This window comes from Sphaerisporangium sp. NPDC004334, assembly GCF_053602655.1.
In genome coordinates, this window is sequence record NZ_JBSGDZ010000040.1 from 1 (window position 1) to 54,073 (window position 54,073).

Consider the following 54,073-nt stretch of genomic DNA (forward strand, 5'->3'; position numbering starts at 1 on the left):
GGGTCGGGTTCCCAGAACTCGGTGGGCGGCTTGGCGCCGTCGCCGCGTTCGGGGGTGAAGCCCTCCTCGACGCTGAGCGGGGCTTCGGGGGCCGGGGGGTCCTCCAGGGCGTCGGGCTGGACCGGGAACCCGTCGGGGTGCCAGCTCTCGGTGCGGTTCTCGGCCGCGGTGAAGGAGGCGTCGGCGCCGGCGAACAACCGCTCGGAGGGGGCGGGGCTGGCCAGGATCGGCATCCGGGTCATCAGCGCGGTCATGGTGACCCCGGACGTGGCGCCCTCGCAGCTCTTGCACGAGCGGATGTGCCGGGTGATGTGCGCGCGCAGCAGCCGCGTCGGCGACTCCGCCCACGACTTGACCAGCCCCGGCAGCACCGAACAGCGTGGTTCGGTTCCCCGGGCGTCCATGACCGCGGCCAGCCACTGCTCGGCATGACGCCGCCCCAACCGGGCCGCCGACTCCACCGCGTCCACCGAGATGTCCAAAACCCGAGCCACCTCGTCGGACTTCAACCCATGACGAAGCGTCAGATCGAGGATCTCCCGCTCACGCGGCTCCAGGCTGGCCAGCACCTCCAGCGCGACCTCCGGGGCGCCGTCGCGTCCCCGCCGCGCGGAGGCGCCCTTGTGCCCCATGCCGTCCTGCCGTGCCTGGCACTCGGCGCGGGCCAGCGAGTACAGCCACGCGCGCGGCCGCGTCGCGTCGCGCAGCCGATGGGAGTGGGCGAGGGCCGCCTGCAACGCCCCGGCCGTCGCCGCGAGGGCTTCGTCGTCGTCCAGCGCCGATCGGCAGTAGTCGTGGAGACGATCGCCGTACTCCCGGCACAGCCGCTCGTACGCGGCCGGATCGTCCCTACTGAGCACAGGGATCAACACTCCTGACGTAGACCAGGACGCTAACGAAACTAGCAAATGAGCGCCGGCATCGCCCGGTTCCCGGCCGGTGGATCCTTCCGCCTGTACAGCGCGTCGCATGCGAGTGTGGACTCATACCATTGTTAGTACTAGTACAAAGATGGTACGGTACCACTATGGAGGACAACGCAGGCGGCGCCGGTCGGGCGCGGCCACAGGAGGCGTCCGCGCCGTCCCGGCACGAGCGGCGGCGGCGTGAGACGAAAGACCGCATCGCCCGCACCGCGCTGGCCCTGTTCGCCGGGCGAGGGTACGACGCGGTGACCATCGCCGAGATCGCCCAGGCCGCCGACGTCGCCAAACAGACCGTCGTCAACCACTTCCCGGCCAAAGAGGACCTGCTGCTGGCCTGGCACCGCCCGGTCGAGGCCGATCTGATCGACATGATCGACCAGCTCCCGCTGAGCACCCCGCTGCCGGAGTTCCTCAAGCAGGAACTGCCGCGCATGTTCGCCCACCTGCCGCCGCTGCCGGAGGCGCCGCACGGCGACGACCCGCGGGCCGCGGCAGACGACCGGCTCGCGGGCGTCTTCGCCATCATCCAGAACAGTCCCACCCTGCAGGACGCCCTGCGGCTGCGCGGCGCCCGCTACCAGGAGGACCTGGCGGCGATCCTGTCCGACCGGGTGCCCGCCCACCTGGGGCCCGTCGCGGCACGGGCCATCGCCGCCTACATCCTGACCACCGTCGGCGCCATGATCGAGGAGGCGACCCGGCTGCGCGGCGCGGGAGCCTCGCCGGAGCGGATCGCCGCCACCCTCACCGACACCGTCGGCCGGGCGCTGGACATCCTGCACACCGGCCTCGGCGACCCGGCCCGGCCGGACAGACCGTCCGGCAACCCCTGACGGTTCACCCACCCACGCGGGCCGAGGAGGGTCATGCGAACGGAACAGACATCGGTGCTGGTCGTCGGCGGCGGGCTGGTCGACCTGTCGGCGGCGGTGTTCCTGTCCTGGCACGGGGTCCCCACGCTGGTGGCCGAGCGCCATGCCGCGAGCTCGCCGCACCCACGCGCCGTCGGCTTCACGCCACGCACGATGGAACTGCTCCGGGCGGTCGGCCTGGGCTCGCACGTGCCGCAGGTGCCGCCCGGCGCGCGGCTGCGCCGAGCCCGGGTCCAGAGCCTGGCCGGACCGTGGTCGGAGGAGACCCCCTGGACTCCGCGCGGCGATGACGGGCCCGCAGATGAGGCGCCCGCGATCGAGTACTCGCCGTGCAGAGGCGCGGCGATCGCCCAGGACCGGCTCGAACCCCTGCTCCGCGACAGGGCCGCCGAACTCGGCGCCGACCTCAGGTTCGGCACGGAACTGCTGACCTGGCACCAGGACGACGACGGGGTGCTCGCCGTGCTGCGCACCGGCGACGGCGACGAGCGTCAGGTGCGGGCCGGCTACCTGCTCGCCGCCGACGGGACCCGCAGCCCCGTCCGGGAGACGCTGGGGATCGGCCGAGGCGGCCGGGGCCACCTCAGCACCTCGCGCAGCGTGCTGTTCAGAGCCCCGCTGGAGGAGTACCTGGAGTCGGGGGTCAGCCAGTTCCAGATCGACCAGCCGGGACTCCAGGCGTTTCTCACCACCTACGGCGACGGCCGCTGGGTGCTGATGTTCGCCGACGACCGGGAACGCGACCCGCACACGCTCAAGGCCACCGTGCTCCAGGCGATCGGCCGGACCGACCTTCCGGTCGAGCTGATCACCACCGGCCGCTGGGAGCTCAGTGCCCTGGTGGCGGACCGCTTCGCCTCCGGCCGGGTCTTCCTCGCCGGGGACGCGGCGCACACGCTGCCCCCCTCCCGCGGCGGCTACGGCGCCAACACCGGCATCGAGGACGCGCACAACCTCGCCTGGAAGCTGTCCTCGGTGCTCTCGGGCGCGTCGGCGCCCCGGCTGCTCGGCACCTACGACGCCGAGCGACGCCCGGTCGCGTGGCTGCGCCACGACCAGATCTTCGCCCGGGCCGACCACCGCCGGTTCACCGAGACCCCCGGCGACGCCGGTACGCCGATCCTCGACGAGGAGGCCATGGAGTTCGGGCAGTTGTACCGGTCGGCCGCGGTGCTGACGGCCGGCGAGGAGCTGCCGCCCGCGGCGCGGCCCGAGCGGTGGGCCGGGCAGCCCGGCACCCGCGCGCCGCACCTGTGGCTGAACGGGGACGGCGAGCGGCTGTCCACACTGGACCTGTTCCAGCGCGGGTGGGTCCTGCTGGCCGGCCACGACCACTGGGCCGCCGCGGCCGAGCGGGCGAGCGAACAGACCGGCGTACCCCTGGAATGCCGGCGGATCGGCGGCCGGCTCCGGCCGCGGGAGCCGCAGGAGTTCCCCCGCGCCTTCGGGCTCGGCCAGGACGGCGCGAGCCTGGTCCGGCCGGACGGCTACATCGCCTGGCGCTCCCGCGAGCTGCCCGCCCGGCCCGCCGGCGAGCTGGCCGCGGCGCTGGCCCGGGTGTCCTGTGCCGCCCTCGCGCCGGCCCCGTCCAGGTGATGGAGGTCACAACGACAGCGCGTACTTCGGCACGGAACGCAGGACCGGACGCTCCTACCTTGAGCTCATCGGGACTGCAAGAGAACAGCCCCCTGAGAAAGGAACCGATCATGACTGTTCGGCGGCGAATGACGGCACTGGCGGTGAGCGCCGCTGCCGCGGCGGCCGGCTTAGTCGGGACGGCGGGCGGCGCGCACGCCGCGACCGCCACCATCCACGGCGAAGCCAAGCTCTGCTACACCGGTTTCACCTGCCAGACGGTGCAGTTCGAACACGAACTCACCCCGACCCGCCACGCCTTCCGAGACAGCGTCACCGTGGACGCCGGCCTCCGGAAGATCACGATGCGGGTCGCCAGCGAACTGGGCGACAACGCCCGGCCCGTCTTCCGCATCTCCCAGATCACCATCCAGGACTTCAACGGCAAGACGCTCAAGCGGCAGACCTACGACACCAACAAAGCGGCGGCGGCCGCACCCAACCTCGCCGTCGACAAGCAGACCCTCGACGAGACGAGCACCATCAACGCGGTCGGCACCGCCTTCGCCAACTTCACCTCCTGAGGTCGGTGAGCCGTACAGCTCCCGACGCCGGCGGCCACGGGCCCGGCATCCTGGGGAGCGAGCGATGAGCCGCCCGACGTCGGCCCGCCCACGCGGGGCGGGCCGGTCGCAGGGCCGGGCCGTTCACCCGACGACTACCAGGGCACCGGGCCGTCCTCGCTGAAGAAGCCGCCGGTCGGGCCGTCCGCGCCCAGGGTGGCCAGGTGCACCACGACCGCGGCGCCCTGCGCGGCGGTGCGGTGCCCGCGGAAGTTGTTGATGTCGGTGGCGCAGAAGCCCGGGCAGGCGGCGTTGACCAGGATTCCGGCCTCGCGCAGCTCACTGGCGTACTGCACGGTCAGCGCGTTCAGGGCGGTCTTGGACGGCACGTACGCGGCCGACTGCGGCAGCCCCGCCAGCGGGCCGTCCGGGTCGCTGGTGATGGTCAGCGACGCGCCGGTGCTGCTGAGGTTCACGACGCGCGGCGCCGGTGAGCGCCGCAGCAGCGGGAGCATGGCGTTGGTCACCGCGATCACCCCGAAGACGTTGGTCTCGAACACCGCGCGGACCATGCCGGTGTCCACGGAGCTCGGGATCTCCCCGCGGGCCAGTTCCGGCGCGACCTGGTCCATCCCGGCACCGGCGATACCGGCGTTGTTCACCAGCACGTCAAGGCGGCCGAAGCGCTCCTCGACCCACGTCGCGGCCCGCCGGATCGTTTCCGGGTCGGTGACGTCCAGGGTGAGGGCGTGCGCGTCGCCGCCCGCCGCGCGCAGGGCCGCGGCGGCGTCCTCGCCGCGCCCGGGGTTCCTGGCGCCGACCAGGACCGTCATGCCCAGCGCGGCCAGCCGTCCGGCGGTCGCGTGGCCGATCCCCTTGTTCGCCCCGGTGATCAGTGCCACCCGCCGCTGTGTGGTGTGTTCGTTCATGACCGAGCTCCCGTCCGAGCGTGTCCGTCTGTGCGAAGTCAGGTGAAGTCGCGTGAAGCCGCGTGCCGCGCGGATCGTTCGCGCGGCGTCCTGACGGACACCAGATGCCGGCGGTCCGGCCGCTGTGACAGCGCGCCCGTGTGACGTGCGCCACCGGCCGCGGGTGTCACACATTGGTGCGGGCCGGCGTCTTGTGCGTGTGGCACAGTCGAGAACCGACAGGCGGGAGCCGGCGATGAACGAGGGCAGCGAGCCGACGACGGGCACAGGGGAGGCGCCCGCTCACGGCGACCGCATGGACTCCGCCACCGAGGTGTTCATCGCCCACCGCAACCTGCTGTTCACCGTCGCCTACGAGATGCTCGGCTCGGCCGCCGACGCCGAGGACGTCCTGCAGGAGAGCTGGCTGCGGTGGGCGGGCGTCGACCTCGGCGCCGTGCGCGACCGGCGCGCCTACCTCGTCCGGATCACCACCCGGCAGGCGCTGAGCCGGCTGCGCACCCTCGGCCGGCGCAAGGAGTCCTACGTCGGTCCCTGGTTGCCCGAACCGCTGCTGACCACTCCCGACGTGGCCGAGGACGTGGAACTGGCCGACAGCGTCTCGATGGCGATGCTGCTGGTGCTGGAGACGCTCGCGCCGACCGAGCGGGCGGTGTTCGTGCTGCGCGAGGTGTTCGACCTGGACTACGACGAGATCGCCGAGGCGGTCGGCAAGCGCCCGGCCGCGGTCCGCCAGATCGCCCACCGGGCACGGGCCCACGTCGCCGCGCGCCGGCCGCGCGGGGTCGTCTCCGCGGCCGAGACCCGCGGCGCCCTGGAGGCGTTCCAGCGGGCGGTCCAGACAGGTGACCTGCAGCGCCTGCTCGACATGCTCGCGCCGGACGTCGTCTTCCTGGGGGACGGCGGCGGGGTCCGGAAGGCCGCGCTGTCGCCCATCGTCGGGGCCGTCCGGGTGGCCCGCGTGCTGACCGCCGGAGTGCGCAAGATCGGCCAGGAGATGGCGGTCGAACCCGTGCAGGTCAACGGCTACCCGGCGCTGGCGCTCCGGCTCGACGGCGAGATCGACACCCTCATCGCGGTGCGCATCGACGACGGCCTCATCACCGGGCTCTACGCCGTACGCAATCCCGAGAAGCTGTCGCGGGTGGACAGAGAGACCGCGCTGAGCCGCTGACCCGCGCCCGCCCCTTCCGGGCGCGCCTGTCCTGCTTCGTTCAGGACGTGAGCCTGAAGGCGCCGGCGTTACGCGCGCACCAGTCGGCGAACGTGCGGGGCCTGCGCCGGAGCAGGCGTTCCACGGTGTCGGTGCGGAACCCGGTGGTGTCGGCGCGCATGAGATGGAACCCCTCGGCGATGGCCTCGGCCAGCGCGGGGGGCGCCCCGCCTGGGAAGCGGGAGGCGACGGCCTGCTCCGCGGTGGTCACCGTCCGTACCTCCAGGTCCCGGCCGGCCGCCGCGGCGAGGATCTCGACCTGCTGGGTGACGGTGAACAGCTCCTCACCGGTGAGCACGTACTCCCTGCCCTGATGGCCCTCGCCGGTCAGGGCCAGAGCGGCGACGGCGGCGATGTCGGCGGGGTCGATCGGCGCGTACCGGCCAGGGCCGATCGGATCGAGGACGTAACCCGCTTCGCGGATGGTGGGCAGCCAGTCCAGGGCGTTGGTCATGAAGCCGCCAGGCCGCAGGAACGTGGCCGGGATGCCGGACGCGCGGATGACCTGCTCGCGTTCGTGGTGCCAGCGGCCCATGGCGGGCATCGGGTCGCCGAGCACGTTGAAGGAGGACAGGTGCACGATGTGGCGCACCCCGGCGGCCTGGGCGGCGGCGACGGCATGCCTGGTGTGGTCCAGGCCGATGCCGGGGGTGAGCAGGAACAGCCGGTCGGCTCCGGCGAAGGCGGGCGGCAGCGTCGCCGGGTCGCTCAGGTCCCCTACGACCCGTTCGGCCCGCCCGGGCAGCGCGGCGGCGCGGACCGGGTCGCGGATCAGGATGCGCAAGGGCGCGCCGGTCTCCTCCAGCCCTCGGACGAGCTCGCGGCCGACGTTCCCGGTCGCGCCGGTGATCAGTATCATGAGAGCTCCCAAGTCATGTACCGGTTAACGATGGCAGAACGTTAACCGGTACATGATCTGGCCGTCAATCGAACCGCACCGCGTCCCCGACACCGGAAGGCCCTGTCATGCCCGAGTTCCTGGACCTGCACAGCAAGATGTCGAAGGCGCTGCGGGCGGCGGCCGAGGTGGCCATGCGCCGTCACGGGGTGCACCTGGGGCAAGATCACCTGCTCGCGGTGTTGTGGCGGCAGGACGGCCGCACCCCCGGCGAGGTGGCCGCCGCCCTGAACGTCACCACCCCCAACGTGGTCAAGGCGGCCACCCGGATGGCCGCGGCCGGCCTGCTCACCAGGCGCCGCGACGACCGGGACAACCGGCTGGTCCGCTTGTGGCTCACCGACGCCGGAAGCGCCCTGCGGGCGCCCATCGAGAGGGAGCGGAGGTTGCTCGAGGAGGCGGTCACCGCCGACCTCACCGAGGCGGAACGCGAACATCTGCTCAGCGCCCTGGCGAAGATCCACCGCTCGGCGCGCACCCTGCTGGACGCCCCCGTCGCCCACCGTGACTCGGCCACCGCCTGACGCCATTCAGCCGGACGCGCCGGATCACCCGGCGCGAGCAGGACCGGGAGCGCGAACATCACCAGGGCGGCAGCCACGATGGCGCCGATCACGATGTCCACGTACCGGAAGGCAGCGTGGGAGAACACCGTCCCGCGCCGCACCATCGCGACCAGCCGCCACACCCAGACCAGGACAACCTGGACCGTCACGACACCTAGGACCATGATCACCAGGAACGGGTGCGCAGGTAGGCGTAGTGCGCGTCCAGCTCCTCCTGGTCGATGGCGAGCAACGGCACCATCACCGTCTGCACGAACACCGACCCGGCGAGCAGCGCCACGGGCACGACGCGCAGCGCGAGCACCGACAGTCTCCCCATCATCTCTCCTTCGATCGACTAACGATGATCATCTATCGACTATCGATATACCAGGGAAGAGGTCAGGTCGTCGGGACATGGGCTGGGTGAGGACGAGCACCACGGCCGGCGCGGCCCCGCCGGCGAGCTCGACGGCCGATCGCGCCGGCGGCGGGTTATGCCGGCGGCGCCGCGACGGTCCGGGGCCGGGGGAGTGAGGCGAACAGGCGCTCGACCGCGGTCAGGTCGCCGGACACGGTGACCTGACCGGCGCTCGCGGCCTCCTGGACGCCGAGCTTGCCGGTCATCAGGCCCGCGAACGTCCGGGTGTCGGCGGTGACGGTCGCGTCGGGCGCGGACGGCTCGCCGCGGGCGACGTCGATGCGGCCGCCGGAGACGCGCACCGTGATGTGGTCGTCGCCGAAGACCAGCCCGTAGGTCGCGGTCAGGCCGCCGCTCGCCTCCGCGTCGAAGTCCCCCTGGAGCGCCAACATGAGCGCGTCGACGCTGATGCCGGCGTCGAGGTCGCGGAACGGGGACAGCCGGCCCCAGTGGCCGAGGTGCACGAGCACCGGCTGGAGCTGCCGCCCCCATTCGGTCAGCTCGTACACCCAGAACCGCCCGGGCGGCCCGAGCTTGCGGCGCCGCACGATGCCGGACTCCTCCAGTTCGCGCAGCCGCTGCGACAGGCGGTTGGGGCCGGCGTTCGGCAGCCCGGCGCGCAGGTCGCTGAAGCGTTTGGGGCCGAGCAGCAACTCGCGCACCACCAGCAGGGCCCAGCGCTCGCCGACCAGGTCAAGGGCGTGCGCGGCGGCGCAGGCGTCGCCATAGTTCCGCGTGCCTCCCACGTCGCCGAGTCTAACCGAGCCCTCGTATCGAAGAGAACCGTCTAGTTCCGATGTTGTACTAACAGGTATCGATATGTACTGTGCATCGCAGGCCCCCTCGGGCGGGAGGCCATCCTCCGAACAGGAAGAAGAAGCGATGATCCTCATCACAGGCGCGAACGGGCGTCCCGGCTCGGCGGTCGTGCGTGAGTTCGCGCGGCGCGGCCGGCCCGTCCGGGCGCTCGTGCGGGAGCCGGCAAAAGCCGAAGGCCTGCGCGGCCTGCCGGGCGTCGAGATCGTCCACGGCGACATGCTGTGGCCCGAGACGCTGGAGCCGGCGCTGGCCGGGGTCGACCGGGTGCTGATGATCTCCGGTGCCGGTCCGCTGATGCTGGAGACCCAGTGCACGTTCATCGACGCCGCGGTCAGGGCGGGCGTCGGCCACATCGTGAAGTTCTCCGGCAAGGACTCCACCGACGGGTTCGACAACGAGAGGTTCCGGTCCAGCCGCAGTCACGAGCAGATCCAGCGGTACCTGTACGCCTCCGGCGCGCTCTGGACGGTGCTGCAGCCGAGCCAGTTCATGCACGTGTACTTCGAGGAGGTGCCCGACATCGTCGCCTCCGGCGAACTGCGCCTCCCGCTCGGCGACACCACGCTGGCCCCGGTCGACATCGACGACATCGCCAAGGTGGCCTACGCCGTGCTCACCACGCCCGGCCACGAAGGCGCGATCTACCCCATGACCGGCCCCGAGGCCCTCACCATGACCGAGGCCGCCCGGCACATCTCCGACGCCATCGGCAGGCCCGTCCGCTACCGCGACGTCTCCCTCGAGGACAAGCAGCGGTCCTGGACCGAGGCCGGGTACCCCGCGCCGCGCGTGACGGCGTTCGGGCAGCTCTTCGCGGAGCGCCGCAGGCTGGGCCGCTAGTCGACCTCGGCACCCACGAGCGCTTCGGCGTCGAGCCGACCACCTTCGCCGAGTTCGCCCGCCGCCACGCCGGCGTCTTCCGCGGCGACGACCAGTACATCGTCACCCCTGCCGGTCGGCCGGGTGACGGGACTTGAGCGGCAACCCTGCGGCCTGTGGCGTTAGCTACGTTAAGCGTCATCCCGCTTGTCCAGCCATTTGAGAATGGCCTGATTTGTTTCTTCGGGTTTTTCCTGCTGGATCCAGTGGCCGCAGTCCAGGCAGACCACTTCCACGTCGGGCACGAACTCTGCCAGTTTCTCCGACCTCGCGACCGGGTCCCGGTCGCCGTAGATCATGAGGGCGGGCTGGCGGATGATCGGGTCCACGTCCGCCAGGAGGCGCCAGTTGCGGTCGAGGTTCCTGTACCAGTTGATGCCGCCGGTGAATCCGGATGTTTCGAAGGCGGAGACGAGGACGGCCAGTTCGCTGTCGCTCATGATGGGTTCGCCGAGGGGTGTTCGCGCTCTGGCGAGGTTGATCAGCGCCATGCCCGGCGCAGGCTCCGGCGGCGGCTGGTTCTTCCGGTACAGGTTGCGGAGGAACCGGGCGGTGTTGTCGTCGAATACGGCGTCGGCGACGCCCGGCCGCCGGTTGAAGTGGACGAAGTAGAAGTCGCCGCCGAGCATGTCTTCCATGGACTCGATCCACGGCTTTTCCCCGCGCTCCTGGTAGGGCACGCTCAGGTTGATCACCTTGTTCACACGGGTGGGGTGCAGCAGGGTCAGGCCCCAGACGATGAACGCGCCCCAGTCGTGCCCGATGAAGGTGGCGTCTTGGTATCCGTAGTGGTCCAGGAGCGCGACGAGGTCACCCGACAGGTGTTCGATGTCGTAGTCGGTCACCTCGGCCGGGCGGGAGGAGTTGCCGTAGCCGCGCTGGTTCGGGGCGATGACGTGGTAGCCGGCCGCGGCGAGGGCGGGCATCTGATGGCGCCAGGTGAAGGCGTGGTCCGGCCAGCCGTGGCAGAGCACGATGGGCCTTCCCGCGTTCTCTCGGCCCGCTTCGAAGACTTCGAGTTCCACACCGTTGACCGGAATGAGGGTGGGCTTGGGGAAATCGGTTGAGGTCATGGCACCATCCTGACGCCGAAACCCGGTCACCTCATGACCGCTTTGTGTGGGAGTTTTGTGGGCGTGCGAACCGACCGGCTGGTGGCCGTCCTCCTCATGCTGCAACGGCGCGAGCAGGTGACGGCGGCAGAGGTCGCCCGGGAGCTGGAGGTCTCCGAGCGCACCGCCCGCCGCGACCTCGACGCCCTGGCCATGGCCGGGGTGCCCGTGTACTCCACACAGGGACGGGGCGGCGGCTGGCGCCTGGTGGGCGGCGCCCGTACCGACCTGTCCGGGTTGACCGCGGGTGAGGCCCGCGCCCTGTTCCTGGTCGCCGGCCCGGCCTCGGCCGCGACCCCGGCCGTGAAAGCAGCCCTGCGCAAACTCGTCCAAGCCCTGCCGGAACCCTTCCGCGCCCAAGCCGAAGCAGCGGCATCATCCGTGGTCATGGACCCGCGACGATGGGGGTCGAGCCGGGTCGAGCACCGACCACCTCGCTTCCTCGACGACCTCCAGGACGCGGTGATCCGCGGCGTCCAGGTGCGGCTCGGCTATGTCGATAGCAGAGGCGCCGAAACCGAGAGGACCGTCCACCCGCTGGGCATCGTCGCCAAAGGCCCGGCGTGGTATCTCATCTCCCACACCGAGACCGGCCGACGGACCTTCCGGATCGACCGTGTGACATCCGCCGACCCGACCGGCGATCCCGTGCACCGGCCCGAGGACTTCGACCTCGCCGAGAGCTGGCGCGAGATCGCCGACGAGATCGACCGCAAACGAACACCTCTGGAGGCCCAGGCCGTCTGCGCGCCCCACGCCATAGGCATCCTCCGGATCGGGTTCGGCGACCGACTCCAAGTCGGAGGCACCACGACCGACGGACGCATCGACGTCGTGATCCGCGGTCAGGACCACTACACCCTCGCCGGCGAACTCGCCGGGCTGGTCGAATGGCTCGAAGTGACCGGCCCCCCGGGTGTGCGAGAGCACCTGGCCTCGATCGGCAACGCGCTCGTCGGGCGATACAGCTGACGCCGGCACGGGCGCTCAGCCCACGTGCTGAGCATGCGCGACGAGCATGATTCGATCGCGGGAAGGTATTGCCGATCGCCTTTCCGTCATCTTCCTGCGATGCCAACGGTTCAGCGAAGCGCGGGTACGCTGACGCGACCTGCGGCTGTTGCACTTCTCGGACCGCGCACCAGCGGAGATCCTCACGCTTCTTGAAGCGGACAAGACGGACTTCCGACGGCACGGTTCTGGTGAGCAACGTGGGTTCGTCTGTTCTGGCGGACATCCGGTCACGACGTCGGCGGGTCCGTCGGCCTGGCTCGCTGAGGGTGGATCGTCTCGTGCCGGGCCAGCATCGCCACGTACTCGGCGATCTTCCGGGTGCGCGTCTCGGCCCGCTTGACGGCATTGACCCGGGTGATGAGAGAGAAGCGGTTGGTCTTGGTGAGCACCTCGAACATCCCCTGCGCCGCTGGGTCGGCGGCGATCGCGGCTCGCAGGTCGGCCGGGACCTCCGCTTCCGACGGCGGCGCATAGGCGGCCGTCCACCGCCCGTCGGCCTTCGCGGCTTCCACCGCGGCACGGCCCGCGGGCAGCATCAGGCCGACCGCTTCCAACCGGGCCACGTTGGCGACGTTGCGCTGGGACCAGACACTGCGGGACCGGCGCGGGGTGAACCGCCTCCAGGAACTCTCCTCGTCGCGCTTGCGGGCCTGCCCGTCGATCCAGCCGAAGCACAGTGCCTCATCGACCGCCTGCTGCCAGGTCAGCGTGGTGACGGAGCCGCCCTTCCTGGTGAGGGCGAGCCACACGCCAGGAGAGGCGGTGTGGTTGGCCAGCAGCCACGCGCGCAGCGCCGCGCTGTCAGCCACGATCAACTCGTCCAGTTCGGTTCCGGTCACCACCGCAGGCTAGTCCCGCGACCCGGTGTTGCGACTGTCCGGGTGGCTCGTTGAGCCGGCGACGTCGGCGCCGGCGGCTCCGCCGGTGTTAGCGTCCACCCACATCGGACCGGTCAGTGGCGGTAAGCCCTGCACCATCGGCTCGCTAACGCCTTCGGCCGCAGGGTTGCTGCTCGAGCCCCGTGACGGCGCCGGGTGAGCGCCTGGCGTGATCGTCCGACCTCGCCCGGCCATGGGGTGCGCGCCACCGCGGCCGTGACCCGAACCGGTCAGAGGACGGTCGTCGTCGTATGGTCCGTCGGGGCGGAAGTCAGGGGTGATCTCAGGGATGTCCTCCGCCGGTCGGAGGAGCGGCTCAGCCGAGCGGCGTATGGAGGAACGAGGGTCCCGCGCGGCAGGCTGGAGCCAACAGGACCGGCATTCCCGGTGCCGGTTCGTGAGCTCACGGGGGCCATCCCGGTGGAGAGCAGGAGCCGAAGTGAAGCACACGGCGCTGACCGGAGCAGCCGTCGCACTCGCCACGACACTTCTCGTCGCAGCGTGCGGACCGTCACCCACCACCGGATCCGCGGTGGCCGGGCACGGGACCACCTCCAGCTCGCCGCAGGCGAGCACGGGCACGACCGCCGGCACGCACGCCGGCCACGGGGGACCGTTCAAGGCGCCTCCGCCCCAGCCGTTACGCCCGTCCGAGCGGTTCGTCGACCTGAAGCCGCCGAAGCCGTACACCCCGGCCGCCCCCTCGGGAGGAACCGACGAATACCGCTGCTTCCTGCTCGACCCCGGCCTGACCGGTCCGGCGTTCCTCACCGGCAGCCAGTTCCTGCCGCAGAACACCGCGATCGTGCACCACGCGATCATCTTCCAGATCGGCCCGGACAAGGCGCAGGCCGCCCGTGACCTCGACGCCCGTACGCCCGGCGAGGGATGGACGTGCTTCGGCGACGCCGGCGTCCAGGACGGCGCCTGGGTCGGCCACTGGGCTCCGGGGGCCAACGAGACGCTGTTCTCGCAGAAGGTCGGCTACGCGATGGCGCCCGGCAGCCGGCTGATCATGCAGGTGCACTACAACCTGCTCGCCACCGGCGGCAAGCCCGGCCAGAGCGACCGGTCGGGGATACGGCTGCGGGTCGCCGACGGCGAGAAGGGCTACACCCCGTTGCAGACCGCGCAGCTCCCGGCCCCCGTCGAACTCCCCTGCGCGAGCGGCGAGTCCGGCCCGTTGTGCGACCGGAAGGCCGCCGTCGGCGACCTGACCCACCGCTTCGGGGCGCAGGCCGAACAGACGCTCGGCATGCTCAGCGAGTTCTGCGCCAAGGGCGCGGCCGTTCCCCCCGGCCCGACCCAGCACTGCGACCGCCCGATCCCGGGGCCGGCGACCATCTACGGCGTCGCCGGGCACATGCACCTGCTCGGCCGGTCCATCACGATCCAGCTCAACCCCGGCAAGCCCGGCGAACGGACCCTGCTCGACATCCCGGTCTACAACTTCGACGACCAGGCGATCCGGCCGCTTCCGAAGCCCCTCGCCGTCAAGGCCGGGGACACCCTCCGGGTGACCTGCACCCACGACGCGGGGCTGCGCAGGATGCTGCCCGCTCTGCAGGGCCTGCCGCCCCGGTACGTCGTGTGGGGTGAGGGCACCAGCGACGAGATGTGCCTCGGCCTGCTGATCTGGTCTCCGGCCGGCCGATCCAAGGGCTGATCGCGGGCCGGCGGCGGGGCACGGTGATGCACGCGATGAGCGTGTGCCCCGCCACGCGCCTGTGTGGTGCGTTAAATCCGTTGTCGGCCGCCGGGCGCGTCACCGATGATGGCCGCCATGGCCACGACACGACGAGCGGACATGTTCACCGCGGACGGCAAGCCCTCCGACGACGACCCGCGGGAGAACGGGCCGACGTTGGGCGACGAGCGCACCACACTGATCGAGAACCTGCGCTGCGCACGCCTCACACTGGAGATGAAGTGCTCCGATCTCGACGCGGAGGCCATGGCGCGGCGGTCGGTCGAGCCGTCCACGATGTCGCTGCTCGGGCTGGTGCGACACCTGGCCGAGGTGGAGCGCGCGACGTTCCGGGTGCTGATGGCCGGTCACGACGTGCCCCGGCTGTACTGCTCCGACACCGACCGTGACGGTGACTTCGACGGCGCCGTTCCCGACCCCCAGGTGGTGGCGGAGGCGTGGGAGGCGTGGCGCGCCGAGGTGGACTTCGCCGAGCGGTACGTCGCCGAGGCGCCCGATCTCGACGTCACCGCCGACGACCCCGAGAACCTGCACGGCAGCGGCGGGGGACTGATGTCGCTGCGCGAGGTGCTGGTCGGCATGATCTGGGAGTACGCCCGCCACATGGGCCACGCCGACCTGCTGCGCGAGCGCATCGACGGCCGCATCGGCCAGTGATCATCCCCGCCGCAGGCTGTGCGCGCCGTCCAGGTTCGCGCTTGGTCAGCGTGACTCGGGCGGTAGGTACTCGAAGATCGGCCCGGCCGTGGTGCCGTCTTCGTCGGGCGTTCGCATCAGGGCCTGGGCCTGGGCCTTGAGCGCGTACATGGCGCGCGTGGCCTGCCCGAGCAGCTCGGGGTGGCCGTTGAAGGCCTGTTGCAGCACCTGCAACAGCTCGCGGTAGCCGTGGCCGAACTCCTCCTGCGCCACGCGTATCGGGCTGCCCGGGGCGTGGTCGGCCAGCCGCGGGTTCCGCCGCATCGGCAGGACGCCGGCCGGGTCCATGGAGATCGTCTCGCCGGTGGGCCCGGTCTGCGGGGTGTCGCCCCGCCGGTAGCGCCGACCGGCCTTGAGCTCCTGGAACCGGTAGTAGTGCGCGACCTCGTCCCGTTCGGGGTGGAAGACATCCTGGTCGCCGTCCCAGACCTCGCCGCCCGCCGCACCCTCGCCCTGCTCGACGATCTCTTCCAGCGCCGCCAGCGCGGACTTCAGACCGTCGACCGCCGCCAGCCGCCCGGCGGTGTGCCGGAAGTGGCCGGCGCTCACCTGGCGGGACGGATCGCCGCAGAAGACCGCCTGCTCGCCGAGCCGGTCGCACAGGTCGCGCAGTCCTTGCTCGATCGCGGCGTAGAACTGCCCGATCGTCTCGTAGGCGTCTCCCTCCGCCGGACCACCGGGCGGTGCCGGCCGTTCGAGACGCAGGAACATCTCCAGCGCCTCGGCGCCGAAGGGAAGCAGCGACAGCTCCAGGGACCTGTCGCCGTGCGGCAACCGCCGCGGGTGCGGCGGCAGCATCTCCGGCCTGTCCAGCCGTGGCCGGCCACCGACGGCGTTGAGCAGGTTGGCGGCCAGCACGAGGTGCAGCATCTCCTCGACGAAGACGCCGCCCACCACCTCGGCCGCCTCCGGGTTGCGGTCCGGGTCGAGCGAGTAGAGCGCGCACAGGTACGGCGGCAAGGTCGCGTGCTCCAGCTCGATCGCCCACTGCAGGTGCTCGCGGAGACTGTCGAGCGTGTCGATCCGTGCCGCCGAGGCGGCGGCGGACTCTGGCGGTCGCGGGTGTTCCATGGGTGTCCTACCTCGGTGTTCGGGAAGGGGCGGATCGCACCGCCACCAAAAGGGACGCTCGGGACGGGTCGCGCACATGGACGCCGGACCCCGATCGCCAGCTAAGACAGGACAGCCCACCGGCCCTGTGACAGAACCCGCGAGAAAATCAGCCGGCCCACCCCGCCCGCGCCGGGCTCGCGGCGACATACGAGCACTCGGCTCGCCCGGGCCGGCCGAGGCTCCTTGCGACCGCACGACCATGCGGGCCGCCGGACCGGGATCCATCACGGGCGGAGCGGAGAAAGCTCAGAGGACACTCGACCCGATCGCGGCGAGGTGGTCCGACACCGCGGACGAGCGGCGACCGGCGCGCCCACCAGCGCGGCGAGATCCCCTCCCATGCCTGACCAGGCGCGACCGTCGGCCCGGGCAGGGCACCCGGCCCGGGCGAGGTGACGGCGAGGTCAGTACGGCCAGCCGGGGACGTTCAGCCGGACGCGGTAGAGGCCGAAGTTGCCGCTGTTACCGCCCCGGGAGGGCGTGCCCGAGGTGATGTACAGCGTCCGGCCGTCGGAGCCGCCGAAGGCGACGTTGGTGGTGTTCAGCCCGGCGGAGATGGTGCCGAGCTGAGCCCCGGACGGCGCGTACACGTGAACCTTGCCGTCGTTGTAGGACACCTGGTAGAGGTTGCCGGCACAGTCGATCGTCGCGCCGTCCGAACCGTTCAGGGACGCGAAGTCGGCGCGCGTGCCGACGCTGCCGTCGGCGTTGACCGGCCACTTGTAGACCTTCCCCGAACCGTTGCCGCCGACGTAGAGCGTCTTGCCGTCGGGGGAGAGCACGATGCCGTTCGGCTCCCGGATGGTGTCGTCGATCAGCGAGACGACGCCGTTCTTGACCCGGAACACGCCGGTGCGGCCGGACATCTGGTCCGTGCGGTTCGCGCGCTGGAAGTCGGGGTCGGTGAAGTAGACGGTGCCGTCGGCTCCGACGGTGAGGTCGTTAGGCGAGTTGAAGGCGTGCCCCTGGTAGGAGGAGGCCACCACGCCCCGCGTCCGGTCCGACAGGCGGAAGGAGGAGACGCTGCGCTGGTCGTGCGTCGCGGCCAGCAACGTGCCTCCGTCCCGGCTGAGCGCCAGGCCGTTGCTGCCGGAACCGGCGATGAAGGTCTCGAAGGTGTTCGGCTCGGTGAAGCGCAGCACGTCCGCGGGCTGGACGCCTTCCGAACCGGTGCCGTCACGCATCAGCGACAGCAGCAGGGTCTGGGTGGTGGCGTCCCAGACCGGGCCCTCCAGGAAGTTGAACCCGTCGCGGATCTTCGTGGCGGACACCGACGTCGACGGCAGCGGGTTGGGGTAACTCGTGCCCGGCGTGCACGGCCCGACGCCCGGGCGTGGCGTCCCCGGCGAGGGGGTGGGCGTCGGCGTCGGCGTGGGTGTGGGCGTGGGCGTGGGTGTGGGTGTGGGTGTCACGGTCGGTGTGGGCGTCGGCGTCGGGGAGGGGGTGGGCGTGACCGTGGGGGTGGGGGTGAGGGTCACGGGCCCGCTGCACATGACGCCGTTGAGCCAGAAGGTGTTGGGCACGGGGTTGGCGCCCGTGAGACTCGCACTGAACCCCATGCCACTGGCCGTGGCGTTGGTGGCGATGGAGCCGTTGTAGGACATGCTGGTCGCGGTCACGTGCGCGCCCGACTGCGTCCACGTGGCGTTCCAGCCGGACCCGATCCTCTGGCCGGAGTCGGGGAAGTCGAACTCCAGCTTCCAGCTGCTGACCGGGTCGCCGAGGTTGGTGATGGCCACATCGCCCTGGAAGCCGCCGCCCCACTGATTGACGATCTTGTAGGTCACCTTGCACCCGGCGGCGGCCGCCGCCGGCATCGTCACCGCTGCGACTCCACCGGAGACGACCAGCGCGGCGGCCAGTCCGGTGACCGCGAAAGTGGCGAGACTCCGTCTCATCTGGGCGTCCTTTCGGCAACGACGACGGGCAGCCGCCGCCCGCCTCAGAGCGCCGGTCGGGGACGGGGTCCACCGGCACGCCACGCGGCGCACCGCCGACCGACGTCCCGGGATCAAAGATTAGGTGGAGGGTCGCGATCGGTCGCCCGTCACGGCGTCCGCCGGGTGATACGCCGCCTGATCACCCTTCGCGCGGCGGCCGGTCGCTGCCGCACCGACGCCCGCCTCAGCCTGGGCGAACGCCACCGCCTGCCGGTCCCGGCGAGCCGATCGGCGACCGAGAAGAGCCCGGGCCGCGGCGCTGAAACGTTCAGCCCGCCTCCGAGCGCCTGGGATGTCAGTTGACGGCCGGGGCGTTCTTCCGGCGTTCGTAGTGGCGGCGCGCTTTCATGCGGTTGCCGCAGCCGGCCATCGAGCACCATCGGGCGCTGTTGCTCTTGGAGTGGTCGACGAAGAAGAGCGTGCACTCGTCTTTGTTCTCGCAGGCGCGGAGCCGGCCGGGGGCGGTGTGCCGGAGTGCGTCCCAGGCCACGATGGCTCGGGCTGCCAGGATGTGCTCGCGAGGCGTCGCCAGCCGCCAGCTGATGCCGGTGTCGCTGATGAGCGGCTGGTAGCTGACGCCGTGGAGCGCCGGGGCGAGCGCCGCCGGCGTGGCCTGGTCGTGCACCAGTGCCTGGAGCGTGTCGCGGGTCGAGCGCAGAAGTGCGAGGTCTTCGCCGAGATGCGCTTCGCCCGCGTGCTCCGCGATCCAGGCGCCGGCCTCCTCGGGGTCGGCGAGACGATCGGTCACCTCTCCGGCGACGGTCGGGGTCGTGTTCAGCAGGGCCAGGAGCAGCCCCTCGTCCAGGCTTTCGACCTTCATCGTCGTTCTAACCTCCATTCTTGTTTGACAAGGTTACACTCCCATGCTTACCGTCTAACCAACAAAGGTGACTATGGGGGTTAGGGCGATGAGTGCGGTGGTGCACCACAGGTACGCGACGGTCGAGGGGCACCGACTCTTCTATCGGGAGGCCGGAACGGCGGGCATGCCAACGATCGTGTTGCTGCACGGCTTCCCGACGAGCTCGTTCATGTTCCGCGACCTGATCCCTCGGCTGGAGGGGTACCGGGTCATCGCCCCCGATCACCTCGGGTTCGGGCTCTCCGACGCGCCTCCGGTCGAGGAGTTCGACTACAGCTTCGACGCGCTGGCGGACCTCACCGCCGGACTGCTCGGGCAACTGGGTGTGACCCGCTACGCGATCGGCGTCCAGGACTACGGCGCCCCGATCGGCTGGCGGCTGGCGATCCGCGACCCCGACGCGGTCGTCGCGGTGATCAGCCAGAACGGGAACGGCTACGACGAGGGCTTCGTCGCCGACACCTGGCAGGGCATCTGGCGCTACCAGCGGGAGCAGACCCCGGAGAACGAGGCGGCGCTGCGCGGGCTGTTCACCCTCGAGGCGATCCGGGACCAGTACGTGACCGGCGTCGAGGACCCGAGCATCGTCAGCCCGGACACCTGGCACCTCGACCACGCCTATCTCTCGCGGCCGGGCAACGCGGAGGTCCAGCTGAGCCTGTCCTTGAACTACGCCACCAACCCGCCCCTGTATCCGGCGCTGCACGAATGGCTGCGCAGCAAGCAGGTGCCGGTGCTGGCCACGTGGGGCAAGTGCGACCCGTTCTTCGGCCCGGACGGGGCCCGCGCGTTCGCCCGCGACACCGCCAACGCGGAGATCCACCTGTTCGAAGGCGGCCACTTCCTCCTGGAGACCGCCGGCGAAGAGGTGGCGGCGCTGATCCGCGACTTCCTCGCCCGACACCTGCCGGCGGCCTGAGATCTGCCGCGACGACGGAACGATCGCGGACAGAGGAGCAGCGCCGGTCAGCGTGTAGCCGGGGAGTGCGGAGGTGTGTCCCGCTGTGACCGGCGTCACATCTGCAGTTCGCATTTTCGACACCGAACAAAGTTCTGGAAGCGCCTACCGTCGGGGACGTCGAATCGGACACACATCGAATGGAGAAGAATCCATGTCCGTCAAATCCCCGCTGATGTCCCTGGCCGCCGCCGTGATGGCCGCCGGAGCCGTTCTCGCCGGACCGGCCGGCGCCGCCCACGCCGCCGCGGTCAAGGCGGTCGACTCGGCCGCGACCGTCTGCGTCAACGATCCCGGGCTGAGCCTGTCCAGGTGCTTCGGTTACACCTGGCACGACGATTTTGCGCCCGGGGAATTCCACGACCACATCCTGAACGCCCCAGAGAGCGGCCAGTCGGTCGGCAGGTACTACGCCGGCTTCACCGTCAGGGTGGGCGTGAGCGCTGTCAAGCTCACCTACGGCGCCGCTTACGCCTGGGCGGTGGAAAGGCACCTGAAGCTCGTCAGCAGCGACCGGACCGCCAACGCCAATGTCTACGACAAGAGCAAGCTGACGCTGTACTGGCCCCCCTCCACCGGCGGCTTCACCGACTCCGCGAAGGATGACCTCAACCTGGGCGCGCCGTACCCGGGCAGCACCACCCTCTCCTACACCAGCCATGCCTCCTGAACGGAACCGTCGGCGAATCCCGCAACGATGAGCAGACCGAGGCGACCCGTACGTCGACTTGATGGGACCGGTCGACGCGTGACCCACGCACCGGCGGCTCCTACGGGCCGCCGGTCTTGGTGGAACAGGCCGTCCCTCCGCAGACCGCAGATCATCTGCTCACCGTTGATGGCTGTACTCCGGCTTCCCGGCGCCGTACTAGAGTCGCGGGATGGAGAGCCGGGGCCGCGATCGTGCCGGAGACGTCCAGGATGTCGTGGCCATGCGGCTGCCCGGCTATCGGGTCCACTCGGTGGTGCTCCTCGGCGAAGGTCAGGACAACATCGCCTACGAGGTCAACGGCGAGTTGATCGTACGCTTCTCCAAGGAGCCGGACCCGGCGGTCCGGGCCGCGCAGGTGAGGGACGAGGCCGGCCTTCTGGCGGCCGTCGCGGACATCTCACCGCTGCCCGTCCCCGAGCCGAGCTTCACGGTCGCGGAGGAGGGCTGTCTGGCCTATTTCAAACTCCCCGGCACACCGCTCATCGACCTCCCCGCGTCGCGGCGATCGGCCGGCACCGCCGGCACCGCCGGCACCGCCGCCATCGCCGCCACGCTGGGCGAGCTGCTGAACGCGCTGCACGGTGTTCCGATCGGGCGGATGGCCGAACTGGTGGACACCGATGACCAGCCCAAGGAGCTGTGGTTACGTGAGGCCGCGGAGACCTACGCCATGGTCGCCGGCCAGGTGCCGCCGGTGTACCGCCACGCGGTGGAGGCGTTCCTCGACGCGCCGCCGCCCGCCGACGGGCACGCTCTGGCGTTCTCCCACAACGACCTGGGGATCGAACACGTTTTGGTCGACCCGGCCGGGCGGGCGGTGACCGGCGTCATCGACTGGAGCGACGCCGCGATCGTCGATCCCGCCTATGACTTCGGCCTCATCTACCGCGACCTCGGGCCCCTCGCCGTTCGTGCGGCCCTGAGCAGGTACCGCACCGGCGCCCACGAGGCCGAGGCGATCGGCGCACGCGCCGCCTTCTACGCCAGGTGCAGCGTCTTGGAGGACATGGCCTACGGAATCGACACCGGCCACAGCAGCTACCTCACCAAGAGCCTCACCGCACTGCGGTGGCTGTTCCCGGCGTAGTGCCACACTCTTGATGGGGACGTTCGACCGGGGTCACGCGCCGTCAACCGGGCAGAGGGTCTTGGCCGAGAACGCGGGCGCCGTTGGCGGCGGAGACGCGGACCGCGGCGAATCCGGAGTCGATCATTTCCTGCTCGTAGGAGCGTAGCGCGGGGACGAGCGGGCCGCCGTGGGCCAGTGCCGCGGTGAGCGCCGCCGTGTCGCGCAGGGCCAGGTTGGCGCCGGCCCCGGCCGCCGGGCTCATGGCATGGACGGCGTCGCCGAGCAGCGTGACGAGGGTGGTCCGCCAGGTTGGAATCGGGACGCTGGTGCGCAGGTCCAGCGGGAAGACTTCGTGCCACTGGGCGATCGTCCGGCGGATGAGGGGGTGCCAGCCGTCTGTCACGTCCATGACCAGGGCCCTGAGCTGGTTCTGCGTCATCGTGGGCAGGTCGGGCGGCAGGTCTTCGGTGCGGGCGCGCGACCTCGAAGCCAGTCAGCCGCATCCCGTACGTGATCGTCTCCGCCACGTCGCCCAGTAGGGGGGTCCTGGCAGCAATGAAGAAATTTCAACGAAGTACCGCCTGACCAGCGGTAACGGCTGCGCTTGACGGGTTGGTGATCACTGTCCGTGCGGGGCAAGACTCTGAGCGGCCGGAACACGGTCATCCACGGCGGTCAGGTGCTCTCCACGTACACCCATGTCTCCGATCAGTGGTCGACGTACGGCACGAAGATCATCGTGCTGACGGCGCGGGAGGCGCACTACGTCCTGGCTCGCTCCACAGCGGCCGCCGTCCTTGGCCGCGGCCGAACCTCGGCTCGTCATCGCCCGTGATCCCCACCGTAGATGTCTCGCGAACGCCGTCCAGGCCCTTTGCGTCGCCGCAGGTCAGGCAAATATGTTGGAAATTTCCCGGGACTACAGGTCAGTGGGGAGCCACTCAAGATCCACTCAATGTGGGTTTTGGGCTTATGTGGGCTGACACCCAAGATGTGCGGCTGGGGGACGGTCCTCGGCCTGGCTGGCCTACCACGACAGGTGCTGGCCCTTGGCCCCACTGGCGGCTTGAGTGTGCCCCCAGGGCACGGTGTTCGCTAGTGCGTGGAACACCATCTCGACCCAGGAGGACCGCCCGATGTCCGCACCACGACCCGACCAGACCCCGGCCACGGCCGCGCGCCCCAGCTCACCGCACCAGGCCGACGGCCTGGCACCCGGACGTCGCGGGCCGGGTGTCGACGGCTCCCGGCCGTTCGGTGCCCACGTCCGCATGAGCTGGTGGAGGCCGCTGGTCGTCCTCGTCGTGCCGCCGGTCGTGATGCTGCTCCTGCAGATCCTGCTGTACCAGGTCGTGGGCGTCATCGAGGACAACGACGACCCGATGTCCGCCACCTTCACCCCGCTGAAGCTCCTGGCCGTCAACCTGAGCGTGGGCATCGCGGGCGTGGTGGCGATCCTGCTGCTGGCGCGGCTGGCGAAGGTGCCGTGGCGCAGCCTGATCAGCTCGCCTCGAGCGTTCGACGGTCGGCGCCTGGCGCAGTACCTGCTCGGCGCGGCCCTGCTGGTGGGCGCCGGCATCGGCGTGGTGGCGCTGGTTGCCCCCGAGTCCCCGGGCTGGGTCGCGTTCGGTGTCTCCGGAACGACGATCCTCATACTGCTGATCACCGTGCTGAGCACCCCGATCCAGTCCGTCGGCGAGGAGCTGATGTTCCGCAGCGCCGTGCTGCCCGCCGCCGCGTCCTGGGTGCGCGCGGTTCGCCCGGCCCTCGCCGTCGGCTTGGTGGTCTCCAGCCTGGCCTTCGCGGTCGTTCACGGCTCCAGCGACCCCTGGCTGTTCGGCTACTACACTTTCATCGGCGTTGCCACGGGACTGATGGCGATCATCAGCCGCGGCATCGAGGCGCCGGCCGCGTTCCACATCGCCAACAACGTCCTGTTCTCGAGCGTCAACACGCTGATGGCAGACGGCGAGGCCTACACCATCGACCGGTCCACCGACACCGGTGACGAGGCAATCCTGATCCTCGCCGCCGTCAACATCGCCATGGTCGTCCTCGTCTGGGTGCGCGAGCGACGTGTACGGATCACGACCTAGAACCCGCACCGGATGACGAGGTGAGGACCCATGACCTGGAGCACACGCGAGATCGCCGACCTGGCGGGTACCACGGTGAAGACGGTGCGCTACTACCACCAGGTCGGACTGCTCGACGAGCCCGACCGCGAGCCCAACGGCTACAAGCGCTACGAGGTGCACCACCTGACGCGGCTCCTGCAGATCAAGCGCCTGACCGGGCTCGGCGTGCCGCTCGCGCAGGTGGCCGAGATGGGCACGAGCGGCGAAGGGCAGGCCTCGATCTTCCGGACCGTCGACGCCGAGCTCGAGGCGAGGGTCCGGCGGCTGGAGAGCATCCGGCGGGAGCTGGCCACCCTGGCGCAGCCGGGTGCGTCACCGGAGGTGCCGACCAGTTTCAGCGGCCTCGTCCAGGACCTGCGCGACAACGACCGCGCCCTGCTGACGATCTACGCCCAGCTCTTCTCGGAGGAGTCGATGGAGGTGCTGCGCCGGACGCTCGCGGCACACCCGAACGACGATCTCGACGAGGCGTTCCGCGACCTGCCCGAAGACGCCGACGATGCTACCCGGCAGGCCCTCGCCGAGCAGCTCGCGCCCTTCATCGTCCCGGGCGCCACCGAGCACGCCGTGACGCTGGAGCCGCGGGCCACCACACCAGGCCAGGCCGAGGCGGCGCGGCGCGCCGCCGGTCACGCCCTCAGGGCGCTCTACAACCCCGCGCAGGTCGACGTGCTCCGTCGAGCGCACCTGCTCCACGAGGCCGACGACGACAACCCCGCCCAGATCGATGTGCTCACCCGCGCCGGCATCATGGTCAGTGCTCAGCCGTCATCCGACGACCGCGGAGACGGCGAGAAGCCACAGTCTGCTCGGTGATTTGACCATGTTCTGGGAACCCCGCTTGTACTGGGTTTCGAGAACCACACGATGACCCGCGCGACAAGGAGTTCGCAACGTGAATGCCACATCGCCCGAGCCGCTCGACGGAGGCGAGCCCCAGCACGGCGGCCCTTCGCTGGCGGAGGATCTCCTGCTCCTGCTGTTCAGCCCGAATCCGGAATGATCGCCGCGGCCACACTCTCGCGGGCGCCGTGCTGAGCGACCTGACGCTGGCGGGTCGGCTCACATCCGACGGGGCTCATGTGAGCGCCGCACGAGCCGATGCCTCTGGCGAGGTCCCGCCCTTCGATGAGATCAACCGCTCCGTCTGGACCTATGTCGCCGAGAAGCCCCGAAGCGTCCAGGCCGCCCTCGCGGGGACCGGACCGCAGCTTCGGGCACAGCTGATCGCACGCGGCGATATCCAGCAGGTGCACAAGGAGGCGTTCGGTCTGTTCCACACCACCGCACTGGTCGAGAGAGTAACCGGTCGCCGAGCGGTGCTGCTGGAGAGCGTGCGTACCGTTCTCGTGGACGGCGGGGAGCCTACCGCACGCGTCGGCGCCCTCACGGCCTTGCTGTCGGCTAGCGGAACCCTGCCTCGATTCCACCCGCACATCCCCTGGACGACCCCGGTGATCACACGCGCGAAGCAACTGGAACAGGGCGACCGGGGAGCCGGCGCCGCGGCTGAGGCCGTGCCCCGCACAATGACCGCGATTCTCCTGAACAGCATCATCGTCGCGGCAGCCGCCCAACCACCCCCAGCCGGTAGAGGTGCCGGCTGCCCATGGACATGAGCATGGGTGGCGCAGATCTCGACGTCCCTCCAGACGAAGGGGCCGTCCTTCTCCGCGAGAGAGATCGCCTGCGGCGTCCAGGCGGGCGGCGACCAGGACGATGACGCCCTGCTGCTGCAGAAGCTGCCGCGGACCCCGCGCATCGTGGCCATGTCCGCGCACGCGACCCTGCACATGTTCGCCGGATGGCGCAGCCGGGTCGCGGTACTCACCGACGAGCAGACCGAGCAGCTCTGGCCTGCTCTGCCGCAGGAGAAAGAGGTCTCGCTGAGCGTGCGGGATCACGCCATGGTGCGCGTACTGGCCCTGGACGGGCGGGCCGGCTACGGCGAGTTCTACGGCTCACCGGACAGAGACCCTCGAACTCAGCGGTCAGGGTAGAGGCCCTCGAAGGCGCGGGCGACGATCTCTTCGTGCGACAGGGCCTGTCGTCCGGCTCTCGCCGACGTCGGCCATCCTGAACCTGTGGCCGTGCTCTGCTTGACCACCTCCTCGGGCGCTGTGAAGGAGTGGGCTCTGTCTTCGAACTCCGTGGAGGGTTCTATCTGGTCATCGTCGCCAAGGGCCAGCGGGTTGGGCTGGGCAGGACGTGGGCGGTCATCGTCGTCCGGCAGCGGAGACTCCAGAGGGTTGCCGTCCTTGTCCACCCGTGTGGTCTTCACATCAGGCTGGCGACCCGGTTCTCGGCTGATCGTCTGGATGGTCGCGCCGCCGTCGCTGTGATATTCGACCGCGGTCGTGCTCTGATTGCCTTGGCCTGGGTTGTCGGGCTTGTCGGTGAAACTGGCGCTGCGGTCGGTCATTTTCCCGTTCACGAAATGCTCTCTGACCTCCAGCAGGCTCTCTCCCTCGATCAGGCCCCCTGGGAGCATCGCCCGGTCGTCCTCATATCGGTCGGTGACCACTTTGCCGACGTCGTCGATCGTGGTGACCGTTTTGTCGCCGATAATGTGATAGCGACCATCCGCGTCCGTCTTTTCTTTCTGGGAATATTGTGACGTGGTCACCAGGCCGGACCTGTCGGTCGTGATCTCGCGCCGTTCCAGTGAGTCCACGCCACCGGGGACCGCGGTGCGGATCCACGATCCAGACCCCGTCGAGATCGTGCTGCAGGTGACCGGGTCGATGTTCCGTAGGGTGTACTGGTCGATGGTGCTGCCTGATCCCTCCGACACACTGCCTTCTTGCACCCGCACAAGGCGCCCGCCGCCGTCATAGGTCAACTGCCGGTAGGTGCCATCGTCGTTGGTCCAGCGGACGACCGTGGGGTCCCCGGGCAGAGTGGACGGCTGAGTGATGTTGGTCCGGCAGCCGGGCTGGGGAATGAACGTCATGATCGCCTCTAGGGAGTAGGCCAGCGAAAGACTCCCCTTCGTATCGCCAAGGGCACCTTGCGCATTACAGGGGTTTCCGTAGTAAGCGGCGAAGAGGCGGTAACGGCCAAAACAAGATGAACACGCAGAATTCGGGTGATTTCCCGCATTGCTGACCTGGCGTCCGGCGGCGATCTCCCTGTCCTGTCGTCGCCATTCGGCGAGCATGCCGGCGAACCCGGGCTCCAGGTGCCGCCGTTTCGTGTACGCCAATCGCTCCCCGGGTTTCCATGCCTTGCTCGACGGCAGAAGCCCCGACGTTCTCCAGTGGCGTCAGTGCGCGGCTCGCCTCATCGCGCCGGAGCATCGCGGCGGCGGCCTGGCGGGGCCGGTTCACGGCGACGCGGGCAAGCGCCTCATCCGGAACGGGCCGGCACCCCCGCCTCGGCGGGCAGCGTCGCAGGGTGTCCCGCATGGCCCGATCGCTTAAGGAGTTGACCGTTAAGTCCTTAATGGTTATGTTCGGGGTATGGAGCAGCCGGAAGACCTCCCCACCAGCCCCCTGGAAAGTCTCAGGGTCATCAACTGGGCCCAGGTGCGGGCGGGGCAGGAGTGGATCCGCGCGCGAGGACTCAGCTTGCAGCAGGCGTTCGTGCTGAGCCATCTCGCCGCCAATCCCGGTGCCATCCAGCGCGACATCGCGCGGGCGACCCGTACGAGCGCGGCGAACGTCTCCGGCGTCCTGCGCGGCCTCGAAGCGCGAGAGCTCGTCGAACGCCGCTTCGAGGACGGCGACGAACGCAGCAAGCGCGTCTTCGCGACCGACGCCGGGGTCGCGCTCATCGCCGGGCGCGACGAGGCCATGGCCGCGGCGGACGAATCGATCCTCGCGCCGCTGACCGAGTCGGAGCGAGCCACCCTCCAGGTGCTGCTCGACAAGATCACCGCCGGTCTGCCGGACCCGGGTGACGCGTAGCGCGCCCGATCCGGGCCCGTCGGACCGCATTCCTCGTTCCCTATTCCTCGTTCCTCGCCGTGGCGGCATGTGCCGCCGCGCGATCGCACCTGCCCGGACGCACGCGTCCAGCACCGAAGGAGCAGACCATGACGCGGGAGAATCCGCTGCTGACGATGATCCGCGAGGTGTGCGCCCTCGGGCGCGCCGAGTTGGAGCGGCCGTCCACCGCCGAAGGCGACCCCGACGCCGGGCGTGCGCTCGTCCGGGGGTTGCGGGCCATCGGCCCGGACGGCGAGCCCAGCGACATCTCCTTGTCCCTCGCACTCCTGGCGCCTCGCGCCGCGTACTTCGACCGGCTCGTGCTGGACGCCATCGCGGCGGGGGTCACCCAGGTGGTCAACCTCGGCGCCGGCTACGACGACCGCGCCCTGCGGTTGCGGCACTCCGGCGTGCGGTTCTTCGACCTCGATCTGCCCGGCATCGTCGCGGACAAGGCTCGCCGCCTCCAAGCGACGGGCACCGACACCGCGCACCTCGCCCTGGTCGCGGTGGACCTCCACACCGACGATGTCGCCGAGGTCCTGGCGCGCGCCGGGCACGACGCCCACCGGCCGACCCTGTTCCTCGCCGAGCACCTCGCCCTGTTCCTGGAACCCGGCGACGTCGCATCACTGATGGCGGGGCTCTTCGACCGCGCGGCGGCAGGGAGCACCCTGGCCATGACCGCCGAGGTGCACCCTGCCGACCTCGACTCCGACCTCGTCGTCGCCACTGTGGACGACGTCATGTTCGGCGGCGCGGGACCGCTGCACACGATCCAATCCCGCGACGCCTGGCTGGTACTGTTCGCCAAGACCGGTTGGCGGGTCGGCAACGCGGACGACGCGGACGAGGTGGCGGCGGTCGACCACTTCCACGTGACCGTGGCCGATCGCCCCACCCAGATCCAGACGCAGTTCCTCACCGCGACAGCGTGAGGAATCGCCCCTGTTCCGGCAGCTACCGCCAGGTTCGACGTTCTTCGTCGTCGAGGGTGGTGCCGGCACCGGCGAGCAGGCCGCTGGATGCGTGCGGCCGCCATCGCCCGCTACGACGCCGACATCGAGGTCGTCGGCCCCGACGAACTCACCGACGCCTTCGACCGCCTCGCCCGCCGATTCACCAGGACCGCGGCCGCCACGGCATCACATCACCGACTTCCTGAGGTGCCACGCCTGCGAAGGAAGTCCACCATGTTCCCCGCCGGGACGGCTGTTCCACAGGCGAGGGCCTATGGAGACGGCGACGATGCCAGCCTGCTCTGCTGGGCGACTCGGGGCGCTCGTGTCAGGGCTCACTCGCCTGCGGAGCGGCTGACCGGTCAGGACGTGGGGCCGGACTGTGCGGCAGGACCATGGATGATCTGTTCCAGGCAATCGCGGAACAGATCGTCGACGGTGCGGCCGGGTTGGAAGTACTCGGCCACCCCGGCCATCACGGTGGGGTACGCCGTGGCGTACGCGGCCATGTCGAAGCCGTCCAAGGCGTCGGCGTCGGGGCGGCCGGCCTGTTCCTCCAGGACGTAGCCGACGGTGAAGCGCAACACCGTCAACACGATCAGGCGAGCCTGCCGCAGGGGAATGCCCCGCCCGACCAGTGTGCTCATCGCCAGTTCGGAGATGGCGGCCATTTTGAGGGACAGTTGGGAGGCCGCGATGATCCGGGCTCCGTCAGGGTGGGCCAGCAACGCACGCCGCAGCCGCCCGGCCAGGTCGATCAGCCAGGCCTGCCAGCACTCCTCCGGCGCGGGGGATACCAGCTCGGGGAACTGCTGATCGAGGATCGCCTCGGCGATCGCGGTGACCAGCGCCGCCTTGTTCGGGATGTGCCAGTAGAGCGTCGGAGACCGCACGCCGAGCCGGGCGGCCAGTTTGCGCGTCGTCACGCCGTCCAGGCCCTCGTCGTCCAGTAGCGCGACGGCCTCGGTGACGATCCGCTGCTTGTCCAGAACCAATTCCGCTACCTCCCTTGCGCACTCTATCAGTGATAGAGTTCTCTATCACTGATAGAGAGACGCGTCAGAGGAGGCAACGATGAGACACCGGCACTCGCTCCGCGACCTGCTGCACTGGGCGACCCATCGCATACCTGGCATTCCGGTGCACACCGAGCGGCCGGCCGGCCACCAGGGACAGGTCCGCCACGGCCACGGGTGGAGGCACTCGCTCCCGCACCACCGTTCGCACGATGGCGCGCACCACCGTTCGCACCGCCACGGGTTCAACCACGCTCCGGCCCGTCCGCCTCGAGTGCTCGCGGCGTGGCAGACGCGGATCGCCCGCTTATTCGGTCAGGAGCTGGGATGAAGGCGGCGGTGCTCCACGAGGCCGGCGGCATCCCGCGCTATGAGGACTTCCCCGATCCGGTGGCCGGCGACGGCGAGGTGATCATCGACGTCAAGGCGGTCGCCGTCGAGAACGTCGACAAGGCGATCGCGGCCGGCACGCACTACGCCGGCGAGAAGTACCTCGGCCGGTTCCCGGTCATCCCTGCCTTCGACGGAATCGGCGCCCTCCCGGACGGCACGCTCGTCGGGTTCGGCGACATCCGCCTGCCCTACGGCGCGCTCGCCGAGAAGGCCGTGGTACCGAAGGGCTCCTACGTGCCGATCCCCGACGACGTCGACCCGGCCGTGGCGACCGTGATGGCCTCGGCCATCACCGCGATGTCGATGAAAACGGCCGCCGGGTTCGTCCCCGGGGAGACGGTGCTGGTGCAGGGCGCCACCGGGGTGGCCGGGCGGCTCGCGGTCAAGGTGGCCCGGCTGCTGGGCGCCGGCCGGATCGTCGCCACCGGTCGCGACGACGACCAGTTGCGCGAGGTACAGGCCATCGGGGCCGACACGGTGATCAACACCGCGGTCTCCGACGAGGCTCTGGCGCAGGCGTACCTCGACGCCAAGGGGGACGGCGGCTACGACGTCGTCGTGGACTACCTGTGGGGCAGGCCCAGCGAGACCCTGCTGCGCGCGCTGGTGCCGAGGTCGTTCGCGTTCGGCAAGCCGACCCGGGTGGTCCAGATCGGCGAGTCGGCCGGCAGTGAGCTCGCCCTCGCCGCTTCGAGCCTGCGCACGTCCGGCGTGGAGATCTACGGTGCGGCCAAGGGGCTCGACCCGCGGACCATGGAAGAGGTGTACCAGCAGATCCTGACGTGGACGCGGTCCGGCGAGCTCACCTTCGACGTGGAGAAGGTCCCGCTGAGCGACATCGAGACCGCCTGGCAGCGAAGCGACCTCAAAGGCAGGCGACTGGTCGTGATGCCATGACCGGCCACGGCACACCAGCGATGATCACCGGTCGGCGTTCCGAGCGCCGTCCTCACCCACGGCTTCGATGGATCCGTCTCGAGCGGCGGCGCCTGGTGCCGTGACCGGCACTGACCACCGGCTTCGCGCGTAGCCGGCCGCGCCGATCGGATGTGCCGCACCAGTCCGACCGGCGCGGGCCCCGGTCAGAATGTGGCGATCGGGTTGACCGGGCTGCCGGACGTACCGGCGAAGCGGACCGGCGCGACCGCGAGGTGGAAGTCCCACTGGCCGAGGTCGGCGGCCGTCGTCGCGCACGCCTCCAGGTCGCAGTTGTCGAGCATCCACAGACCCATGGCGACCAGGCTCACGGCGTGGACCGGCATCAACACGTCTTCGTACCCCGACGGCTGCACGTCCTGGGGGGTGTCGGCGCCGATCAGCGCGACCTCCCGTTCATAGAGCCACGGCAGGCAGGACGCGTGCCAGCCGGCCTGCGTGAAACCGCCGGCCGCACCGGTCTCGTGCCGGACGCGGCCATGGCCGGTCCGCAGCAGTACCGCATCGCCGGCTCGCACCCGCACACCCTGGCGACGCTCGGCCTCCTCGAGATCATGGGGGAACACGCCCTGCCCCGGTTCCAGCCACGGCACATCCCGCGCGCTCGCGATGTCCAGCAGGACACCACGGGTGATGATTCCGTTCGCCGCCGCCGTGACGGACGCCCACGACGATCCCGTCGCGGCGTCGACCAGCGAGTGCGACCGCCCGTTGTACATCGTGCCGTCCCAGTAGATGTGGCACGGAGAGTCGAGGTGGGTGAGGGTGTTGCCGTGGAAGGTGATGCCGAGACGCTCGGTCGAAAAGCCCCAGCGCCGGTCGTTGCGGAATCCGGGCGCCGGCATGTTCTCGGCACCCGGCATGTCGGCGGCGCACGGGCACGTCGTCGTCGACCGCTCCATCTCCTCCGGCACGGCGACCTCCCACGCGCACGACACGCTCCTGCCGTGGCGCACGGCCCGCGCCGCCGCCCGCCGGACGTCGTCGGTGATGTGGTTCAGAGTGCCGAGCTCGTCGTCGTCACCCCACCGTCCCCAGTTCGACAGCGTGTCGAAGTACCCGAGCACGTCGTCCTGTGTGGGCATCGGTCGCTCTGCCGTCATCTCAGCATCGGCTCCTCCGGTCAGGCGGTTCGAGACACCGAAGGCAGCGCGTCCCGCCCTCTCCTCTGACATGCCAAGGTCCGCTGAGCCGGCATGGTACTAGATCATCATGTCGGTCGCGTCCACGGACCGGCGCCTTCGGCGATGGGGTCGCGGATGAATGCGGCCGGTGTCAATGGGAGGCCGGGGCGTGGGCGAGACCGGAGTCCGCCGGTTTCGGCTGGTGGGACGAGCGGCTGTCGCGCCGGTAGCGTCCGGGCGCGAGGCCGAGTTCGCGTTTGAACGCGTTGGCGAAGGCGAACTCCGAGCCGTACCCCACCTGTTCTGCCACGACGCTCAGCGGAGCGTCGGTGTCGCGCAGCAGCCGCATCGCGGTCGTCAACCGCCACCAGGTCAGGTAAGCCAGCGGTGGCCGCCCCACGAGCGCTGTGAAACGACGGGAGAAGGCGGCCCGCGACAGTCCCGCGTGTGCGCCCAGGCCGGCGACGCTCCAAGGGTGCGCGGGATCGCGATGGATCGCCTCAAGGGTGGCGCTGATAGCCGGGTCGGCGAGCGCGGCCGCCCATCCGGTGGCCCCGCCGCCCACCGGTTGATCGGCGAGCCATGCCCGCAGGATGTAGAGCAACAGCGTGTCCAGCAGAGCGGGCACGAGGGCGCCGATGCCCGGCTGGGGCTCTTCGAGTTCCGCGCGGAGCAGATCGACCGCGGCGCGCAGCCGGGGATGGTGCCCGGGCCGTGCGGGCAGGTGCAGCAGCGGAGGCAGATCGTTCAGCAGCGGGTGAGCGCGAGCGGCGTCGAGTTGGTAGGCCCCGCACAACGTCACCGTGACCGGGGAGCCGGCGCGCGCCCGGCCGGCCGGTGCGGCGGCATATCTGCGTTCGAACCTGACGTCCTCCTGCGGGTCACAGACGTGGTCGGCCACGGGCGTGGACGGAGCGTCGGCCAGGCCGTGCCGGCTCTCATGCGGAAGGAACACCACGTCGCCGACGGCCAGCGGGAAGGGGTCACCGTCTTCGGGGATGAACCAGCAGGGGCCGCGCAAGACGATCTGAAATCCCGCCGCTCCCGGCACCGTCCGGAACCACTGCCCCCACGGCACCGGCCATTCGACCAGGGCCGATCGCGGCTCACCGGTGCGCATCACGGCGATCACATCGCTCAGCACATCCATCCCCGGAGCCTAGCGACGCTTCTCACCGCCAAGACGCTCTCTTAAGAATCCGAGATGAACACGCATTGTCCGTCTCAGGCATCGGTCCTACGGTCGAATCACTCAAAGATCAGCAAGGAGCGGTACCCGTGCGGAGCGAGGGCCTGGTGCCGCTTCAGACAGGAACACTCATGACAGCAGAACCCGTATCGGGCCAGTCCGTTGACAGTCCGGGCGCGTCGATGATGGCGGCGCGCGTCCACGCCTTCGGCGGGCCCGACGTGATCCGCCATGAGCAGGTACCCCGTCCGCACCCTGGACCGGGGGAGGTGCTGGTGCGTGTGGCCGCCGCCGGGTTCAACCCCTCGGACGTCGGCTTCCGGGCTGGCATGATGCAGGACATCGTCCCGCATGACCTGCCCTTCACCCTCGGCTCCGAAGCCGCCGGGACGGTCGTCCGGACCGGAGACGGCGTCGAACACCTGAAGGTCGGCGACCACGTCGTCGGCCGTCTTGACGAAGGCGGCGCGGCGGCCGACTACCTCACCGCCGCCGCTGCCCGGCTGGTACGCGCTCCTTCCACGCTTCCGATCGCCCATGCCGCGGCGATCCCGGTCGCCGGCCTCACCGCCTGGCAGGGACTGTTCGAACACGCCCGCATCGAACCAGGCACCCAGATCCTCATCAACGGCGCGGGCGGCGGCGTCGGCATGTTCGCCGTCCAACTGGCCCGCCATGCCGGCGCGCACGTCATCGCCACCGCCGGCCCCCGCAGCGCCGAACGAGTCCGCGCCTACGGCGCCGAGCAGATCATCGACTACACACGGGTCCCGCCGCGTCAGACGCTGGACCGCCCGGTGGATCTGGTGTTCAACCTCGTCCCGATACCGCCCGAGGCCGCGGAGGCGCTGTGCCGTGCCGTCCGTCCCGGCGGTTCGATCGTCTCGATCACCATCCCGGTGAAACCCCCGGCTGGAACCGGCGTGACGGCCACGCACTTCGTCGCCCGCAACGACCCCGCCCAGCTCGCCGAACTCATCACCCTCATCGACAGCGGCATGGTGCGCGTGGACATCACGGCAGCCCGCCCGCTCACCGAACTCCCGGCACTGCACCGCGACGCCGAGGGCGGCCACACAAGCGGCAAGACGATCCTCATCCCCTGAAGAAGAGCGCTCCGATACCCACCACCTTCATCCGCTCGGCCGCCCCGCGCCTTCGCCGCCCCGCGTACGCGGTCGGTGGTGCCGTCCTGGCGACGGCCCAGGCTGTGGGCTGCCGCCCGCAGTCTGGGCGTGGAACTTCACGTTGACCCCCGGCGACGGACGCCCGGCCCGGGTCGCCGGCCCGCCTCATCCACCTCAACCGGTCGGCGCGTCTGCTCGTCCCGGCGAGAATCGACAACGGTTCGGCTCGGCCCACCCTCGCGGGCATCATGGTAGCCATGCCAGAATTCGTCGATCCGACCGGCAGGTTGATGACATCGTTCCTGGCCGCGGTGGCGGAGTTCCGCGCCGACCACGACCATCCGGTTCCCTGGTTCGTCGATGACGTCGACCCGCGGGCTCTGGTCGACTCGGCGGCCTTCGAGGCGTACACCGCGCGCGTGCTCGGCGAGCGGAACCAATCGGGCGTACGGCCGGGATTCGTGCCCATGACCACCTTGTGGTGGGCCGACGGCGAGCACTTCCTGGGCAGATTGGCCATCCGCCACAGACTCACCCCGGCACTGGAGAAGCTCGGCGGTCACATCGGCTATGACGTCCGCCCCGGTGCACGCCGCCAGGGTCACGCGACGGCCATGCTCGCCGCGGCGCTGCCGATCGCCCGATCTCTGGGCATCTCCCCGGCAGCATTGGTCATGTGTGACACCACCAATACCGCATCGCAACGGGTCATCGAAGCCAACGGGGGACAACTGCTCGACGTCACCGAGCACAAGCGCCGATACCAGGTCCCGACCACACGGTCCTGATCTTCGCGACTGCCCGCGCGTCGCGCGGCGCGAAGACCTTCAGCCCCGCGAGGCCGGCGACGGCGAACTCGTCACGTCGCGAACGGGGCGGGGTTCACGCTAACGGCCGAGCATGCGCTGCAACAGCCGAGCGACCATCCGGCGCTCGTCCGCGTTGAGCCGGGAGGTCACGGGGGCCAAGGCGCGCTCGAGGTCCTTGCGGACCCCCTCGGCCAACACCAGACCAGCGGCGGTCATGGACACGTCGATGGCACGGCTGTCGACCGGGTTGCGAGCGCGCTGGAGGAGCCCGCGCCGCTCGGCCCGTTCGACCAGGCCGGACATCGTCGATCGTTCGAGCCCGAGGAAGTCGGCCAGCTCCGACATCTTGAGTGTGCGGTCGCGCAGGATGCCGAGGACCCGAAGCTGGGTGAGCGACAGGTCGTGCTCGGCGCCCACCCTGGTGAGCGCGCCCGTCACGACGAACGCGCACTGGGCGAGCGCGTCAACGATCGTCTCGCCGTCGGGCCGGGTCTCGGCGCCCCGCGTCGTGTGTGGTTTCACGCTCACCCGGCCAGCGTACTTGACTCAATTCGTCTTACGAACCATCCTTGAGATGATTCGTAATACCAACTATTCGGTCGGGAGCCCTGTCATGCGCGCAGCCGTCGTCACCTCGTTCGACTCCCCACCCCGCTACGGCGAGTACCCCGATCCGGTGGCCCACGGCAAGGACGAGGTGGTGGAGGAGATGTCGATCGAGGTGCGGCGGGTCACCGAGTTCGAGGACATCGAGCCCTACCTGACCAAGTAGCGCAGCGGCACATCCGGGTGGGGCCGCGCGTCCAGAGCGATGAGGTCGTGCGGCCCCTCTGAGGAACACCGCGTGCTCTAGCGGGCCAGGCGGTCCAGCAGCTCGCCGAGCAGCGCGCGTTCGCCAGGGGTGAGGTCGCCCGGGTCGTTGCCGACCAGCGCACGCAACGTCAGTGCGGCGCTCGCACGGGTCGCGGGGGCGTCGGCGGAGGGCGTGTGCAGGACTCCGGCCAGCGCGGCCTCGCGGACGCGTCCGGACAGCCTGAAGTCCGGCTCCGGCTGGCTGATCAAGGTGAGCGTGATGCCGACGTTGGCGGCAAGCACCTGTTCGGCGGCTTCGTCCGCTGGCACCTTGAGCAGGCCCTGGGCGGCGGCGGCGGTCAACCGCTCGCGCAACGCGGCGTGCGCGGGAGCGGTGACGGCGCAGGGCTTTCCCGGCTCGACGCGGCCGTATAGCAGCCCGTAGAACGACGGGTGCTCCAGCCCGAACCGCACGTGCCTGTCCCAGCCCTCGCGCAGGTCGTCCAGCGGGTCGCCAGAGCTCTCGACCGCCGTGTACTGGGTGAAGCCGTGGTTCAGCACGGCGTCGATCAGGCCCTGCTTGCTGCCGAAGTGGTGGTACAGCGTCGGGGCCTGCACCCCGGCGCGTTCGCACACCGCCCTCGTGGCCACCGTGCCGCCGCCCTCCAGCAACTCCGCCGTGGCGAGCAGGAGTCGATCCCGTGCGTTCTGCATGGTTGCTACAGTAGTCCATATAGCGCTACATTGCTCGCTATAGCGAGAGGAGAAGTCCATGAGGACTTGGTTCGTCACTGGTGGGACGCCCGGAGGGTTCGGCCTGGTCTATGCCGAGGCTGCACTGGAACAGGGCGATCAGGTGGTGGTGACAGCGCGTCGGCCCTCTGAACTGCAGGAATGGGCTGAACCGTACGGCGACCGTGTGCTGGTTCTCCAGCTCGATGTCACCAATGCCGAGCAGGTGCGTGCGGCGGTCAAGACGGCAGAGGAGCGGTTTGGCGGGATCGACGTGCTCGTCAACAACGCGGGCCGTGGCTGGTTCGGCTCGGTCGAGGGGGCCCCTGACGAGACGATCCGCCGCACGTTCGACCTCAACCTGTTCGCCGTGGTCGAGGTGATGCGCGCGGTCCTGCCAGGTATGCGGGCACGCGGCGACGGCTGGATCGTGAACATGTCGTCGGTGGCAGGCCTCGTCGGCGCACAGGGGTTCGGCTACTACTCGGCGGCGAAGTTCGCGCTCGAAGGACTGTCGGAGACACTGCGCCATGAAGTTGAGCCGTTCGGTGTGCGCGTGCTCGTCGTAGAGCCGGGAGCGTTCCGCACCAAGGCTTTCGCCGGCTTCCAGAACGAGCCCGTCAACGAGACCGTCGACGCCTACGTGCCGCTGGTCGAGGGCGTCAAGGCGGCGTTCGTGGAACATAACGGCAAGCAAGCGGGTGACCCTGAACGCGGAGTGCAGGCCGTGATCAGCGCGATGAACGCACCCGTTCCGCCGCAACGGATCGTGCTCGGCAACTCTGGCTACGACGTCGTTGTTGCGATGCACGAGAACGCACTCGCGGAGCTGCGCGCGAACGAAAAGCTCTCGCGCGGTGCTGACTTCTAAGCCTGTTGCCAGAAGTTGTGTCTGTAACTCGCGGGAGTTGACCTTGCCGCGAACGCGAGGAGCCTCGTCGAGGTGGATTGAGTTACCACACACAACCGACCCGACGAAGCCTTCATCAGTATGCGCCCCGCGCATGTCTATGCCGACTTGACCCCTGCTCGGCACCTCGAGCTGGTCACCGCGCTGCACGGCCCGTGACGGGTCGCCGCCCGCATCGTCATCGTGATGCCGAGGTGCTGCAGGGACGTGCCAGGACGCGCCCGCGTCCTGGCACCCGAGAAGACCGGAGAGCAGAAATGGACGACATCACCCTTCCCAAGGCTGTCGAGAACTTCATCGCGGCCACCAACGCGCACGACGCGAACGCGCTGGCCGCGGTCTTCGGCGACGGGGCCACCGTGCGCGATGACGGGACGACCTACGCCGGCGAGGCCGAGATCCGCGAGTGGATCCAGGGGCACCTGATCACCCCCAAGATCGTGATCACGCCGACCTCGTTCGCGGGCGACCGTCTGGTGGCCTCCGGGGACGGTGAGTTCCCCGGCGGGCCTCTGTCCTTCGCGTTCGTGTTCGGCATCAAGGACGACCAGGTCACCGACCTCGCGATCGACCCCGTCTGACTCATCACCGGCCGGGGCGGCCTGAGGGCTGCCCCGGCCATGAACAGAGGACCAGCCATGGGCACCATGGACGAATTGATCAACCCGACAGTGGTGACGCAACTAACCTAACGGGGGTGCTAGGTCTAGCAGGGCCGGCCGCTACGGATCGGGCGGTCATCGGGTATTCATGGAGCCATGGGTGGCCGTTCACGCCGTCGCCGAGACAGGCGACAGAGCCGGGTGTGGCCACTCATCATGTCGTTCTTCACGACCTTGGCATCGGTGCTGTCGGCCACTTCCGGCTGGGATGACGAGCCGACGCCCTTTCAAATCGCCAGCCTGGCCGCCTTCGCGGGACTGACCGCGTGGCTTGCCTACCGGGCTGCGGGCGCCCGGGGCAGTTCCCCGCCGCTGCGTGGTGTTGCCTCAAAAAGCGAGTCCACGGCCCCAGCCTCAAAGTGGGCTGGTCCGCACAGGTCATCGGACTTCCGAGGAGACGAGAGCGCCGACGGCGGGCACGTCGACGAGATCCGGGAACGATGGCCGTCCGTCGTTCCCGGTCTCCCCGCTGCGGCCGTCGGTGGCCGGCCAGACCCCGTGTAGTGCCGTGGCAGGCAACGAGGCCACGCTTCCCCGGCGGCGCGAAATCACCTCAATGCGGGAGTTGCTTTGGTACGGCTCAGCTTGGGCTCACCCAGTGCGCCGTGACTCCGGTGCGGCCGTCTTCGTTGCTAGCGATGGAGGCCGAGCCGGCCTGCGGATGGATGCGGGCCGCGTGGAGCGTCACGACGTCCCCGGCAGCGAAGGTGTGCGCGAACGTCTGTCCGGCGGTAGCTTGGATTATCTGATTCGGGCCGGCGATGCCGGTCACGGCCTCGGTTCCGGGGATACGCGTGCCGTTCTTGAACAACGCTGTGCGGATGTACATCGCCCCGCTCGTTGTTGGTTGAACGATCGGGCGGGCGTGATAGGAGAACTCCCACACGCCGGGAAAGGGAATCGTGAGTGCCGGGACCTCGGAGATTTGCTCGTAGACGCGGTCGGCACCGGTGAGGACGTGGTTGAAGGTGAGCGGATCGGTCTGGACCCATTCCTGGCCTCCCGATCGGGAAGCCACGGTGGCCGTGGACGCGCGGGCTTTGCCGGAGACGTTCGGCGTCTCGCCGGCGTAAGCCGGTGCGGCCATGAGGGCCGTCAGCAATGCGCTGCCGACGGCCGCGTTGACGACGGCGATTGACCGTCTGGATCGAGCGTGGGTTCGGGTGGTTGCTGCCCGCATGGAGATCTCCGTATCTGTTCCCGGCGACGAGGCTGCTGCGCGCCCGCCGGGTACCACATGTCACTGAATCATTACCATGCGTTACCGAACATGTCGATCATCAGGCACCGTGCGGTGCGGCGTTGGCCAGCGCTGTCTGAAGCCGACGCTGCGTTCCTCCGCCCTCGATAGAGGTGCCGGCACAGCCTCGGGCTCAGCAGTGATCAGCTCGCTGATCTCGCACTGGAGTACCGCGCAGAACGCGTCCAGTTCTTCAGGACGCAGCACGTTGGGCCGACCCGACCACAGCCCGGACATCTTTCCGACGCTCATCTCCACGCCGCGCTCGGCGAGCATGCGTCGCAGCTCGCTGGCCTTCCAAATGCCTCGGTTTGCCGCCGCCAGGCGCAAGTTCCACTTCATCGAATCAGCCCTTCCCACCGTTGGGCGGCACGTTGCTGGCCGCGCATGATCGCGTCCTCGATGCGGGTTCCGTGCAGGTGGACATAGCGCATCGTTGTAGAGATTTAGAAATGTCCAAGGAGCTCCTGGACTGCGAGGATGTCCACGCCCGCCCGGTAGAGCTGGCTGGCGCAAGAGTGCCCCAGCACGTGCGAGGTCAGCTTGCCCGTCCAGCCTGGCAAGTGCCGGTCGACCGCCGCCGCCAACGCGCGCCGGACGACATCAGTGCCTGCGCGCGCTCCCGGTCCATCAATCTGCCGACGCTCCGAGGGAAACAGCGGCGCGCCCGGCAGGGTGTGGTCGGTGTCGAACTGGCTCCAGACGTCCTGGACGAACCACGTCAGCACGCTGTCTGCGCCGTTGATCAGCGGAACCATGCGCTGCTTCGGCCCCTTCCGGCGGGAGCCTTTGCCGTGCCGGACATTGAGCTTGCCAAGGCGCCCGAGCTCCCAGCGCACGTCGTCCAGGTCGAGCATGCAGGCCTCGTTGATCCGCAATCCCACATCCGCAGCCAGGCGAGACACCGCGTAGTTCCGGGCCGCTGGCGCGAACTTGCGGCAGGATGCCAGCTCTTCGCGCAGCCGGCGAACAGCTGCTCGATCTCCGCCTCGGTCGGCGGGATGCGGATCTGCGCAACGACCGACATCCGGGGGCGGTTCATCTCATCGATCGGGCACTCGACCACGCGGCCCGTCAGCTCGTGCAACTCGACCTTGTGACGCAACTCCAGAAACTCGAAGTAGGTCACCAGCACCTGGGCCCGCGCCGCCCGGGTCGCCATCGACGCCTTGCGCAGGACAGTGCCGAAGTACCGGTCCGCGTCCTTGGGTTCCATCTCCCACAGCGGTCGGTCGAACCAGTCTCGGATCAGCTGGAGGTGGCTGACGTCGCTTCGAATCGTGCTGTCGGCCAGCCCTGCGGAGAGTCGCGCGAGGACGAACTCGGACAGCACGTCCAGCTCGAAGTCGGCGAGTTCCTCTTCCGTCGCTGGCCCTCTCACGTCCCGCAGAGGCCGCACCACCGCCAGCGTCGACTCGCCCCCTCGATGTTCACTGTGGCTGAAACATCTTCAACCGGGGCATGATCCTTTCATCCAGAATCGTCTCTCTTCGAGTCGATCTAGAGACCATCTTGTATCGGTGCACGCGGGGATGCAGGTGCGGTGATGCCTCATCTGGCCACACATCAGCCCAAGGGAACCGATCGTCTATTGCCTAGGACGGGCCGCGTTGAGCGACGAAACACCCCGCCTCGGCGGGCCGGGGCGGGGTGGGGACTCGATCTGTAGTCCGGGTCACGCGCCCGGCCGGTTGGCGGTCATCTACGCGACCCACTCGGCCGAGTGGGTGACGCCGATGTAGTCCTCGAGTTCGGCCGGCGGCAGGCCCTCGTCGTAGAGGCCGGCGCGGATCTCCTCATCGTCGCCGCAGCACTGCTCGCACCCCTCGATGTGGGTGACCATGTCGCGGTTCTCGGCGGCGGTGTAGCGGTGTGTCATGCGCCGGCCCCGGTGTCGCGGGGGTCGGCGACCCCGTTGTTCTCGATCGCGTCGGGGGTGATCTCCTTGGCGTCCCACAGATCGATCAACAGATCCTTCATGCCGTCCCGGCGTGCGGCCATCCACATCTCCTCCGCCAGGTCGTCCACGCGGTCCTGGTCGCCTTTCTGGACGGCTTTGACGATCAGGTCGGTGAGCTCGTGTCGCAGGCTCTCGGTGTCGCGTGTCACCGTGCGGCCTCCGTCCGTGCGGCGCGGGCCCAGCGTTCGTGGGCGGACTGGCGGGTGATGCCGACCGCGGCGCCGATCTCGGCCCACGAGTGCCCGGCCTCACGCGCGGCGAGCACCGCGGTGTTGAGCCGGGTCTGGAAGGCACTTGATGGTGGGCGACGTGAGCGATCCCCCGGAACGACTCGTAGCGAATCTACGCCGAAGCGGTATTTATGCGCTGACCACACACAGCGGGGGCTGTGTACTGATGTTGTCTTGGGCCACTCGGTCTCAAGCACATCATCAGGGGGTTTCTTCATGTCCGCATCACAAAACTTGCGCCGCACCATCGCGATGACGCTCACCGCGATGAGCTTATCGGGGATCGGCGCGGTGATCGCCTCGCCAGCTCACGCCGAGGTGTTCAAGGAGCTGGAGTATCGGGGTAACAACGCCAAAACGGTGCTCACGGCCTCCGCCAACTTCAACGGGTCAGATGTCGTGCTCAAGAGCGACACGAACAGCAGCTTCGGTCAGTGGGCGCAGACGGCCACCGTCTCGTCCGGTGGCGGTCAGAGCGCCTTCATCTACACCCTGCGGGCCAGTATCGACAGCGGCGCTCCGCTGTGTCTGACCGCCAAGAACACGGTGGACGTCATCGTGGCGACCTGCAACAACACCGACAGCCAGAAGTGGTTCCATCCGACTGCCGTCGCGGGCCCGGGTGGCACCCTGCCGACGAAGAACGTCCAGACCTTGAGGCATCTCGGCCAGAGCCAATCGACCAGTGCCGTTCCCTTGTCGCAGTTCGCCCAGATCGGAATCCACTTCTGGGCCAAGCGCACCGTCTGACCGTCTTCGGGTGTCAAGACCCAGACCGCAACGTCAGCCGATCGGCGCCGATCAGCGTGTCGAGCCGGTCGGACAGCAGGCTGGTGTAACGGGTGACGGCATCCATGCCCGGCACGTCCGCCGGCGCGGTGAAGCCGCCGTCGCCCGGCTCCACCGCCCGGCGTACGTCGACCTGCTCAGCTCACCACTCGACGTACGCCGGACGGTGAGCTGAGCAGCTCGCGCAGGCCCATCAGCGCGAACACGTTGGGCCGGCACCCTCTCTCCAGCGCTCTTACCGGATAGGGCGTGTGCAACCGGCCGGTTCACCACACAGGCCGCCGTCCAGGTGGGGGCTCATCTACGCCCAACGCGAGCCGGGACACCCATGGCCAAGCCTAGGTACCTAGGTGCTTGCCTATGCAAGGACCTAGGTGGCCACCCGCCCAAGTGGGTGGGCTTCTACAGCCCCGTGACGGGGTTGTCGGCCCAGCGGTCGCCCTCTTCGAGGTAGCCGAGCAGGGCGCGGGAGCCGTCGGCCCATCCGCCGTGGCGGCCGATGCGCTCCAGGTTCGCGCCGGCGCGGCGGGCGGCGGTGGCGAATCCGCGGCGCAGCGAGTGGTCGGTCCACCGGCCCTCCAGGCCGGCGGCCGCGGCGATGCGGGCCACGACGTCGGCGATCGCCTCAGGGGTCATCCGGCCGTCGGGGACGGCCGCGTCGGCCTTGCGCGGCCGCGCGGCCGGATCCTTGGCCAGGGCCAGGCGCTCGCGGTAGCCCGACAGCACCTTGCGGGCGCCCTTGGTCTGCGGCGGGTCGGCGTCGGCGGCCTGGTGCATGATGCGGATCGCGGCCAGCGCGCGCTCGATGGACGGCGGGGCCAGCGGCTGGCCGGTGCGCACCGAGGGCGCGACGGTCAGATGGGTGACGTACTCGGTGACGGTCTGAGCCGTCGCGGGGATCGGGACGCGGCCGCGCTCGGCGCACCAGGCGAGGAACGCGCTCCAGTCGCGGGCGTAGGCGCGGCGACTCCGGCACGCCGGCCTCGATGGCGGCGCGGGCCGCGGCGCTGAGCGACAGATCCGCCTCGCTGTGCCCGCCGAGGGTGAGCGGGCCGGTCGGGCGGGGTGCGAGCACGGCCACTGGTGTGCCTCCCGGGGCGGATGTTGACTTTTGAGAAGGAACAATCTTGAGGCGGTGGCTAAGTGTCCGATGTCGGACACGGACTGTATCTGGCGGATTTGTGCAGGCGGCGGAGGATGAGCAGGGCGGCCGAGGTAGAGGTCGCCCTGCTCATCCTCCGCCGCCGGTATGGAGCCACGACGTGTAGCGATCGTGATCCGGACCGGCGTTCCCTAGCGCTGTTCGAAGGATGTCTCATGACAGGAACCCGCCCTGCCCTGCCCAACGCCACCACGCCGGAATTCCAGGCCGAAGCACTCGCCGAAGCCAACGCCTACCGCGCCAAGCACCACGCGCCGCCCATGGTCATGGACCCGGAACTCAACGCCTATGCGTTAGAGCGGGCTTCCTCCCGCTCTGAGCAGGAAGGACTCAAGGCCGGTCACACCGGCCTGCGCACGCAGACGGGCGAGAACATCTTTTGGGGCGGCGACGCTGAAGCCCTGCCCGGATCGGTCGCGGTCAAGAAGTGGTACGACGAGATCGCCGCCTACGACTTCGCCGCCGCCCAGTTCTCATCCGGCGCCGGCCACTTCACGCAACTGGTCTGGAAGGCCAGCACCAAGGTCGGCATCGCGCGCGTCGCGGGGCAGCCAGGTGAGTACTTCGAGACGTACATCGTGTTCGTCTTCGAGGAGCGCGGAAACATGCAGGGCGCATTCGCGGACAACGTGCTGCCCGCCTGACCGGCTGATCAGTTCCATTCGGTACCCACCACGGAACCTCTCTCCGGCCGATGCCATAGGACTCTCGTCGGGTGGCAGCTCGCCCTAGCTACAGGAGGTCCAGGCCGCCGTGTCGGAAACCTCCGGGGGTAGGGGCCCCGGGGGGGAGCGGAGCGGTGATCAGGTGCCGCCGGCGAGGATGTCGGCCATGCGGTAGGCGGCGTGGGAGTCGAGTTTGCGGCGGCCGCAGTTGTAGCGCTGGGTGGTGACGGGGGAGGCGTGGCCGAGCATCTCCTGGACGTCGGCGATGGGCACGCCGGCGTCCAGGAGTGCGGTGGCGGCGGTGGCGCGGGCGGTGTGCGGGGTGAGCCGGTCGGGGTCGACGCCGGCGGCGGTGGCGGCGCGGCGCAGCGCGGTGGTCATCCGCCCCCGGTCGAAGGGACGGCCGTCGGCGCGGGTGAACAGCGCCTCGCCCGGGCCACGGTCGTGCAACAGGGGGTCGAGCCGGGCGCGGACCCGGGGCAGGACGGGCAACCGGTCGTTCTTGCCGCCCTTGCGGCAGAACAGGATCACGGTGTGCCCGGCGTCGAGGGCGACCGAGCCGACCGTGAGCGCGACCAGCTCGCGGACGCCCACCGCGCACACCGCCAGCAGCGCAACGGCGGCGGCGTCGACCGGGTGCCGGGCGGCGATGGCTTCGGCGCCGTCGACCAGGGCGGTCTGTTCGGTGACGGTGCGGGCCGGGGTGGTGCCGATCGTGGACACCTCCGGCCGGTCGACGACGCCGGCAGGGTTGATGGCCAGGACGCGGCGGCGCACCGCGTAGGCGTACAGGCTGGAGGCGTTGGACAGCCGGCGGGCCACGGTGGATGGCGCGAGCGCGCCGGGGCGGGACAGGCTGGCGTGGGCAGCGCCGATGGTGTCAACGTCGGCGCCGGGCACTTCGCCGCCGTCGCCCTTGGCGCGGCGCGGGCGCAGGCCGGGGATGTCGCCGACGCTGGCCACCATCGGTGCCAGGAGCGCGAGCGCGCCCGGGTCGCCGGCGGCCGTGGGGGAGGGGGTGGCGGGGCGGTGAACGGCGGTCGGGATGATCGCTATCACGCAGCCGGATGCCGGTATGCCGGAGGATCTCGATGATGGCCCGGGCCCAGAAGGCGTTCTCCTCGCTCACGCTGAGGTGGAGCCGCTCGCCGGTCTCCACGTCCATGGCCATGACGTCGGGGAGACCGGGCCGGCGTACTGAAGCCCCGATGGTTGTAAGGGGTGGGACAAGTTCGCCGACCGCGTCCTGATCTTCTTGGAGGCGCGGATCAGCAACCCCCAAGCTGTCGGCGGTGAGGGTCAGGTCCTCGATGCGGTCCGGACGCTGTGGTGACGAACAGCGGCCCCTGCAGGTCGCCGTGCTGCGGAGCGTCGCCGCCGACCCGGTCGGCCAGATAGCGGTCGAGGGCGTCGGCGACGGGCGGGGCGAGCGGCAAGGGCTGGCGTTTGCCGCCTTTGCGGGTGACGGTGAGGGTGCGCCAGCCGCGGTTGTGGCCCAGGTCGGCGATGTCGGCGTTGCAGATCCCCGAGACGCGGACCCCTTCGGTGAGCATGATGGCCAGCAGCGCGGCGGTGCGCAGCCGGACCGGACGAGGGTCGGCGGCGTGGCGGCAAACGCCTGGACCGCTGGGCCATCACCAAACTCATCCGCCGCATCGCCCGCTGCGCCGCCATCCCCTCAGCCGACAAGCTCACCCCGCACTCACTGCGGCACTCCTTCGCCACCCTGTCCCTAGACGCCGGCGCCGCCCTGCGTGACGTGCAAGACGCCATGGGCCACGCCGACCCGCGCACCACCCGCGGCTACGACCGCGCCCGCTACGCCCTCGACCGCCACCCCGCCACCCGCCTGATCTCCTTCGTCGCCATCCCGGACCCAGCAGACTGAAGCCCGCAGCGGCGAGCAACGACGCGGCGGGGATGGCTGCTGCCGCTGGGATCGATCCTGCTCGTGGCGCTGACCCGGAATCGGTCGCGCGGCTCGCTCGGCGAGCCCGGGCCTCCAGGCAGAAGAACCCTTCTCGCCCGCGCCCCAGGCGGGCAGTCATTCTTTCCAGTAACGCATGAGCTGCGCTCAACACATCTACACCGGCAAGCCCGCGCCAGTCGGCGAGCCCGGCACTGCACTGACATCTCGATGACCACCTCCGGTGACAGCGCATGACCAAGGCGCAGGTCAGTTCAGCATTGGTTGCCGAGATGTCAGCAGGGATAGCCCGCCATATGTCATGCCAGGGGATGGGAGAAGACCCAGCCGAGCTTCTCGTCCGGGAGAGGCGGCGGCGACGGCCGCTCGGCGAGTCCGGGCCTGGACGACTGTCCGCCACACTAAACGGACGATGAGGTATTAACGGGATGAACGGACGGATCAGGAGGTGTGATCTCCGATCGTCCACTGACAACTAGTGACTAATGCGCTGACGTCTGGTGACCAAGTCCCAGGTCGCCGAAATGACCAATCACAGTCACGCCGGCTCCCGATCCGAGTCCATGGCCCGTTCGTCGGTGAAGGGGCGGTCGAGTTACTTGCGGGAAGTCTCCTTCTCGTTAGTTGCTCCAGACGTGGAGGGCGCAATGGATCGTTGTTTCTGATTTTCAATTTCTGGAAATTCGAAAATGCTAGGATGCGGAGGTGAAGATCAAGGGGGACGAAGGGCAGGCGGGCGTGGGTGAGGCGGGGACGCTGGAGGACGCCGCGGCGGGGGGCGCCGGGGCGGTGACGGCGTGCAAGCACTGCGGGGCGGCGATCGAACGGCGCTCCGGGCGCGGCCGGCCCAAGGAGTACTGCCCGCTGGGCGACTGCCAGGCGGCGGCCAAGCGCGAGCGGGAGATGCGCCGCGCCACGCCCGGCCTCGAGGGGGCGCTGGCCCGGGCCGAAGACCTGTACGACCGCATGGAGAAGGGGCTCGCGGCGGCCATCGCCCCGCTGGCGCAGGTGCTGGCCGACGAGCTGAGCCCCGCCGGGGTGGAGGCCAAGCTGAGCGCGGTTCAGGCCGAGGCGCATACCCGTGTCGCGATCGCCCGCACCGAGCGGGAACAGGCCTTCGAGCAGGTACGGCTGGCGCGCGAGGCCACCGAGCACGCCCGGCGCGAACGCGAGGAGATGCGCGGACGGGTCCGCGAGGCACAGGCCGAGCGCGACACCGCCCTGTCGGACGCGGAGACCGCCCGCGAGCAGGCCCTGGCCGCCTTGCGCGAGGCGGCCGCCACCGAACGACGCGCCAAGCAGGTCGCCGATGAGGCCGACCGGCGCGCCGCCCGCGCACAGAGCGAGCGCGAGCAGGCGATCGAGCAGATGGGCGAGCGGGTCGAGACCGCGCTGGCCGAGGCGCGCGAGGCGCGCGAGGAGACCGATAGGGCGCGGCAGCTGGCAGAGGAGGCCGGGCGTGACGCCGAACGCGCCACCGCCGAGCGGGACGCGGCGCGCACCGAGGCCGAACTGGCCCGCCGCGCACGCGTGGAGGCCGAGCAGGCCGCCGCCGCGGCGATCGCCCGTGCCCAGGCCGCCGAGGCCGAGCGCGACCGCACGCAGAGCCGGGCCGGCGATGCCGAACAGGCCAGAGCCGAGGCTGTGGGACAGGCCGCCCGCTCGGCCGCCGACGCCGCCCAGGCGGGCGCCCGCGCCGAGGAGGCCGAGCGGCGGGCCGCGGACCGCGTGCGCGCCGCCGAGGAGCGGGCGTCCACCGCCGTGGCGGCGGCGGCCGACGGTGAACGCGCCGCCGTCGCCGAACGCGACCGGCTGGCCGCCCTGCTGGAGATCGAACGGGCCAGGGTCGCCGACCTGCGGGCCCAGGCCGACACCCTGCGGGCCGAGTCGGCCCAACTGCGCGAACGCGCCGTCACCGCCGAACTGGCACTGGAGGCCCGCAGGCAGTAGACGCCACCGGTGACGCCAACAGTGGGCGTCGGCGAGTCCCTGGGTGGCCCCGCCGGAGAAGGGCCCCGTTCCGTTGCGAGTGGGAGCGGGCCTTGTCATCGATCGGGCATCGACGAGCTCTGTTCGCTTCTCAGTGGAAAACGGGTTTTCACCGATCGGCATCGAGGAGCCCTGTTCCGTTCTGAGTGGGAACGGGTTCTTGTCACCGGTCGGTGTGAGAAGGAGCGGCAGGTCGACCGGGCCATCCCGGCGCTCGCTGCCGGCGGGGCGTCGGCGATAGTGGGGGCGTGGAGTACGTGTCCAGAGTGCCGCGTCCGCCGCTGGACGGGCTGATCGACGACCTTTACTACCTGGAGGGTGCGCCGCCGTACGCCCGGCTGACGCTGCCGCCGATGCCGGCGGCGTTGCTCATCGTCAACCTCGGGGCGCCGTTCCGCATCCGCGCCGGCATGGACATCGACACGGCCGAGTACGCTGACGGCTGCGTGGTCACCATGCCCACCCGCGCGTTCGAGTTCGGCTACCCACTCCGGACCCGGTCGGTCGGCGTGCACTTCAAGCCGTGGGGGCTGGCGCCGTTCCTGCCGATGCCCGCGGTCGAGCTGTGTGACCGGCCGGTGACGGTAGAGCAGGTTTGGGGCCGGCCCGCCATTGCCGAGCTGCGAGACCGGCTGGCCACGGCGGACGGACCGCACGAGATGCTGACGCTGCTCGAGGAGGAGCTGATGCGACGGCTGTGCGAGACCGCCGGCCTGGGGCTGGTCCGCCATACGAGCAGCGTCATCGCGGCGACCAGCGGGGCGGTGGCGATCGGCGACCTGGGCGTGGCGGCCGGTGTCAGCAGCACTCATCTGGCGCAGCGGTTCAAGGAGCTCATCGGCGTCACGCCGAAGCGGCTGGCCCGCACCTACCGCTTCACCGCCACCGTGTTCGCGATCGACCCCGCCGGACCGATCGACTGGGGCGACCTCGCCGGTGGCGCAGGCTACTTCGACCAGGCCCATTTCGGCCATGAGTTCCGGGCGTTCACCGGGCTCACGCCGACCCGGTACCTGGAGGTCCGGCGGCGGTTCCTGCGCGAACATCCCGGCCACGCGATGGACGGCTGGCCGCTGCCGGCCGATTGATTTCTTACAAGAGCGACAGCTCACGACACGCTAATTTGGGGCACCCCAAAGCAGAGGAGAGCCCCGTGGGCAAGGTGGTCATGTACAGCTCGGTGTCGGTGGACGGCTTCGTCGCGGACGAGAATGACCAGCCCGGACCGCTGTTCGACTGGTTGTCCAGCGGTGACGTCCCGTTGGACGAGAGCGGCGAGCTGAAGGTGTCGCGGACGTCCTACGACTACACCCGGGCGTACTGGGACCAGATCGCGGTCACGATCGTCGGCCGCCACGTCTTCGACCTGACCGACGGCTGGGGCGGCAAGCCCCCGAGCGGTATCGACCACGTGATCGTCGTGTCGCACCGGCCGATGCCCGAGGGCTGGGACCCCGAGGCGCCGTTTCACTTCGTCGACGGCGTCGAGGCAGCCGTGGCCAAGGCGCAGGAGCTTGCGGGTGACCGCATGGTCGAGGTCGCCGCCGGCGACGTCGGTGGCCAGGTGCTTGCCGCGGGCCTGATCGACGAGGTGCGCATGGACGTCGTACCCGTCGTGTTCGGCTCCGGCAAGCGCTACTTCGGGTCGGTCCACGCGCAGCACCTGCTGGAGGACCCTGACGTGGTGATTCAGGGCAACCGGGTGCTTCACCTGCGCTACCGGGTGCGCCGTTGACCGATCTGAGCGGGTACGCGAAGAAGTCCACTGCGAACGGTGACACAAGATCGGGCCTCCGGCTGCGTTTGTGCATCGCCGTTTCTGGTCGCGCAGCCGACGCCGATCCGCCCCCAGCACCTCACCTGCGGCAAGTTCGACTCAAGATCACTGGTTGCCGGTTGCCGTGAGTTGGTCGAGTACTGGACGATCGAGTGGTCGGGCTCGACGATCGAGTACCACTCACAGAACCGTACGCATTTCGGCTTTCGCATCTGTACAACGGCCGATGCGGACTAGGCCGGGGTGTGGCCGGCCGGGGACGTCGCGCATGCCGAGCCGCGCCGGATGGAGTACACGAGGAGTTGCTGAAGCACCTGCCCGAGGAGCACCTGGAGCCGAGCGTGCTCAGCGGTGACCGGCGGCGCGGTCCGGCCGGGCAGCGAGCGCGTACTGACCTTCTCTGGGACGCCGGCCGTCACCGTCCCGGCGACCCGGACCGCCCCAGCCGGATCAGGCAGGACTTCCACTGCGGCGACCACCTGCACGGCAACGACGCGGGCTACCAGGCCCTGGCCGACTCCATCGACCTGTCGCTGTTCGGCTGAGCCGGCCCGAATCAGTCGGTCCGCGGCGTGACGACCGGTGATGAAGCCTGGGGGCCGTCCCCACGGTGGTCCGGTGGCATCGGGTCAGGCGCGCAGTCGCGCGTTGAGCCGCGCTGCCTGCCGCGTGAGGTGATCGCGTTCGGGAAGGCTGGGCGCCGACCGGGCGGCTTGGGCGTAGAGCCGCGCCGCTGTGACCGGGTCACCGTCGCGCTCGTGCAGGTACGCCGCGGCGGCGGTGTGGCGGGGCAGGGCGGGGTCGAGCCCGGCCAGGGCGGCCAGGCCGGCCCGCGGGCCGTCGGCCTCGCCGACCGCGACGGCCCGGTTGAGGCGGGCCACCGGGCTGTCGGTGAGGCGCACCAGTTCGTCGTACCACTCGACGATCTGCACCCAGTCGGTCTCCTCGGCCGTGCGGGCGTCAGCGTGCAGCGCGGCGATGGCGGCCTGCGCCTGGTACTCGCCCAGGCGGTCGCGGGCCAGGGCGGCCTGCAGCACGTCGACGCCCTCGGCGATCAGGCGGGTGTCCCACCGGCCGCGGTCCTGTTCGGCGAGGGGGACGAGCCTGCCGTCGGGGCCGGTCCGCGCCGGGCGCCGGGCATGGTGCAGCAGCATGAGCGCGAGCAGGCCCGCGACCTCCTCGTGGTGGGTCGTGGCCGCCAGCTGGCGGGTGAGCCGGATGGCCTCGGCGGCGAGGTCCACCTCGCCGGAGTAGCCCTCGTTGAAGACGAGGTAAAGCACGCGCAGCACGGTGGCGACGTCCCCGGCCCGGTGGAACCGGACGCCCGAGACGGTCCGCTTGGCCCTGCTGATCCGCTGAGCCATGGTCGTCTCCGGCACGAGGTAGGCCCGCGCGATCTGACGCGTGGTCAGGCCGCCGACCGCGCGCAGCGTGAGCGCGACGGCCGAGGCCGGCGTCAGGGAGGGGTGCGCGCACAGGAAGTACAGCCGGAGCGTGTCGTCCACCGCCTCGGCCCGGCCGGGCGCGGGCTCGGTGTCGACGCGTACCTCGCGGTGCCGCCGGGAGGTGTCGGCGCGGGCGGCGTCGAGGAACTTGCGCCAGGCCACGGTGACCAGCCAGCCCTTGAGGTCTCGCGGCGGGTCGTCCCGCCACACGCGCAGGGCCTCGACCATGGCGTCCTGCACGGCGTCCTCGGCCGCCGCGAAGTCGGCTCCGCGGCGGACGAGGACGCCGATCACCGCGGGCACCAGCTCCCGCAGTAGAGGCTCGTTCACTCGGACACCGTTGGCGTCTCGCCGTAGAAGGGGCGCAGTTCGAGCCACTCGTGGATCGGCCTGCCGCCCGCGCCCGGAGCCGCGGACAGTTCGCCGGCCAGCTCCACCGCGCGCTCGTGGGTCTCGACGTCGATCACCATCCAGCCGGCGATCAGGTCCTTGGTCTCGGCGAACGGGCCGTCGGTGACCGGCGGCCGCCCTTCGCCGTCGTAGCGGACCCAGGTGCCCTCCGGGGAGAGCGCTTGGGCGTCGACGAACTCGCCGGTGCCCTCCAGCCGCGCGGCGAAGTCACGCATGTACTGCATGTGGGCCGAAATCTCCTCCGGCGTCCACTGCTCCATCGGCACGTCGTTGACCGCCGCCGGCCCGCCGCGGTAGTGCTTGAGCAGCAGGTACTTGGCCATCGTTGTTCTCCTTGGTGTGGTGTCGGCCCATTGTGGCCGTGTTCACGCCGGGGACGGAGCCGCGCGCCGGTTCTCGACATCCCTTCGCGAAGAGATTTCGGGCGTCATGCGGAGGGCCGGGAGAGTTTGGCGGCCACGGCGTCCAGGACCCAGTCCAGTCCGGTGGCGAAGGAGGTCTCGGCGTCCGCGTGCGTGCCGTCGTGCACGGCCTTGGCCAGCACGGGGAAGCGGCCCGTGGCCAGCATCCTGCTCACATGCGGGCCGTAGGCCCGCTGCCAGTCGCGCTTGGACAGGCCCGTGGCGCGCTCGGCCCGCAGGTCGGCGATCTCGCGCCTGATCGCGCCGGTGACGTAGGCGCTGACGGTCTCCGCGGCGCGCATGACGGTGTCGAGGTCGGCGAATCCGTCGAGGGCGGCCAGCGTGGCCTCGGTCACGGCGAGAGCGTTCGGCCCCAGGGCCGGACGGCCGCCGAGCAGGTCGGCGAACCATTGGTGGCGGAGGGTGGCCTGCCTGGTCCGGTGGGCATGGGTGCGCAGCGCCTCCCGCCAGTCGCGGGGTGCCTCCTCGGGGAGGATCTCGGCGTGGACCTCGTCCACCATGAGGTCGAACAGCTCCTGTTTGGTGGAGATGTATCCGTACAGCCGCATCGGGCCGGCGTCCAGCCGGGCGGCCACCTTGCGCAGCGACACCGCCTCCAGCCCGCCCTCGTCGGCCAGCGCGATGGCGGCGGCGACGATGCGCCCGCGGTCGAGCGGCGCGGGGCGTGACGGCGGCTCCGGCCGATCCCACACAGTCATGGCTACATCGTACTGTTGCGATACATCGTCTTACCCAAATACAGTGTATCGACATGAGACATCGTATCGCCGTGATCGGAGCCGGCCCCGCCGGCCTCACCTTCGCCCGTGTCCTGCACCGCCACGATCACCCCGTCACCGTCCTGGAACGCGATCCGGCGCCCGACGCCCGTCCCCCGGGCGGCACGCTGGACCTGCACGCGAGGATGGGCCAGCTCGCACTGGACAAGGCGGGGCTGTTGACGCGGTTCCAGGCGCTGTCGCGTCCCGAGGGGCAGGCCATGCGCATCCTGGACACCGACGGGACCGTCCTGCGCGACTGGCGGCCCCGTCCAGGCGACCGGGCCAATCCCGAGATCGACCGCGGGCAACTGCGTGACCTGCTGCTCGACTCCCTGGACGTGCAGTGGGGGAGGGGCGTGACGCGGGTGGTGCCGGGGGGCCGGGACGGCGTGCTGGTCCATTTCGCCGACGGGCGGCAGGAGAGGTTCGACCTCGTGGTCGGCGCGGACGGCGCCTGGTCCCGGGTCCGCCCGGCGGTCTCGCCCGCGACGCCGCACTACACCGGCGTCACCCTGGTCGAGACCTCCCTGGACGACGTCGACACCCGCCACCCCGACCTCGCCCGCCTGATCGGCGACGGTTCGGTGGCCGTGTACGGCGTGAACCGCGGCCTGGTCGCCCAGCGCAACAGCGGCGGCCACGTCAAGGTGTACGCCCAGTTCCGTGCGCCGCTGGACTGGCACGCCAACCCGGACCGGCATCTGGGCCTGAACCGGCGCACGGACCTGGACCGGGGCAGGGACGCGGACCTGGACGCGGGCCTGGACCCGGCCGACGCCGAGGCCATGCGATCAGGCCTGCTGGCTCTGTTCGAGGGCTGGGCCGCTCCCGTCCTGGACCTCCTGCGCCGCGGCACCGCCTTCGTCCACCGCCCGCT

62 protein-coding genes and 2 pseudogenes (1 of these 64 cut by a window edge) are annotated in these 54,073 nt (G+C 70.2%); 33 read left to right on the plus strand and 31 right to left on the minus strand.

Annotated elements, in window-relative coordinates:
• Positions 1-860 (minus strand): RNA polymerase sigma factor (locus ACWEN6_RS36340; RefSeq protein WP_452576535.1); only part of this gene is annotated, 860 nt, incomplete at its 3' end.
• 167 nt (positions 861-1,027) lie between these two features.
• Here ACWEN6_RS36340 and ACWEN6_RS36345 point away from each other — a divergent pair.
• From ACWEN6_RS36345 to ACWEN6_RS36355, 3 genes are all read left to right on the plus strand, one after another.
• The gene (locus tag ACWEN6_RS36345; protein WP_452576536.1) at positions 1,028-1,759 is read left to right on the plus strand and encodes a TetR/AcrR family transcriptional regulator; all 732 of its coding nucleotides are present in this window, start codon (positions 1,028-1,030) and stop codon (positions 1,757-1,759) included.
• A 33-nt stretch (positions 1,760-1,792) separates the two neighbouring features.
• Positions 1,793-3,394, plus strand: coding sequence for an FAD-dependent monooxygenase (locus ACWEN6_RS36350; protein WP_452576537.1), 1,602 nt, complete (start codon positions 1,793-1,795; stop codon positions 3,392-3,394).
• Positions 3,395-3,504: 110 nt separating this feature from the next.
• Complete coding sequence (locus ACWEN6_RS36355; RefSeq protein WP_452576538.1) at positions 3,505-3,957, plus strand: hypothetical protein; 453 nt, start codon at positions 3,505-3,507, stop codon at positions 3,955-3,957.
• 134 nt (positions 3,958-4,091) lie between these two features.
• Here the strand turns inward: ACWEN6_RS36355 and ACWEN6_RS36360 are convergent, their stop codons facing one another.
• Positions 4,092-4,865: an SDR family oxidoreductase gene (locus ACWEN6_RS36360; RefSeq protein WP_452576539.1), complete on the minus strand. Its 774-nt coding sequence runs from the start codon at positions 4,863-4,865 to the stop codon at positions 4,092-4,094.
• Between the two features lie 235 nt (positions 4,866-5,100).
• Here ACWEN6_RS36360 and ACWEN6_RS36365 point away from each other — a divergent pair, with 235 nt between their 5' ends.
• Positions 5,101-6,039: an RNA polymerase sigma-70 factor gene (locus tag ACWEN6_RS36365; RefSeq protein WP_452576540.1), complete on the plus strand. Its 939-nt coding sequence runs from the start codon at positions 5,101-5,103 to the stop codon at positions 6,037-6,039.
• Between the two features lie 40 nt (positions 6,040-6,079).
• Here the strand turns inward: ACWEN6_RS36365 and ACWEN6_RS36370 are convergent, their stop codons facing one another.
• Complete coding sequence (locus ACWEN6_RS36370) at positions 6,080-6,937, minus strand: NAD(P)H-binding protein (RefSeq protein ID WP_452576541.1); 858 nt, start codon at positions 6,935-6,937, stop codon at positions 6,080-6,082.
• A 107-nt stretch (positions 6,938-7,044) separates the two neighbouring features.
• On the opposite strand from ACWEN6_RS36370, the gene ACWEN6_RS36375 reads away from it, so the two are divergent.
• Positions 7,045-7,500: a MarR family winged helix-turn-helix transcriptional regulator gene (locus ACWEN6_RS36375; protein ID WP_354853122.1), complete on the plus strand. Its 456-nt coding sequence runs from the start codon at positions 7,045-7,047 to the stop codon at positions 7,498-7,500.
• Between the two features lie 83 nt (positions 7,501-7,583).
• Here ACWEN6_RS36375 and ACWEN6_RS36380 read toward each other — a convergent pair.
• The 3 genes and pseudogenes from ACWEN6_RS36380 to ACWEN6_RS36390 all read right to left on the minus strand — a co-directional run.
• Positions 7,584-7,706: pseudogene (locus tag ACWEN6_RS36380) on the minus strand (DUF2975 domain-containing protein); the annotation flags it as partial.
• A 2-nt stretch (positions 7,707-7,708) separates the two neighbouring features.
• Positions 7,709-7,864: a hypothetical protein gene (locus ACWEN6_RS36385; protein ID WP_452576542.1), complete on the minus strand. Its 156-nt coding sequence runs from the start codon at positions 7,862-7,864 to the stop codon at positions 7,709-7,711.
• A 152-nt stretch (positions 7,865-8,016) separates the two neighbouring features.
• The gene (locus tag ACWEN6_RS36390) at positions 8,017-8,688 is read right to left on the minus strand and encodes a winged helix-turn-helix transcriptional regulator (protein WP_452576543.1); all 672 of its coding nucleotides are present in this window, start codon (positions 8,686-8,688) and stop codon (positions 8,017-8,019) included.
• A gap of 136 nt (positions 8,689-8,824) precedes the next feature.
• Between ACWEN6_RS36390 and ACWEN6_RS36395 the strand changes: the two genes are divergently transcribed.
• Positions 8,825-9,601, plus strand: a complete 777-nt coding sequence (locus tag ACWEN6_RS36395; protein ID WP_452576544.1) for an SDR family oxidoreductase — start codon at positions 8,825-8,827, stop codon at positions 9,599-9,601.
• 170 nt (positions 9,602-9,771) lie between these two features.
• Here ACWEN6_RS36395 and ACWEN6_RS36400 read toward each other — a convergent pair whose 3' ends face one another.
• Complete coding sequence (locus ACWEN6_RS36400; RefSeq protein WP_452576545.1) at positions 9,772-10,743, minus strand: alpha/beta fold hydrolase; 972 nt, start codon at positions 10,741-10,743, stop codon at positions 9,772-9,774.
• A 27-nt stretch (positions 10,744-10,770) separates the two neighbouring features.
• Between ACWEN6_RS36400 and ACWEN6_RS36405 the strand changes: the two genes are divergently transcribed.
• Positions 10,771-11,724, plus strand: a complete 954-nt coding sequence (locus ACWEN6_RS36405; RefSeq protein WP_452576546.1) for a helix-turn-helix transcriptional regulator — start codon at positions 10,771-10,773, stop codon at positions 11,722-11,724.
• Positions 11,725-11,993: 269 nt separating this feature from the next.
• Here ACWEN6_RS36405 and ACWEN6_RS36410 read toward each other — a convergent pair whose 3' ends face one another.
• Positions 11,994-12,605, minus strand: coding sequence for a YdeI/OmpD-associated family protein (locus ACWEN6_RS36410; protein ID WP_452576547.1), 612 nt, complete (start codon positions 12,603-12,605; stop codon positions 11,994-11,996).
• Between the two features lie 478 nt (positions 12,606-13,083).
• Between ACWEN6_RS36410 and ACWEN6_RS36415 the strand changes: the two genes are divergently transcribed.
• Complete coding sequence (locus tag ACWEN6_RS36415) at positions 13,084-14,310, plus strand: monooxygenase (protein WP_452576548.1); 1,227 nt, start codon at positions 13,084-13,086, stop codon at positions 14,308-14,310.
• Positions 14,311-14,427: 117 nt separating this feature from the next.
• Entirely contained in the window at positions 14,428-15,009 is a 582-nt protein-coding gene (locus ACWEN6_RS36420) for a DinB family protein (RefSeq protein ID WP_452576549.1), read from the plus strand.
• Between the two features lie 45 nt (positions 15,010-15,054).
• On the opposite strand, the gene ACWEN6_RS36425 is transcribed toward ACWEN6_RS36420, so the two are convergent.
• The 3 genes from ACWEN6_RS36425 to ACWEN6_RS36435 form a co-directional block, all read right to left on the minus strand.
• Positions 15,055-16,119 (minus strand): ferritin-like domain-containing protein, encoded by a 1,065-nt coding sequence (locus tag ACWEN6_RS36425; protein ID WP_452576550.1) that lies wholly within the window; start codon positions 16,117-16,119, stop codon positions 15,055-15,057.
• A gap of 446 nt (positions 16,120-16,565) precedes the next feature.
• Positions 16,566-18,059, minus strand: a complete 1,494-nt coding sequence (locus ACWEN6_RS36430) for an SMP-30/gluconolactonase/LRE family protein (protein ID WP_452576551.1) — start codon at positions 18,057-18,059, stop codon at positions 16,566-16,568.
• A 337-nt stretch (positions 18,060-18,396) separates the two neighbouring features.
• Positions 18,397-18,921, minus strand: coding sequence for a CGNR zinc finger domain-containing protein (locus tag ACWEN6_RS36435; RefSeq protein WP_452576552.1), 525 nt, complete (start codon positions 18,919-18,921; stop codon positions 18,397-18,399).
• A gap of 166 nt (positions 18,922-19,087) precedes the next feature.
• On the opposite strand from ACWEN6_RS36435, the gene ACWEN6_RS36440 reads away from it, so the two are divergent.
• The 3 genes from ACWEN6_RS36440 (at position 19,088) to ACWEN6_RS36450 (ending at position 21,720) form a co-directional block, all read left to right on the plus strand.
• A complete protein-coding gene (locus tag ACWEN6_RS36440; RefSeq protein ID WP_452576553.1) occupies positions 19,088-19,882 on the plus strand; it encodes an alpha/beta fold hydrolase in 795 nt (264 codons plus the stop codon).
• 193 nt (positions 19,883-20,075) lie between these two features.
• Entirely contained in the window at positions 20,076-20,591 is a 516-nt protein-coding gene (locus ACWEN6_RS36445) for a hypothetical protein (protein WP_452576554.1), read from the plus strand.
• Positions 20,592-20,853: 262 nt separating this feature from the next.
• A complete protein-coding gene (locus ACWEN6_RS36450) occupies positions 20,854-21,720 on the plus strand; it encodes a phosphotransferase family protein (RefSeq protein WP_452576600.1) in 867 nt (288 codons plus the stop codon).
• A gap of 43 nt (positions 21,721-21,763) precedes the next feature.
• On the opposite strand, the gene ACWEN6_RS36455 is transcribed toward ACWEN6_RS36450, so the two are convergent.
• A complete protein-coding gene (locus ACWEN6_RS36455) occupies positions 21,764-22,141 on the minus strand; it encodes an FAD-dependent monooxygenase (RefSeq protein WP_452576555.1) in 378 nt (125 codons plus the stop codon).
• Between the two features lie 189 nt (positions 22,142-22,330).
• Between ACWEN6_RS36455 and ACWEN6_RS36460 the strand changes: the two genes are divergently transcribed.
• The 5 genes from ACWEN6_RS36460 to ACWEN6_RS36480 all read left to right on the plus strand — a co-directional run bounded on the left by ACWEN6_RS36460 (position 22,331) and on the right by ACWEN6_RS36480 (position 25,840).
• The gene (locus tag ACWEN6_RS36460; protein ID WP_452576556.1) at positions 22,331-22,537 is read left to right on the plus strand and encodes a Tn3 family transposase; all 207 of its coding nucleotides are present in this window, start codon (positions 22,331-22,333) and stop codon (positions 22,535-22,537) included.
• 301 nt (positions 22,538-22,838) lie between these two features.
• Complete coding sequence (locus ACWEN6_RS36465; protein WP_452576557.1) at positions 22,839-23,798, plus strand: CPBP family intramembrane glutamic endopeptidase; 960 nt, start codon at positions 22,839-22,841, stop codon at positions 23,796-23,798.
• Between the two features lie 30 nt (positions 23,799-23,828).
• On the plus strand, positions 23,829-24,656 hold the full coding sequence (locus ACWEN6_RS36470) for a MerR family transcriptional regulator (protein ID WP_452576558.1): 828 nt from the start codon (positions 23,829-23,831) through the stop codon (positions 24,654-24,656).
• Between the two features lie 215 nt (positions 24,657-24,871).
• Positions 24,872-25,459 carry a GOLPH3/VPS74 family protein gene (locus ACWEN6_RS36475; protein WP_452576559.1) on the plus strand — a complete coding sequence of 196 codons (588 nt, stop codon included), beginning with the start codon at positions 24,872-24,874 and terminating at the stop codon, positions 25,457-25,459.
• 6 nt (positions 25,460-25,465) lie between these two features.
• Entirely contained in the window at positions 25,466-25,840 is a 375-nt protein-coding gene (locus ACWEN6_RS36480) for a hypothetical protein (RefSeq protein WP_452576560.1), read from the plus strand.
• Here ACWEN6_RS36480 and ACWEN6_RS36485 read toward each other — a convergent pair.
• Complete coding sequence (locus tag ACWEN6_RS36485) at positions 25,825-27,000, minus strand: hypothetical protein (protein ID WP_452576561.1); 1,176 nt, start codon at positions 26,998-27,000, stop codon at positions 25,825-25,827. The two genes, ACWEN6_RS36480 and ACWEN6_RS36485, sit on opposite strands and share 16 nt — an antisense overlap.
• 301 nt (positions 27,001-27,301) lie before the next feature.
• On the opposite strand from ACWEN6_RS36485, the gene ACWEN6_RS36490 reads away from it, so the two are divergent.
• Both ACWEN6_RS36490 and ACWEN6_RS36495 read left to right on the plus strand, forming a co-directional pair.
• Complete coding sequence (locus ACWEN6_RS36490) at positions 27,302-27,748, plus strand: MarR family winged helix-turn-helix transcriptional regulator (protein ID WP_452576562.1); 447 nt, start codon at positions 27,302-27,304, stop codon at positions 27,746-27,748.
• 128 nt (positions 27,749-27,876) lie between these two features.
• Entirely contained in the window at positions 27,877-28,707 is an 831-nt protein-coding gene (locus ACWEN6_RS36495; protein WP_452576563.1) for a class I SAM-dependent methyltransferase, read from the plus strand.
• Positions 28,708-29,090: 383 nt separating this feature from the next.
• On the opposite strand, the gene ACWEN6_RS36500 is transcribed toward ACWEN6_RS36495, so the two are convergent.
• Positions 29,091-29,723 carry a TetR/AcrR family transcriptional regulator C-terminal domain-containing protein gene (locus ACWEN6_RS36500; RefSeq protein ID WP_452576564.1) on the minus strand — a complete coding sequence of 211 codons (633 nt, stop codon included), beginning with the start codon at positions 29,721-29,723 and terminating at the stop codon, positions 29,091-29,093.
• 348 nt (positions 29,724-30,071) lie between these two features.
• Between ACWEN6_RS36500 and ACWEN6_RS36505 the strand changes: the two genes are divergently transcribed.
• Complete coding sequence (locus ACWEN6_RS36505) at positions 30,072-31,034, plus strand: quinone oxidoreductase family protein (protein ID WP_452576565.1); 963 nt, start codon at positions 30,072-30,074, stop codon at positions 31,032-31,034.
• A gap of 185 nt (positions 31,035-31,219) precedes the next feature.
• Here ACWEN6_RS36505 and ACWEN6_RS36510 read toward each other — a convergent pair whose 3' ends face one another.
• Together ACWEN6_RS36510 and ACWEN6_RS36515 are read right to left on the minus strand one after the other, a co-directional pair.
• Entirely contained in the window at positions 31,220-32,176 is a 957-nt protein-coding gene (locus ACWEN6_RS36510; protein ID WP_452576566.1) for a cyclase family protein, read from the minus strand.
• A gap of 172 nt (positions 32,177-32,348) precedes the next feature.
• Positions 32,349-33,347 (minus strand): AraC family transcriptional regulator, encoded by a 999-nt coding sequence (locus ACWEN6_RS36515; RefSeq protein WP_452576567.1) that lies wholly within the window; start codon positions 33,345-33,347, stop codon positions 32,349-32,351.
• Between the two features lie 170 nt (positions 33,348-33,517).
• Here ACWEN6_RS36515 and ACWEN6_RS36520 point away from each other — a divergent pair, with 170 nt between their 5' ends.
• Positions 33,518-34,492 carry an NADP-dependent oxidoreductase gene (locus tag ACWEN6_RS36520; protein WP_452576568.1) on the plus strand — a complete coding sequence of 325 codons (975 nt, stop codon included), beginning with the start codon at positions 33,518-33,520 and terminating at the stop codon, positions 34,490-34,492.
• Positions 34,493-34,770: 278 nt separating this feature from the next.
• Positions 34,771-35,301 carry a GNAT family N-acetyltransferase gene (locus tag ACWEN6_RS36525; RefSeq protein ID WP_452576569.1) on the plus strand — a complete coding sequence of 177 codons (531 nt, stop codon included), beginning with the start codon at positions 34,771-34,773 and terminating at the stop codon, positions 35,299-35,301.
• 99 nt (positions 35,302-35,400) lie between these two features.
• Here ACWEN6_RS36525 and ACWEN6_RS36530 read toward each other — a convergent pair whose 3' ends face one another.
• On the minus strand, positions 35,401-35,850 hold the full coding sequence (locus tag ACWEN6_RS36530; RefSeq protein ID WP_452576570.1) for a MarR family winged helix-turn-helix transcriptional regulator: 450 nt from the start codon (positions 35,848-35,850) through the stop codon (positions 35,401-35,403).
• A gap of 85 nt (positions 35,851-35,935) precedes the next feature.
• Here ACWEN6_RS36530 and ACWEN6_RS36535 point away from each other — a divergent pair, with 85 nt between their 5' ends.
• Entirely contained in the window at positions 35,936-36,094 is a 159-nt protein-coding gene (locus ACWEN6_RS36535; protein ID WP_452576571.1) for a hypothetical protein, read from the plus strand.
• A gap of 77 nt (positions 36,095-36,171) precedes the next feature.
• On the opposite strand, the gene ACWEN6_RS36540 is transcribed toward ACWEN6_RS36535, so the two are convergent.
• A complete protein-coding gene (locus ACWEN6_RS36540) occupies positions 36,172-36,828 on the minus strand; it encodes a TetR/AcrR family transcriptional regulator (protein ID WP_452576572.1) in 657 nt (218 codons plus the stop codon).
• A gap of 58 nt (positions 36,829-36,886) precedes the next feature.
• On the opposite strand from ACWEN6_RS36540, the gene ACWEN6_RS36545 reads away from it, so the two are divergent.
• Together ACWEN6_RS36545 and ACWEN6_RS36550 are read left to right on the plus strand one after the other, a co-directional pair.
• Positions 36,887-37,717: an SDR family NAD(P)-dependent oxidoreductase gene (locus ACWEN6_RS36545; protein ID WP_452576573.1), complete on the plus strand. Its 831-nt coding sequence runs from the start codon at positions 36,887-36,889 to the stop codon at positions 37,715-37,717.
• Between the two features lie 296 nt (positions 37,718-38,013).
• On the plus strand, positions 38,014-38,337 hold the full coding sequence (locus ACWEN6_RS36550) for a nuclear transport factor 2 family protein (protein WP_452576574.1): 324 nt from the start codon (positions 38,014-38,016) through the stop codon (positions 38,335-38,337).
• 661 nt (positions 38,338-38,998) lie between these two features.
• Here ACWEN6_RS36550 and ACWEN6_RS36555 read toward each other — a convergent pair.
• The 6 genes from ACWEN6_RS36555 to ACWEN6_RS36580 all read right to left on the minus strand — a co-directional run bounded on the left by ACWEN6_RS36555 (position 38,999) and on the right by ACWEN6_RS36580 (position 42,111).
• A complete protein-coding gene (locus ACWEN6_RS36555; protein WP_452576575.1) occupies positions 38,999-39,598 on the minus strand; it encodes a hypothetical protein in 600 nt (199 codons plus the stop codon).
• A gap of 81 nt (positions 39,599-39,679) precedes the next feature.
• Complete coding sequence (locus ACWEN6_RS36560) at positions 39,680-40,000, minus strand: helix-turn-helix domain-containing protein (protein WP_452576576.1); 321 nt, start codon at positions 39,998-40,000, stop codon at positions 39,680-39,682.
• 104 nt (positions 40,001-40,104) lie between these two features.
• Complete coding sequence (locus ACWEN6_RS36565) at positions 40,105-40,563, minus strand: tyrosine-type recombinase/integrase (protein ID WP_452576577.1); 459 nt, start codon at positions 40,561-40,563, stop codon at positions 40,105-40,107.
• Between the two features lie 797 nt (positions 40,564-41,360).
• Positions 41,361-41,537, minus strand: a complete 177-nt coding sequence (locus ACWEN6_RS36570; protein ID WP_452576578.1) for a hypothetical protein — start codon at positions 41,535-41,537, stop codon at positions 41,361-41,363.
• Positions 41,534-41,767: a hypothetical protein gene (locus ACWEN6_RS36575; protein WP_452576579.1), complete on the minus strand. Its 234-nt coding sequence runs from the start codon at positions 41,765-41,767 to the stop codon at positions 41,534-41,536. Before ACWEN6_RS36575 ends, ACWEN6_RS36570 begins: the two co-directional genes overlap by 4 nt.
• Positions 41,764-42,111: a hypothetical protein gene (locus ACWEN6_RS36580; RefSeq protein ID WP_452576580.1), complete on the minus strand. Its 348-nt coding sequence runs from the start codon at positions 42,109-42,111 to the stop codon at positions 41,764-41,766. The genes ACWEN6_RS36575 and ACWEN6_RS36580 overlap by 4 nt, the downstream gene beginning before the upstream one ends.
• On the opposite strand from ACWEN6_RS36580, the gene ACWEN6_RS36585 reads away from it, so the two are divergent.
• Positions 42,101-42,598: a hypothetical protein gene (locus ACWEN6_RS36585; RefSeq protein ID WP_452576581.1), complete on the plus strand. Its 498-nt coding sequence runs from the start codon at positions 42,101-42,103 to the stop codon at positions 42,596-42,598. The genes ACWEN6_RS36580 and ACWEN6_RS36585 overlap by 11 nt on opposite strands.
• A gap of 13 nt (positions 42,599-42,611) precedes the next feature.
• On the opposite strand, the gene ACWEN6_RS36590 is transcribed toward ACWEN6_RS36585, so the two are convergent.
• Entirely contained in the window at positions 42,612-42,752 is a 141-nt protein-coding gene (locus ACWEN6_RS36590; RefSeq protein WP_452576582.1) for a hypothetical protein, read from the minus strand.
• 287 nt (positions 42,753-43,039) lie between these two features.
• Positions 43,040-43,477, minus strand: coding sequence for a tyrosine-type recombinase/integrase (locus tag ACWEN6_RS36595; protein WP_452576583.1), 438 nt, complete (start codon positions 43,475-43,477; stop codon positions 43,040-43,042).
• A gap of 477 nt (positions 43,478-43,954) precedes the next feature.
• Between ACWEN6_RS36595 and ACWEN6_RS36600 the strand changes: the two genes are divergently transcribed.
• The gene (locus ACWEN6_RS36600) at positions 43,955-44,443 is read left to right on the plus strand and encodes a CAP family protein (RefSeq protein ID WP_354853184.1); all 489 of its coding nucleotides are present in this window, start codon (positions 43,955-43,957) and stop codon (positions 44,441-44,443) included.
• Between the two features lie 159 nt (positions 44,444-44,602).
• Here ACWEN6_RS36600 and ACWEN6_RS36605 read toward each other — a convergent pair whose 3' ends face one another.
• Together ACWEN6_RS36605 and ACWEN6_RS36610 are read right to left on the minus strand one after the other, a co-directional pair.
• Positions 44,603-45,523: a tyrosine-type recombinase/integrase gene (locus ACWEN6_RS36605; RefSeq protein WP_452576584.1), complete on the minus strand. Its 921-nt coding sequence runs from the start codon at positions 45,521-45,523 to the stop codon at positions 44,603-44,605.
• A 209-nt stretch (positions 45,524-45,732) separates the two neighbouring features.
• Positions 45,733-46,056: pseudogene (locus tag ACWEN6_RS36610) on the minus strand (hypothetical protein); the annotation flags it as partial.
• A 26-nt stretch (positions 46,057-46,082) separates the two neighbouring features.
• Here ACWEN6_RS36610 and ACWEN6_RS36615 point away from each other — a divergent pair.
• From ACWEN6_RS36615 to ACWEN6_RS36635, 5 genes are all read left to right on the plus strand, one after another.
• The gene (locus ACWEN6_RS36615) at positions 46,083-46,352 is read left to right on the plus strand and encodes a tyrosine-type recombinase/integrase (RefSeq protein WP_452576601.1); all 270 of its coding nucleotides are present in this window, start codon (positions 46,083-46,085) and stop codon (positions 46,350-46,352) included.
• A 744-nt stretch (positions 46,353-47,096) separates the two neighbouring features.
• Positions 47,097-48,341: a hypothetical protein gene (locus ACWEN6_RS36620; protein ID WP_452576585.1), complete on the plus strand. Its 1,245-nt coding sequence runs from the start codon at positions 47,097-47,099 to the stop codon at positions 48,339-48,341.
• A 287-nt stretch (positions 48,342-48,628) separates the two neighbouring features.
• Entirely contained in the window at positions 48,629-49,468 is an 840-nt protein-coding gene (locus ACWEN6_RS36625) for a helix-turn-helix domain-containing protein (RefSeq protein ID WP_452576586.1), read from the plus strand.
• A 65-nt stretch (positions 49,469-49,533) separates the two neighbouring features.
• Entirely contained in the window at positions 49,534-50,115 is a 582-nt protein-coding gene (locus ACWEN6_RS36630; protein WP_452576587.1) for a dihydrofolate reductase family protein, read from the plus strand.
• 344 nt (positions 50,116-50,459) lie between these two features.
• Positions 50,460-50,702 (plus strand): hypothetical protein, encoded by a 243-nt coding sequence (locus tag ACWEN6_RS36635; protein WP_452576588.1) that lies wholly within the window; start codon positions 50,460-50,462, stop codon positions 50,700-50,702.
• Positions 50,703-50,786: 84 nt separating this feature from the next.
• Here ACWEN6_RS36635 and ACWEN6_RS36640 read toward each other — a convergent pair whose 3' ends face one another.
• The 3 genes from ACWEN6_RS36640 to ACWEN6_RS36650 all read right to left on the minus strand — a co-directional run bounded on the left by ACWEN6_RS36640 (position 50,787) and on the right by ACWEN6_RS36650 (position 53,133).
• Positions 50,787-51,932 (minus strand): RNA polymerase sigma factor, encoded by a 1,146-nt coding sequence (locus ACWEN6_RS36640; protein ID WP_452576589.1) that lies wholly within the window; start codon positions 51,930-51,932, stop codon positions 50,787-50,789.
• Positions 51,929-52,336 (minus strand): YciI family protein, encoded by a 408-nt coding sequence (locus ACWEN6_RS36645; protein ID WP_452576590.1) that lies wholly within the window; start codon positions 52,334-52,336, stop codon positions 51,929-51,931. Before ACWEN6_RS36645 ends, ACWEN6_RS36640 begins: the two co-directional genes overlap by 4 nt.
• A 104-nt stretch (positions 52,337-52,440) precedes the next feature.
• Complete coding sequence (locus tag ACWEN6_RS36650) at positions 52,441-53,133, minus strand: TetR/AcrR family transcriptional regulator (protein WP_452576591.1); 693 nt, start codon at positions 53,131-53,133, stop codon at positions 52,441-52,443.
• Between the two features lie 53 nt (positions 53,134-53,186).
• Between ACWEN6_RS36650 and ACWEN6_RS36655 the strand changes: the two genes are divergently transcribed.
• Positions 53,187-54,073, plus strand: partial view of an FAD-dependent oxidoreductase gene (locus tag ACWEN6_RS36655; protein WP_452576592.1) — the 5' portion only. It continues 301 nt past the right edge of the window; 887 of the gene's 1,188 nt are visible here — the first part of the coding sequence; the start codon lies at positions 53,187-53,189; its stop codon lies beyond the right edge, outside the window.

Coding starts and splice junctions, on each gene's coding strand:
- ACWEN6_RS36375 (WP_354853122.1), top strand. CDS start 7,045: ATGCCCGAGTTCCTGGACCTGCACAGCAAGATGTCGAAGGCGCTGCGG.
- ACWEN6_RS36345 (WP_452576536.1), top strand. CDS start 1,028: ATGGAGGACAACGCAGGCGGCGCCGGTCGGGCGCGGCCACAGGAGGCG.
- ACWEN6_RS36495 (WP_452576563.1), top strand. CDS start 27,877: ATGACGCGGGAGAATCCGCTGCTGACGATGATCCGCGAGGTGTGCGCC.
- ACWEN6_RS36370 (WP_452576541.1), bottom strand. CDS start 6,937: ATGATACTGATCACCGGCGCGACCGGGAACGTCGGCCGCGAGCTCGTC.
- ACWEN6_RS36560 (WP_452576576.1), bottom strand. CDS start 40,000: ATGAAGTGGAACTTGCGCCTGGCGGCGGCAAACCGAGGCATTTGGAAG.
- ACWEN6_RS36430 (WP_452576551.1), bottom strand. CDS start 18,059: ATGAGACGGAGTCTCGCCACTTTCGCGGTCACCGGACTGGCCGCCGCG.
- ACWEN6_RS36395 (WP_452576544.1), top strand. CDS start 8,825: ATGATCCTCATCACAGGCGCGAACGGGCGTCCCGGCTCGGCGGTCGTG.
- ACWEN6_RS36360 (WP_452576539.1), bottom strand. CDS start 4,865: ATGAACGAACACACCACACAGCGGCGGGTGGCACTGATCACCGGGGCG.
- ACWEN6_RS36465 (WP_452576557.1), top strand. CDS start 22,839: ATGTCCGCACCACGACCCGACCAGACCCCGGCCACGGCCGCGCGCCCC.
- ACWEN6_RS36350 (WP_452576537.1), top strand. CDS start 1,793: ATGCGAACGGAACAGACATCGGTGCTGGTCGTCGGCGGCGGGCTGGTC.
- ACWEN6_RS36535 (WP_452576571.1), top strand. CDS start 35,936: ATGCGCGCAGCCGTCGTCACCTCGTTCGACTCCCCACCCCGCTACGGC.
- ACWEN6_RS36435 (WP_452576552.1), bottom strand. CDS start 18,921: ATGAAGGTCGAAAGCCTGGACGAGGGGCTGCTCCTGGCCCTGCTGAAC.
- ACWEN6_RS36645 (WP_452576590.1), bottom strand. CDS start 52,336: ATGGCCAAGTACCTGCTGCTCAAGCACTACCGCGGCGGGCCGGCGGCG.
- ACWEN6_RS36520 (WP_452576568.1), top strand. CDS start 33,518: ATGACAGCAGAACCCGTATCGGGCCAGTCCGTTGACAGTCCGGGCGCG.
- ACWEN6_RS36455 (WP_452576555.1), bottom strand. CDS start 22,141: ATGACGCAGAACCAGCTCAGGGCCCTGGTCATGGACGTGACAGACGGC.
- ACWEN6_RS36385 (WP_452576542.1), bottom strand. CDS start 7,864: ATGATGGGGAGACTGTCGGTGCTCGCGCTGCGCGTCGTGCCCGTGGCG.
- ACWEN6_RS36550 (WP_452576574.1), top strand. CDS start 38,014: ATGGACGACATCACCCTTCCCAAGGCTGTCGAGAACTTCATCGCGGCC.
- ACWEN6_RS36420 (WP_452576549.1), top strand. CDS start 14,428: ATGGCCACGACACGACGAGCGGACATGTTCACCGCGGACGGCAAGCCC.
- ACWEN6_RS36650 (WP_452576591.1), bottom strand. CDS start 53,133: ATGACTGTGTGGGATCGGCCGGAGCCGCCGTCACGCCCCGCGCCGCTC.
- ACWEN6_RS36600 (WP_354853184.1), top strand. CDS start 43,955: ATGACAGGAACCCGCCCTGCCCTGCCCAACGCCACCACGCCGGAATTC.
- ACWEN6_RS36585 (WP_452576581.1), top strand. CDS start 42,101: ATGACGCTCACCGCGATGAGCTTATCGGGGATCGGCGCGGTGATCGCC.
- ACWEN6_RS36485 (WP_452576561.1), bottom strand. CDS start 27,000: ATGCTCGCCGAATGGCGACGACAGGACAGGGAGATCGCCGCCGGACGC.
- ACWEN6_RS36570 (WP_452576578.1), bottom strand. CDS start 41,537: ATGACACACCGCTACACCGCCGCCGAGAACCGCGACATGGTCACCCAC.
- ACWEN6_RS36510 (WP_452576566.1), bottom strand. CDS start 32,176: ATGACGGCAGAGCGACCGATGCCCACACAGGACGACGTGCTCGGGTAC.
- ACWEN6_RS36425 (WP_452576550.1), bottom strand. CDS start 16,119: ATGGAACACCCGCGACCGCCAGAGTCCGCCGCCGCCTCGGCGGCACGG.
- ACWEN6_RS36470 (WP_452576558.1), top strand. CDS start 23,829: ATGACCTGGAGCACACGCGAGATCGCCGACCTGGCGGGTACCACGGTG.
- ACWEN6_RS36555 (WP_452576575.1), bottom strand. CDS start 39,598: ATGCGGGCAGCAACCACCCGAACCCACGCTCGATCCAGACGGTCAATC.
- ACWEN6_RS36440 (WP_452576553.1), top strand. CDS start 19,088: ATGCCAACGATCGTGTTGCTGCACGGCTTCCCGACGAGCTCGTTCATG.
- ACWEN6_RS36505 (WP_452576565.1), top strand. CDS start 30,072: ATGAAGGCGGCGGTGCTCCACGAGGCCGGCGGCATCCCGCGCTATGAG.
- ACWEN6_RS36450 (WP_452576600.1), top strand. CDS start 20,854: ATGCGGCTGCCCGGCTATCGGGTCCACTCGGTGGTGCTCCTCGGCGAA.
- ACWEN6_RS36525 (WP_452576569.1), top strand. CDS start 34,771: ATGCCAGAATTCGTCGATCCGACCGGCAGGTTGATGACATCGTTCCTG.
- ACWEN6_RS36545 (WP_452576573.1), top strand. CDS start 36,887: ATGAGGACTTGGTTCGTCACTGGTGGGACGCCCGGAGGGTTCGGCCTG.
- ACWEN6_RS36515 (WP_452576567.1), bottom strand. CDS start 33,347: ATGGATGTGCTGAGCGATGTGATCGCCGTGATGCGCACCGGTGAGCCG.
- ACWEN6_RS36355 (WP_452576538.1), top strand. CDS start 3,505: ATGACTGTTCGGCGGCGAATGACGGCACTGGCGGTGAGCGCCGCTGCC.
- ACWEN6_RS36540 (WP_452576572.1), bottom strand. CDS start 36,828: ATGCAGAACGCACGGGATCGACTCCTGCTCGCCACGGCGGAGTTGCTG.
- ACWEN6_RS36445 (WP_452576554.1), top strand. CDS start 20,076: ATGTCCGTCAAATCCCCGCTGATGTCCCTGGCCGCCGCCGTGATGGCC.
- ACWEN6_RS36490 (WP_452576562.1), top strand. CDS start 27,302: ATGGAGCAGCCGGAAGACCTCCCCACCAGCCCCCTGGAAAGTCTCAGG.
- ACWEN6_RS36365 (WP_452576540.1), top strand. CDS start 5,101: ATGAACGAGGGCAGCGAGCCGACGACGGGCACAGGGGAGGCGCCCGCT.